Raw genomic sequence first — 57,671 nt, 5'->3', positions numbered from 1 at the left:
CGCCTTGAGGCCAAGGCGCTGCGAAGCGGTGGCCGCCCACAGCAGTTGCTGCGTGGCCCAGGCCGTGCGCGCAGCCGAGTCGCCACGCACATGCTCGGGCGCAAAGCCGTCGAACAGCGCGTCGTAAGCGGGATGCACGGCGATCAACTGGCCCTGCAGATGCGTCGACAGTTCCGTCACCTGCAAACCGTGGCGCGCCAGCAGGGCGACCACGTCGTCGCAGTACTGCTGGCTGGCCGCCGCCTGCTCCAGGTCGAACAGACGCGGCGCCGTCGGCAGCTGCAAGCCCTTGTAACCGAGGCCGGCCGCCCATTGCGCCAGGTGCTCGAGCGAGTCGAACGGCGCTTCATCGCCGAGAAACTGGGCCAGGAAAATGGCCGGACCCTGGATGGTTTTCATGTCAATGTCCTGTTGGATAAAGCCGGGGTCAGACCCTCAATGCCGCTAACGCACAGGTCATTGCTAGCGGGCGAGGGGGTCTGACCCCAGAATTTAAAAAGGCGAGTTCGGAAAGTAGAATTGCTTGGCGTTCTCGCGCGTGATCAGCACCGATGGGATGATCGTGTTGGCCGGCAATTTATCACCTTTCAGGCGCGCTTCCGTCGTCAGCTTGATGGCGTCGTACATGAACTTGGGCGAGTAGGACACGTCGGCCACGATCAGCGGGTCGGAACCGTCCATGATCTTTTTCACGGCGCCCTTCGCGCCCGCGCCGCCGAACACTTGCTTGATGTCCGTGCGCTTCGCTTGCGCGATGGCTTTCTGCACGCCGATGGCCATGTCGTCGTCGGCGGCCCAGACGGCGTCGATCTGCTTGAAACGCGTCAAATAATCCTGCATGACCTTGAAGGCATCGTCGCGGTTCCAGTTGCCATACTTGGCGTCCAGGACCTTGATCTCGGGATGGCCCTTCATCACGGCGGAAAACGCGTCATAGCGCTCGTTGTCCAGGGTGGTCGGCATGCCGCGCAGCACGACGATATTACCCTTGCCATTCAGGCTTTTCGCCAGGTACTCGGCCGGCAGCTTGCCGAAGGCCGTGTTGTCGCCGGCGATATACGCATCCTGCGACTGCGTGTTCGTCAAGCCACGGTCGACCACGGTGACGTAGACGCCCTTGTTTTTCACTTGCGCGACAGGCTGCGTCAGCGAGGCCGATTCGATGGGGAAGATCACCAGGGTGTTGATCTTGTTCACCGTCAACATGTCCTGCAACTGGTTCGCCTGCTCGGGCGCCGTGGCGGCCGTCTTGACGATGATTTTCAGCCCCGGATGGGCTTTTTCCAGTTCCGCCTTGGCCTGGTTCGCCCACCAGACGATGCCCGACGTAAAGCTGTGCGTGGCCGTGGGGATGGCCACGCCGACCACCAGTTTTTCCGCCGCCTGCGCGCTCGGCAAGGCCCACGCCTGCATCACCAGCACTGCCATCCCTGCTACCCGTATAAAGCTCTTCATGCTGCTCTCCTCCAAGGTTGTGGGCGCCCGTTGGCTGCCCTTTCAGAACGCCGCTGTGTTTTTATTTGCGGCCTCGCTGCAGGAAGGCGACGGCGATGATCACCACGCCTTGCACTGCGGCATTCAGGTAGACACTGATGATGCTGGTCAAATTCAGGATGTTGCTGATCACGGACAAGAGGATGGCGCCGATCACGGTGCCAACGATGCGCCCTTCTCCCCCCTTCAGCGCCGTGCCGCCGACGACGACGGCGGCGATCGCTTCGAGTTCCCACAGCAAGCCCGTCGTCGGCGTGGCCGAACCCAGGCGCGGCACGTACAGCACCGTGGCGATGCCCACGCAGACGCCCAGCAGCATGTAGGTGGCGATCTTGACTCTATCGACATTGATGGCCGCATAGCGCGCCACTTGCTCGTTGGAACCAATCGCCTGCACGTGGCGGCCAAAGGTCGTGCGGTTGAGGATGATGGCGCCGGCCGCGGCAACGAATAAAAAGATCCAGATCGGTATCGGCGCGCCCAGCACGCTCGTGTAGTAGACGGGGCTGTACAGCTCGGACAGGGTCGCGTCCAGGGTCAGCGCGCCGCCATCGGCCAGGTACGTCAACACAGCGCGGAAGATGCCAAGCGTGCCCAGGGTGACGATGAACGGCTCGATATTGCCCTTGCTGATCAACAAGCCATGCATCAGGCCGAATCCGGCGCCCAGGACCAGGGCCATGGCGATGCCCAGCACCAGCATGGTGATCGGCGCCAGGTCGCCGCCCGCGCCTTGCGCCAGCGCATTCATGAAATAGATCATGCAGCCGGCGATCAGGGCCGCCATGGAGCCGACCGATAAATCGATGCCGCCGGAAATAATCACGAAGGTCATGCCGACGGCGATGATGCCGATGAAGGCCGTGCGCGTGAGCACGTTCATCAGGTTGTCGAGGGTGGCGAAGTCGCCATTGAGCAAGGTGCCCGCGATGCACAGAGATAACAGGCCCAACACGGGGCCAAAGCCCTTGATGCGCGCGCCAAATTGGGCCAGGGGGGATACGCTCGTATCAGTGCGTGCCGGTTGCATGGGCAATCAACTCCTCTTCAGTCAGGTGGTCAGCAGACAGGGTGGCTTGCAAGGTGCCGGCGCGCATCACGGCGACCCGGTGGCACAGGCCAATCAATTCGATCAATTCGGATGAAATCACGATCACGGCGCGCCCTTCGGCGGCCAGGCGGTGTATCAGGAAATAAATGTCACGCTTGGCGCCCACGTCCACGCCGCGGCTCGGCTCGTCGAGCACGACGACCCGCGGGTCCGAATGCAGGTATTTCGCCAGCGCCAACTTTTGCTGGTTGCCGCCGGACAGCATGCGCGCGCGGCTGTCCAGGTCGCCCGTGCGGATATTGAAATCCCCGACGGCCTTGGCCAATGCAGCTTTTTCCCCGGCCACATCGAGCCACGGCCGTGCATAGCGCTCCATCGTCATCATCGTGAGGTTTTCGCGCAAGCCCAGGTTCACATGCAGACCTTTTCCCTTGCGGTCTTCGCTCAGGTAGGTCATGCCGTTCTGCATGGCTTGCTTGGGGGTGCGGATGTCCACGGGCCGGCCATTGAGTTCGATCGTGCCCGCGCTGCGCGGACGCAAGCCCAACAAGGCCTCGAACGATTCCGTGCGCCCCGCGCCCACCAGGCCCGCAAAGCCCAGTACTTCACCGGCGCGCACCTCGAACGACAGATCCTTCGACCAGCCGGGCACGCAAAAGCCCTCCACTTTCAGGAGCACGGGCGCGTCCGGCGCCAGCGCCACCTTGACCGGGAACATGTCCGACAATTCGCGCCCCACCATCAGGTTCGCCATCTGCTGGCGCGTGAGGCTGGCCGTCGGTTCGCGCGTGACGAAACGCCCGTCGCGCATGACGATGACCTCGTCCGTGTTGCGCTCGACTTCATCAAGCTTGTGGGAAATGTAGAGGATGGTCACGCCATCCGCTTTCAGCTGAGCCATCACGGTAAACAAACGCTGCGTTTCCGACGACGTCAGGGTGGCCGTCGGTTCATCCATGATCAGGAAGCGGGCGCGGCGCGACAGGGCCTTGGCGATTTCCACCAGCTGCTTCTCGGCGACGATGAGGTCGCGGATTTTCGTGTCGGGCGACACGTCCAGGCCCACCTGTTTCAGGTAGCGCGACGCTTCTTCCTTCATGGCGCTCTCGTCGAGCAGCCAGCCGCGCGTCTTTTCGTGGCCGAGGAACATGTTTTGCGCCACCGTCAGGTGTTCGGCCAGGTTGAATTCCTGGTGGATCAGTACGATGCCGGCGCTCTCCGCCGCGCGCGAACTGGCAAAGCGCTGGGGCTGGCCATCGATCAGCAGCTGGCCTTCGCTGACGGCTTCATAGCCGGCGAGGATTTTCATCAGGGTCGACTTGCCGGCACCATTTTCACCGAGCAAGCCATACACGCGCCCCGGCGACAGGTTGAAACTGACGCCATGCAAGACGCGCACGGGGCCGAAATCTTTGCAGACCCCCTCGAAACCGACGGCAACGCTCACTATGCACTCCCTCGCAGAATTAATTGGTGTTGCAGCAGCACGCCAGGCACACTGGCCGCCGGGTCCGCCAAACGTTGCAGCAGCAAGCGGGCCGCCGTCTCGCCCAGTTCGCGCATCGGCTGGGCAATCGTGGTCAAGCCCGGGGCGATCTGCGCGGCGATGGCGATATCGTCGAAGCCGATGACGGCCACGTCTTCGGGCACGCGTTTGTTCAGCTGGCGCAGCGCGCTCAGCACGCCAATGGCCAGGGTGTCGGACACGGCAAAGATGGCCGTCGGTGCATCGGGCTGCGCCATCATCCGCAAAGTGGCAGCCGTGCCCGCTTCGTAATCGAGGCTTTGCACCGTGTGCACCCACTGCGGCTGCACGGGCAAGCCGGCCGCCGCCAGGGCGTCCAGATAGCCTTGCTGGCGTTGCCGCGCGTACAGATAGCGCTCATCCGAATTGATCAGGCCGATGCGCGTATGGCCGCGTGACAGCAGATGCGCGACGGCGTCGGACGCAGCGCGGTGGTTGTCGATGCCGACATAGGGCACGGCCACGGCGGGGTCGAACTCGCAGCACGCCACCCACGGCAGGGTGACGGATTCATGCGACAGGGCATGCTGTACCGTGTCCGGATCGAGGCAGATGGCGCCATCGGCACGGTGCATGCGCAGCAGGTCGAAATACGAGCGCTCGCGGCCCGCGTCGGCGCCCGTGTCGCACAGCAGCACGAAGTAGCCGTGTTCGCGCGCCACCGTATCGATGCCGCGCACGATCTGCGCATAGAACGGATTACCCACGTCAGGCACCATGGTGAGCAGCATGCGGCTCTCGGCCGTGCGCAGGCTGCGTGCCAGGTGATTCATGCGGTAACCGAGCGCGGCCACGGAAGCGAGCACCTTGTCGCGCGTGGGCGCCCGCACTCCCGCTTGCTCGTTCATCACGCGCGAGACGGTGGCCACCGACACGCCCGCATGCGCGGCGACGGCGCTGATGGAGACGGTTTCTGTCGGCAAAGGTGATGGAACGGCTGCAGGCATGGCGCTTTTCAACAAAATGTAATCGATTACATTTATAAGCCAGTCGCGCGCGCGATGCAAACATTATCGATGCTGCGGTGCGCAAAAAATGAGCAAAAAGCGGCCCTGTGCGGGCCGTTGGAAAAGCTATTTCTGGGGCTGCAAGGCATTCTGCTGCACGGCAAAACCGGCGCGCACGGCGGAGAGGGCCGCCACCCACAAGATCAGCCCGGCACCGAGACAGCCGGCGGGATCGAGGGGGCCATGGCGCAGCGTCAGCGGATAACCGACGGCCCACACGCACAGGGCCATGCCGATGGCCAGGTGGCGGCGCGCCTTGAACAGCCAGGCCAGCGGAAAGAAATGCAGACCCACGATCAAAATGACGGCAGGGATGAACCACGCCTGCAAGCCCATGTTTTTCAGGACGTTGCCGACGATGAAGATGGCGATCCACTGCCCGGCGTTGACGACATTGAACAGCCGGCCCACGCGCTTGACCTGCGGCGATTGTTCCGCCGCCGCATGCGCGGCCCGGTGGCGCCGGAACTGGCGCCACGCCAGCATGAGCAGCAAGACGGTGATTGCGGCCACCGGCAGCAGCCTTAAGGGATGCGCGCCATACGTCTGCACGCACCAGGCGGCCACCCACAGGCCGCCGAACAGGGAAAAGAACATGGCGCCGATGGCGCTGCCGGCAAGGTTGGCGGGGGTTGATGGTGGCATGGTCATGGCAGCACTGGGTGAGTGAAAAAACTTACTGCATCATCGCGCAAAACGTCTCGGGATTGCCGTCAAGGATGATGCCGCTGGGCCAGCGGTGGCTGCGCTGCTGCGCGCGCAACAGCGAGGCGGCCAGGGCCGAGTCGCCATCGACCGCGTAGACGAAGACGGGCATGCTCAGGCTGGCCGCATCGCTGAGCAGATTCGGATTGGCGTCCAGGCTGCGCGCATCCACGTGCACGCCCGTGGGCATGCCGATCTGCTGCTGCACGCGCTGCAGCCACGGCTTGTCGAGCTTGGGCGGGCGGGCATTTTTCGCGATATAGCGGCTGACCCGGTTGGTACCGGCCGCCTGCGCATTGCGCGCGTCGAACACGAGCAAGCCCAGATAACCCTGCGGATCGGCGCGGCGCGCGCACGCGAGGTTGTTCGGCACGCCCGACGTCAAGAACCAGTTGCCGTGCTTGATGTTCGCGCGCAACTGCCCCACCAGGGTGGCGATCGGTGCGCACGAGGACACGACATCCTTGATTTCCGCGTTCAGGGTTTTGGCCGGGAAAGCCGTGGCCAGGTCGGCGACATCGCTGACGAACGGCGGCGTTTCCGCCGTGGCCACGCCACGGTTCTTCATGCTGGCGGCGCGCCAGTCGTCGGCCGTCAATTGTTTCACGGTACGGGACGAACCCGTGTCGACGACTCTGCCCGTCAACAGGTCGTGGTGCACCACCCAGTTGCCGTCGCCGAGCAGCTGCAAATCCGTCTCGACGCCGTCCCAGGTGCCGAAATACGTGTTGCGCAGCGCGCTCAGCGAGTTTTCCGGCGCATTGCCGGCGCCACGGTGGGCATGCACCTTCATGCCCAGGCAGTCGGCCTGGACAGCCGTGCTGGCCATGGAAAGCAGCAAGGCCAGCGCGGCCGCCTTATTTTTGTCCCGGATGATAGCCATAGTGAATTCCCTGCAAAACGTGGATGCGGATCGCTTCGTTGACGGGGTAGCTGTAGCCCTGCCCCACCGCCACGACGTGCGTGATATTGGCCAGCAAGCCCTTGCCGGCGATTTGCCAGCGCGTGCTGTCGTCGGCGGCTTGGCGGTTCCAGTCCAGCATCTGGCGGAACAGCTCGCTCTTCGTGACATTATTGTCCGAGAGGGTAAAGATACCCCAGGTTCCCAGGAAGGCGCCAGCCAGCACGCCCGTGGCGATCCAGGCGGAACGGCGGCTCAGCTGGCCATCGGCGCCCGCCTGCTCGCCGCGGCGCGCCGCCAGCACCAGCAAGCCCACCGTGGCGATCAGGTACAGCAATTTCGAGAAATGGCCGATGGCGCCCAGCAAGGAGAAGAACAGGGCGACGGGCGGCACGATGGCCGCGCGCGCCGCTTCCTTACCCTCTTCAAAGTACTTGCCGCCCACTTCGAAATCGTTGCGGCTGGCGCGGTATTCCACGAGCTTTTCCGCCGTCTGGCGCGCGGCGAACTGGTCGAACAGGCGGCTGAATTCGGCAGGACTCGCATACGCGTCCTGCACCACGGCGCCTTTGGGCAAACGCAAGCCCTTGCTCGCTTCGCTGCCATCGCCGCCGTCCGGCCCGTCGCGCAGCACGGCCTGGATGCCGGGGCGCGCGACGAAGGCGGCGAAGGACAAGCCCGGCGGAATGCGGTCGCCCTTGATATGCAAGCCCTTGCTGGCCGCTTCCGACGCATAGCGGCGCTTGACGGCGGCGCGGAAGCTCAATTGGTCGGCAGGGTGCCAGTTGGCCGACACGGGCACCTTTTTGCGCACATTGTTGACGACGGCCGCCTTGCGCCGCGCCGGCACGGAATGCGGCTGCCAGCCGTGGCGCGACAGGCTTTGCCGGTAATCGTTCCACGCCGTTTCCTGCTGCTGGCGCAAGCCCGCATCGTCGTCGGGAATCATGCCCGAATACAGTTTCCACTTGTCGCGCACTTCGCCAATCGCCTTCTGATACTTGTCATAGTAACCGGCCGCGCCGCCGGCGATCTTGCGGACATTAAAATTGATCAACTGTTCCTTGGCCGGCTCCATGCGCTCATCGAGGTGGCCCACCGAGACGGCCAGGAAGGGGAACAGCGCGAGGAAGGCCTTGCCCTCGGGCTTGGCAAACAGGGTGGCGTCATCGACCAGGCCCTGTAATTGCAGGCTGCCGCCCACCAGCGAGCGCTGCATCAGGGTCGTGTTGAAGGCCAGGCGGCGAAATTGCGCATCGCGCGTTTCGACCAGCACCGTGACCGTGGTCTTCAAAATACCGAACACGACCGCCGCCGTGGCAACACAGCAAAAGATGATCTTTTTCCAGCTGGGGCCGCTGCCATTGTTCTTCAGGCGGCGGCGCCACATCAGTTGCAACACCACCAGCGCGGCGGCGATGCCCGACAGGCTGCGGCCATAGAATTCCACGCCTTCCACGTCCTGCGGCTTGACGTCGCCGCCCACCACGTCGAGCAAACGGGCATTGAAGCCCAGCTCGAAGCACAAATACATGATCGTCAGGACGATCAGGATCAAGGTCTGCCGGATCTGCAGACTGCGCAAACTCGCGGCCATCTTATTTCCTCAAATCGATGACGACGGGCTTGATCTCTTCGGCCTGGAAGATCATCGGCGCCGCCGGGGCAGCCGCCGCGGCACGCGGTGCAGGCTGGCTGAGGACGGCGGACGTTGCCGCCCTGGCTGCTGGCTCCTGGCGGCGCGGCTTGGCGCTGGCGCGGCTGCCCGTTTTCGGCGTGGCAACGGGAGCCGGAGCGGCCGCCGGCGGCGCCGGGATCACGCGCCCGCTGTCGCTGCCGGGCGTGGTGGCGATGGCCGGGCCCGTGCCGCGCAAGGCGTCGTCGGCAAACGGCTGGGCGCGCGTATCGACGCCGGGCGGCACGGCCACGCTGGCGTTGAGCAGGCGGTTGTCCGTGTAGATCATGCGCGACAGGCGGTTGTAGTTGGGGAAGTCGATATTGAGCGATTTGCCATCGGCCGCCAGCTCCACGCGGGGACGGTCCTTGCAATTGCCGACCGTCCACTGCAGCACGTCCGTGCCCTGGAAAGCCAGCACTTCATAGCGGTAGGCGCAGCCGCGTTCCTGCGTTTCCACGATCACCACCGTGCGCTCGCCCACGTTTTCCACGCGCGCCACGCGGGCCGTGATGGCGTTGGCCAGCGGCACGACGCGAAACGCCTGCGACAGCTTGATCGAATACTTGCCTTGCGGATCCTTGCGCAAGGTCCCTTCCGTGCCGTCGCGCAGGCGGAAGGTGGAAATCGGCGTGCCGAACAGCTCGGCCGTATCGAGGCCCATCAACACGCCGCCACGGCCGTTCGGCGTCATGGCGCAGCCCGTCAACAGGACGCCGGCAGCCACGCCAGCGATCAATGTGCGCCAGTGCGCGGATGCAAAGTTCTTATACGTTGTCATGCTTGATAACTTTCTCTTATTTCTGGGTCAGGGATTGATGACGGCCAGCGGATTGCCCGGGCCTGGCGGCGGCAAGACTTTCTGACGGTTGCGCGACAGCACGGTGAAGGCACCCAGGGTGTCCGGTCCGGCGACGATTTCCAGCTGCTCGCGCTGCAGCCAGGTGCGGATTTCCGCCTCCGTTGCCTCGGCGCGGAACAGCACGCGCGTGCGCACGCCCGTCTCGACGCCGCTGCCGCCGCTGCGGAACTCCGCATTGCCGACGACGGCGCCCTCTTTCGGCAGGAACAGCCACGCCGATTGCACCACCATCACGCTGGCGGCCACGGCCGTGACGACTTTCAGCCAGCGGTTGGTATTGGCCGCCCGCACCGGCGTCTTCATCTGTGGCGCGGCGGCATCGGCCAAAGCGATCTGCAACTGCTGCAAGCCCTGGCGCAGCAGTTGGCGGTAGGCCACGCGGCCATCCTTGCCCAGCTCGCTCGACAGCGGTGTGCCGGTCAAGGCGTAATCATCGCCGGGCAAGGCCACGCGGGCGATCACGCCGGGCGCCGCGGTGGCGCCATTCGCGCGGCCATGCAGCTCCAGCCAGCGCGCCGCCTGCAGGCGCTCCTGGCTGAACACGCCCAGGCAGGCGCCCAGGTCCGTCACGGCCAGGGCCACCGGCATGTCGCACAGCACCAGGCCTGCGCGCGGGTCGGCGGGCGCGTCGCGCTCCTCGACCACGAGGCCGCAGGCGTCCGCGTATGCCGTGTCCGGCGTGACGAGCCAGCCGCGCCAGCGCTGCCGCGTGCTGTCCCAGGCGTCGAGCAGCACGGCGCCAAAGCCGGGAAGGCGCGCCAGCAGGTGAATCTGCCCGCCGGCGATGGGCCGCGCGGCCAGCGGCGCCGCGTCGCTGCGGCGCTCGAAACGTTGCAGCAGGTGTTCCGGCACGGCAATGCCGCGCCAGTCGGGGGTAGTGCCCGCCACGTCCCCCTCCAGCAATTCAGCGGAAGATGGAGGCGACGGCAGGCGCGCGGCAACGATGGCCAGCGAGGGCGTCAATGCGTTCATGCCGTTGGCCTTTCATCAGGGTTCGGGTGGATGGACACGGGATCCATGTGCAGGGATAACGCGGCCACGCACAAAATATCCAAAACTATTTGCGCCGCCTGCATATCGCGCGCGGCCAGGGCATCGCCCACGCGCAGCTTGAGCAGGTTCAAGACCCAGCTGCCCAGCAAGGTGGCGCGGTGGGCCGGCTCGACGATCTGGCGCCCCGCGCTATTGGCCTCGCCCTTCTGCCTGTGCACCAGGCCTAATTTTCCGCCGTGGTAATGCGCGGAAGCGATCTGTTCGGCCAGTTCCTTGACGGGCATGCCGCCGCAGCCGCAATGGCGCAGCAGCAAAATCAAGTCGTGCGGCAATGTAGTGATGAACACGTCGGCCGCGTCGCGCACTTGCTGCGGCGTGAGCTGGTAGTCGCGCAGCGGTTCTGCATACGCATCGGGCGCGCGCAGCTCGCAGCCTTCTTGCGCATCGGCATCTTCGTCATCGCGCTGCTTGCGCAACTGGTCGATGATGAAGCGCTTGAAGTACAAAAACAGGGCGCCGATGTGGTGGGGGACCGCGTCGCTGTCGCCGTGCAGGACTTTTTCAATGAAGAACTGGTGGCGCAAGTCGGCCAGCGAGTCGCCCAGCGACGCCGCCTCGCGCGGACGGCACGGCGTCAGCGCGGCGATGACGCGCTGGTAAAACTCGCCGAGTTCGCCTTGTGTCAGCTGCTGGCGGCGGGTCCAGAAAGCATGAATCCGTTCAAATTGTTCCGATTGCAAAGCCGGTCCGATCGTGTGTTGGGCGGCACGCGCCACTGGCCGGCGGCGACGTACCGTGCGCTGGCCAGACAAGAGAAACTTGTCAGTAAGGTAAAATGCATTTAAGCAATTTTCTCATATCACAGTCAAAATCGCTAACTTTTGTTACTTTCACGACAATTCCCGAGACGCCGATGCATCGCCTGATTCCCCTGTTTTTCAGCATCCTCTTTTTACTCTGCGGTAACGTCGTGCAGGCGGCCGTGGGCAATGCCGCCAGCGGCCCCGGCAAGCGCATCGCCCTCGTAATCGGCAATGCGGCCTATCCGCAGCCTCTATTGAATCCCGTGAACGATGCGCGCGCCATGGCCGAGCGCCTGCGCCGCCTGGGCTTTGACGTGCTGTTGCGCACGGACATCAATGCGCAACAGCTGCAAAAGGCGTCGGCCGAGTTTTCCACGCAGGCGCGCGGCGCCGATATCGCCCTCGTGTTTTACGCGGGCCACGGCGCGCAGGCAGGAGAAGCGAACTATGTGCTGCCGCTGGGCGCCAACATGCATGCGCTCAGTGCGGCCGCCATCGCCGCGCAGGGCGTGTCCGTTTCCAGCCTGGCCGGTGATTTGCAACGCACGGGCGCGCGCGGCGCCGTGCTGATCCTCGACGCTTGCCGCCAGGAATATACGCGCGGCGGCGCCGTGGCGATTCCCGGCGGTGGCAACGTGGCCAGCCACGGCTTTGCCGATACGGCCGCGCCACGCGGCGTGGTGATCGCCTATTCGGCAGGTCCCGGCGCCCTGGCGCGCGACTTCTGGTCGCCCGATTCGCGCAACAGCCCCTACACGAGCGCCCTGCTCGACGCGCTCGATGCGCCGGGCTTGCCGATGAGCGATGTGTTTTCGCAAGTGGCGGCCAGGGTTGCAGCCATGACGCACGACGTGCAAAAGCCGCGCGTATCGTTCGGCGAAACGTCGGCGCGCCTGGTGCTGAACATGGGCAGCGGCAAGGGCGTCAGCCAGGCAACGCCAGGCGTGCTGGCCGGCGAGCAAGGCCAGGGCGGCGTGCGCGCGCCTGCGCCAACGGTGGAAAAGCCGGCCGCTCCGGGCGCCAAGGTGTGGCCAGGCAATGTACTGCAAGACATCAACTATGAAATCCGCATGCAGATCGCGGCCCGTCCATTTCCCCGCCAGCAACTGGAAAAACGCGCACGGGGCGGAGATTTAGTGGCGCTGACGGCCCTCGGCTATGGCATCGGCGGCGGCGACGCCGGCATCAAGCAGCCGAAGGCCGGCATGCAGTGGCTGGAAAAGGCGGCCGCGAAAGATTTTCCGATTGCCCAGACCTATCTGGCGGAATTGCTGATGGTCAAGGGCGATCCCGCTTCGCTGAAACGGGCGGGCGTGCTGCTGGACGCCGCCTCGCAGGCGGGCTACAGCCCCGCCCATGCGTATAAATTCGACCTGGCGCGGCGCACGGGCGCGCCGCCGCAGGATGCGGCCCGGCATTTGCAGGATGCTTTCATGGGCTTGATGAAGGATTACCAGGGCGCCGCCAAGGACATGATGCAGCCGCCAAAAAATAATTCAAAATAATTTTAGATTTCCCTGAACTGCCCCCGTTATCCGTGGGTACATGCAATAGAGCATGACAGTGACCAGGGAAATCTCATGCAACCATCCACCACCACCGGCCAGCGTGGCCGTATCCTCGCCTACCAACCGAGCGGACAGGGTTCCGTCAGCGTGGCCGGCATTCAACATGCGTTCGACGTGGCCACGCACTGGCGCTCGGACGTGGCACCCGCCATCAACGCCGTCGTCGACGTGCGCTTCGATGAGGCCGGCAGCCTCGCCACCGTCAGTGCCGTAGCGACACAGCAACTGGCGCAAGAAGAGATGGCCGGCGCGGCGAAACTGGCGCGCGAAAAAAGCCAGCAGCTGTGGGGCCAGGCCGTGTCCGCCCTGGGCATCAAGGTGCTGGCCAGCCTCGGCGTCCTGATCGCCGGCGCCTTTATCTTCAACACCATCGGCATCCGTTTGTTCGCCTCCGTCTCGCGCACCTACTGGCAATTGCTGGGCTTGTCCGCCGACAGCCTGGAAAGCTTTGCCCGCGATGGCGGCGGCGGTTTTACGTCGGCACAATTTTTCTTCCTGCTGGCCATTGCTGGATGCTGCGCCACCATGGTTAGCCGCCATCCGAAAGCGGCGCTGGGCAAGTGTGCGCCCTTGCTGTTCATCGTCATCCACAGCAGCTTGCTGTTCATCAAGATCAAGGGCACCGTCAGCGATGCGGGCAGCGCCATGGGCGGCATCATGGGCACCCGCGCGGCCCGCATGGCCGAGCAGATGGCCAGCGAAATGCTGGGGCAAGTGTGGCAAGGCCTCTCGTTCGGCATCGGTTTTTACCTGGTGCTGGCGTCTTCCATCGTCCTGGCCGCTTACGGCGTCGGCGAATACAAACGTAAAACCATCGGCTAATTCACCTCTTACACATTCATTGAAGGAAATATCATGCAACGTACCCTCCCTGCCCTGCTCGCCATCGCCGTCCTGCTGTCCGCCTGCGGTAAAACAGAGACCGCCACACCGGCCGCCTCCGCTCCCGTCGCCGCGAATGTCGCCGACATGGCCGCCAAGGCGCAAGTGAAGGCAGCCGCCGCCAGCCTGCCGCAAGCGGACGCTGCCACGCCCACGTCCAGCTATGTCGACATCACGAGCGGCCACCAGCTGATGTATAGCTACCTCGCCTTGTCCGGCGTGCCGCCCGACTACGCGGCCGTGGCCCAGCGCATCTCGCGCGAATATGCGGGCAGCAACGACGCCTTCCGCAAGCAGGAAGTGCTCGAAGCCCTGAAACCGCAGATCGACGCCAAGGTCAATGAAGCGAAAACCAAGCGCTACCTGCGCTACCAGATCAATGGCCAGGGCGCACTGTCGCCGTACGCGATGGACAAGGCCGCCTTCCCCGCCAAGTTCGCCGACGCGGGCACGTATTACTACATGTACGACAACGGCGACTACAAGCTGGCTTTCACGAATGGCGACGGTTATTCGCTGCTGAAAGTGGACCAGGAGGCGGCGCGCAAGATCGAAGCGGCGCGCAGCGGCTACAAGGATTTCGCCATCGTCGTGTATGCCTACGCCCAGGAAGCGGACATGGCCAGCAACCAGGTCAAGGCGCAGATCGTCAAGGTGGCGATCAAGCTGAACGGGGAAGAAATTCCCGTCAGCCAGGCACGGTAGAACGGGCTCGGTTACACTGTTCGCCACATTGCATCGGGATCGGGATCGGGACATATGGGCGAACAGACACTGGCGGAACAACATCTGGCAAACGGGCAAGGGCTGCAGCAAGCGGGCAAGCTGATCGAAGCGATCAACGCCTACCAGGCCGCGTATAAACTGAACCCGGCCCTGGCCGAAGCGCAGCATTTCCAGGGCCTGGCGATGCTGGAGCTGGGCCATGGCGCCATCGGCCTGGGTTTGCTGAAACTGTCGCTCAAGCAGCAACCGGACAACGCCCTGTTCCATTACAACCTCGGTAACGTGCTGCGCGGTACGGACAGCGACGCGGCGCTGGCCAGCTACGCCACGGCGGCGCGGCTGGCGCCGCACGAACATGATTTCGCCATCAGCCATGCGGAATTGCTGATGGGAAAACAGCGGCTGATGGATACCATCGCCGAACTGGAACGGGCCCACGCCCTGCGTCCGCAGCGTTGGCAAACCCTGCAGGGACTGGCCGAGCTGTACTACCGCACGGGACAGCAGGAACTGGCCTTGACCCGCTACGCGCAAGGCCTGGCGCTGCATGCGCCACTGGCGCAAACGTGCCGCATCGGCTTTGCCAGCCCCTGCACGGACAACACGGAACGGCTGACGGCGCCCGACGTGCCGGCAAGCTTGCACGATTTCCTGCGCGAAACGGATTTGCACATCCTCGACGATTTCCTGCCCGATCCCGCCGCCTGGCGCGCGCAAGCGCTGGCGTTGCCGTTCGAGCAGCAGCGCTATGCGGGGCAAAACTATCCAGGCAGCCAGACGGCGGGCCAACCCAGCCAGGCCATCATGGAACGCATCGCCACGGCGCTGGGCCGCCCCATCCGTTTCATTTCACCCGACAACGGTTCCTACCGCCTCAGCTATGCGGACGCCATGGCGCGCACCGATATCCACGTGGATAACGAGACGGGCAACAATTTCAATTTCTATGCGGGCGTGCTGTATCTGAACCCGCCCGAGCAGTGCCAGGGTGGCACCACCTTCTGGCGCCACCAGCCCAGCGGCTGGTACCGGCGATTACCCGAAGCGGACGTGAAAGCGGGAGGCTACGCCAGCTTCAAGGATTTCCAGAAACGCTGGCTGCCGAACAGTAAAGTGCAGAAATTCAATGACTTGCAGGAACAGCGCGACAGTTGGCAAGCGCTGCTGGAAGTACCGATGCGCCACAACCGCCTGATCGTCTACAAGGGACACTATTTCCACTCGATCAGCAATGTGTTTGGCGACACGCCGGAGAATGGGCGGCTGGTGCAGTTGTTTTTCTTTGAAGTACCGGATTGAGCATGCTGCGCGGATATTGTCGGATTACGCCCTGCGGGCTAATCCGACCTACCATGTGGCGTAGGTCGGATTAGCGGAACGCGTAATCCGACACAACCACCACCGCGTCGAGTCAATACATATCCGCCGCCGTGGCCCGCACGGCCTTGAGCAGCATATCCGCCCCCGGCGACAGCAAGTGGTCCTGCTGCCGGATGATGCCGAACGCATCCATCTTGCACGGCAGCTCGATGGGCAAGATGCTCAGCACGTTCAACGATTCGTAGTAATGGGCCACTTCCGTCGGCATCACGTGCAGCGAGTCCGTCTGCTGCAGTAAGGACGTGATCAGGAGCAAGGCGGTGGTGTCGACCACGTCCACGGGCGGTTCCTGGCCCGCGCGGCGAAACATCATGTCGAAGCGGTGGCGCAGGATACTGCCTTGCGGCGGTAGAATCCACGGCTGGCCCGCCAAATCCTTCAATTGCAGATTCTTGCGCGACAGCAGCGGATGGCCATTGCGCGCCACGGCGCTGGCCGGCTCTTCCGTCAATTCCTCGTAGATGAGTCCCGCGCTGCTTTCCTTTTCCAGGATGCGCCCGATCATGAAATCGAGGGTGCCGTGCTGCAGCATGTCCATCAGCGTATTGCTGTGCTCCAGATGCACGCCGATGCGCATCAACGGCGCCTGCTGCTTGATGCGGGCAATCGCGCGCGGCAGCAAGGCCATGGCCGGCGTCATGATGACGCCCACTTCCACCTGGCCCGTCAGGCCCGACTTCAGGGCAACGATGTCGTCATGCGCCAGCGACAGGCTCGTCAGGGCCATGCGCGCGTGGCGTATCATCGTCTCGCCGTAGATGGTCGGCTCCATGCCGCGTGGCAACCTGTCAAACAGGCGCACGTCCAGCATCTCTTCCAGGTCCTTGATTTGCTTGGACGCGGCCGGCTGCGTCATGTGCAATTCTTCCGCCGCGCGGTGGATGTTGCGCTGCTCATCAAGGGCGATCAACAGCAGCAATTGCCGCGTCTTCAGGCGGGCTCGCAAGAACCAGTTGGGGTTGAGGGTATCCATGAATAAATCATATCATGATCGATATCAGTTTTAATTCAATATCGATGTTATAGATATCGGTATGTCTCCTTTTTATACTTGGCCAACAAGCGTTCACAATGCCTCGCAGGCGGCGCTCGGGTTGGCGGCCGGGCCAGCCGTTTGCCGGATGAATTCGATCGTGCCGTCCGGCTTGTATTTCAGCTCTTCCACGGCCACGGAACGCCGGTATTCTCCGCCGCCGGGCAACTTGTCGTTGTGATAGAAGATGTAGGACTTGCCATTGAACTCGATGATGGCCTGGTGAATGGTTTTCACGACGGCATTCTTGTCCATGATGGTACCGCGGAAATGCCAGGGCCCCGTCGGTGTCGGCCCCGTCGAATACGCCGTCTCCTCGGGGAAATTGCGCGAGTACGACAAATAATACGTACCGGCATGCTTGTGCATATAGGCCGCTTCCGTGAACGCATCCATGCCGAAGGTCAGAATCGGGCCGTCCAGCTCCGTCATGTTGGCTTTCAGCTTGGCGTATTTCAAGACCGTGTTACCCCAGTAAATGTAGGCCTGCCCATCCGTGTCGATAAAGACGGCCGGGTCGATATCGTCCCAGGGAATGGCCGTCTGCTTCGTCATGTCGTTGGTGATCAGAGCGCTGCCGCGCGCATCGACGAACGGCCCGGTCGGGCTGTCGGAGACGGCCACGCCGATGGCTTTGCCGGGAATGGTTTTATGGTCGACGGTCGAATAGAAATAGTATTTATTGCCGCGCTTGACGATGTCACCTGCCCACGCATCCTTGCCGGCCCACGCGAAGGTGGAAAAGCGCACGGGCGAGCCGTGATCCGTCCAGTTCGCCATGTCGCACGAGGAATATACGCGCCACTCGTGCATGAGGTAATCCGTATCCGTGGCGCTCGCTTCATCGTGGCCCACGTACAGGTACACCCTGCCATTGTCGACCAGCGCGGCCGGGTCGCCCGTGTAGATATCCTTGACGATGGGGTTGGCCGCCTGCGCGCCGAATGGGGCGCAGGCGAGCGCCGCCGCCATGCCGATGGTTGCGGCAAGTTTATTCTTGTGAAACATGGTATTAGCTCCGATTGGTATTCTTCTGGCCCATGGCCATCAGTCTTTGCACGACGCAAAAGACGAACAGCAAGCCGCCGATGACGATCTTGGTCCACCACGAGCTGAGCGTGCCGTCGAAGGCGATCAGGGTCTGGATGGTACCGAGCACAAGCACGCCCGACAGCGCGCCCGCCACATAGCCGTAGCCGCCGCTGAGCAGGGTGCCGCCGATGACGACGGCGGCAATCGCGTCCAGTTCCGTGCCTTGCGCATGCAAGCCATAGCCGGACAGCATGTAGAACGAAAACAGCACGCCGCCGAGCGCGGCGCAAAAGCCGCTGAAGGCATAGATAAAGACCTTGGTGCGGCCCACGGGCAGCCCCATCATCAGGGCCGACTGTTCATTGCCGCCGATCGCATACACGGCGCGGCCGAACGGCGTGGCGTGCGCCAGCCAGATGGCCAAGAGCAACGTGATCACGGCGATCACGACGCCCGGCGAAACGAAGCCACCGAGAAACTGTAACTGCGTCTGCGACATGGCCACGAACAGCGGGTCGTCGATGGTGATGGAATTGATGCTGATCAAGTAGCACAGCCCGCGCGCCAGAAACATGCCGGCCAGGGTGACGATGAAGGGCTGCAATTTGAAGTAATGAATCAGCGCGCCCATGCTGGCGCCAAACACGGTGCCCAGTGCCAGCACCGTGACGATCACCAAGAGCGGCGGCCAGTGCGCCACGTTCAGCAGCCAGGCGGCGATCATGGTCGACAGGGCCAGCACGGAACCGACAGACAGATCGATGCCGCCGGAAACGATGACGAAGGTCATGCCGACGGCGATCACCAGCAAAAAGGCGTTATCGATCAACAGGTTAAAGATCACTTGCGTCGACAGCAGGCCCGGATAGGCGGCGCCGCCCAGGCCCAGCATCACCACCAGCAGCAGGACCGTGACGAGCGAGGTGAAATACGGGGTATGCAGCAAGCCCTTCATGCTTTTCTCCGATGCAGCAATTGCTTGAATTCCGACGATTGCGACAGGCAGACGAGGAAGACGACGACCGACTTGACGACCATGTTCACTTCCGGCGGCACGCCCAGCGAATAGATCGTGTAGGTCAGGGTCTGGATGATGAGGGCGCCGATCATGCTGCCAACGAGACTGAACTTGCCGCCAGCCAAGGAGGTACCGCCCAGGGTGACTGCCAGGATGGCGTCGAGTTCCAGCATCAGGCCCGCGTTATTGGCGTCGGCGCTCTTGATGTTCGAGCTGATCATCAGGCCCGACAGGCCCGCGCAGGCGGCGCAAAACACGTAGACGAAAAAGATCAGCGTCGCCGTCTTGATGCCGGCCAGGCGCGCGGCGACGGGGTTGATGCCGACGGCCTGGATAAACAGGCCCAGGGCCGTCTTGCGCATCAGCACGGCCGTGATGATGAACACGGCAGCGACGAGGAACAGCGAAAACGGCAAGCCGAACAGGTAACCGCTGCCGATGAAAAAGAACGGTTGATAATAGACGGTGACGATCTGCCCATCCGTCAGCAATTGCGCCAGGCCACGCCCCGCCACCATCAGTATCAATGTCGCGACGATGGGTTGCAAGCCGAGGCCCGCCACCAGCACGCCATTCCAGGCGCCGCACAACAAGGCGGCGCCCAGGGCGGCCGCCAGGGCCCAGCCCATCGGGATATTGCTCACGTAGGTCGGCACGCCGTTGTCCATCACCATGGTGCCGCCGATCAGCATGGCGGCCACCGTGCCGGACAGGGCCACGACGGCGCCCACGGAAATGTCGATGCCGCGCGTGGCGATGACCAGGGTCATGCCCAGGGCCGCCAGCATCAGCGGGGCGGCACGGTTGACGATGTCGATCACGCTGCCGTACAGGTGGCCGTCGCGCACTTCCAGGTGAAAAAAGCCGGGGATGGCAAAGAAGGCCACCAGCAACAGCAGCAACAGCGCGGCCAGGGGCCGGCTCAAGGGGTGGTGCAGAACGGTATGCAAGGCGGACGTACCCGTAGTGGAAGCCGGACGCGCCAGGGGCGCGTTCGATGGCGTGGATAAACTCATGTGGCGTCTCCGGCGATCACTTGCAGCACGGAGCTGTCGTCGAGCTCGCCGCGCGCATAGTCGCCGCAAGCTTTGCGGTCGCGCATGACGAGAATACGGTCGCTGCAGCGCAGCACTTCCGGCAGCTCCGACGAGATGAACAGGATGGCCATGCCCTTGCGGCACAGCTTGCTCACATAACTCATGATTTCCTGCTTGGCGCGCACGTCGATGCCGCGCGTCGGTTCATCGAGAATCAGCATGGCCGGCGACGTCACCAGCCAGCGCGCCAGCAAAGCTTTCTGCTGATTGCCGCCCGACAGGCTGCCAATCGGCGTTTCAATGCTGGCCGTCTTGATGCCCAGCGCCTTCACATACTCATCGGCCAGCGCCTGCTGGCGTTTGAACGGGATGGCGCGCAGCAAGCCCGTGCGGGCCTGCAAGGCCAGGATGATGTTTTCGCGCACGGACAGCGACAAAATCGCCCCCTCGTGCTTGCGGTCTTCCGAGCAAAAGCCGATGTCCTGGGCAATCGCGTCGCGCGGCACGTTGAACTGGCGTATCTTTCCCTGCATGACGATGCTGCCGGAATCGGCCTTGTCGGCGCCGAACAGCAAACGCGCCAGTTCCGTGCGCCCCGAACCGAGCAAGCCGGCCAGGCCCAGCAATTCACCCTGGCGGATGTGGAAATCCATGGGCAGCAAGGCGCCCTTGCGGCCCAGTCCCTGCGCTTCGAGCACAGTCGGACCGAAGCTGGCGGCGCCCGCTTCTTGCGCCAGGTCCAGCGTTTGCTCCTGCGTGTCGGCCGCCACGCCGATCATTTTATTGACCAGCGCCAGGCGCGACAGTTCGCTGCACGCGTATTCGCCCTCGCGCTCGCCATTGCGCATGACGGTGATGCGGTCGGAAATGGCGTAGGTCTGGTCGAGGAAGTGGGTCACAAACAGAATCGCCATGCCCTGCTCGCGCAGGCGGCGCAGCACGGAAAACAGCAGATTGACTTCCGCCTCGTCCAGGCTGGACGTGGGTTCATCGAGGATCAGCACGCGGGCCGAAATGTTCAGTGCGCGCGAAATAGCCACCATTTGCTGGATCGCCAGCGGAAAGCTGGACAATTGCGCCGTGACATCGATATCGATCTGCAATTGCTGCAGTAAGGCACGCGCCTGCTGCTGCATGGAACGCCAGTTGATGGCGCCAAAGCGGCGCGGGTAGCGGCCAATAAAGATGTTTTCCGCCACCGACAGGTTCGGGCACAGATTGACTTCCTGGTACACGGTGCTGATGCCGAGCAACTGCGCATCCGAGGTGGACGCGGGCGCGATGGGCTTGCCGTCAAACAGGATCTGGCCGCTGTCGGGCGTGTAGACGCCCGTCAGCACCTTGATCAGCGTCGATTTCCCGGCGCCGTTCTGCCCCATCAAGGTGTGCACTTCACCCGGATACAGGCGCAGGGCAACGTCGCTGAGGGCTTTGACGCCAGGAAAGGACTTGCTGATGCCGCGCAACTCCAGCAAGGGAGCTGGCGCGGCGTTGTGTTGCGCTTGCGTATTCATCATGCGGCAAGCTTAGTACTTACGGTTCGGGAATTCCTTGGCGGCCACCTCGGCAGGGAACACGCCTTCCACCGTCGTGATGCGCGCTGGCACGGGCTTGCCGGCCACCACGTCGCGGGCGATCGACATCAATTGCGGGCCCAGCAGCGGGCTGCATTCGACGGTGACGTTCAGCTTGCCGGCGATCATGGCTTCGAACGCGCCTTTGACGCCATCGATCGAGATGATGATGATGTCCTTGCCCGGTTTCATGCCCGCTTCTTCTATGGCCTGGATGGCGCCGATGGCCATGTCGTCATTGTGCGCGTACAGCACGTTGATCTTCTTGCCTTCGGCCTTCAGGAACGCTTCCATCACTTCCTTGCCCTTGGCGCGCGTAAAGTCGCCCGTTTGCGAACGGATGATCTTCAATTTCGGATTCTTGCCGATGACTTCCTGGAAGCCTTCCTTGCGGTCGATGGCCGGCGCGGAACCGACCGTGCCTTGCAGCTCGACGATGTTCAGTTGCGCGTCCGGGGTTTTCTTGGCGTGCTCGAGCAGCCATTGGCCGGCGCGGCGGCCCTCTTCCACGAAATCGGAACCGATGAAGGTCACGTACAGCGATTTGTCGGCGACATTGACGGCGCGGTCCGTCAGGATGACGGGAATCTTGGCAGCCTTGGCTTCGCGCAGAACCGTATCCCAGCCGGACTCAACGACGGGCGAGAAGGCGATCACGTCGACTTTTTGCGCGATGAACGAGCGCAGGGCCTTGACCTGGTTTTCCTGTTTTTGCTGCGCATCGGCAAATTTCAGGGTGACGCCATCTTTCTTGGCCGCATCCTTGATGGAGACGGTATTGGCGGTGCGCCATTCGCTTTCGGCACCCACCTGCGAAAAGCCCATGACGAGGGGCTTGGCGGCAAAGGCGGAAGAAGTAGCGGACAGTGCCAACAACATGGCGCTGGCGAGGAGTGTGCGGCGTGTCAATTTCATTCTTGTCTCCAGTTTTTTTTGGAATACCATCACAGCCGGATGCCGGATGGGCGGTTTTTTATGAACCCATGGTAGGAGAAAGCAACATAGCCATCCAATCAATTCTTTTTCGCTTGTGATATCGATTTGCGTATCACCTGCCGCCCATCCCCTGCCCTGCTTACCGTTTGGCTGCCGGCAATTCGCGGCTTTGATAGCGGTTCAAGTCACGCGCGTCGACTTGCGGCCAGCCATCCTTGTCCCATGTCATGGGCAGGATCTTGAGCTTCTGCAAATAATTGTCCGCCGTTTCATAGGCGTGCAGCACCAGATAATCCTTGCCGTCAAACGTATAGGCGCTGTTGTGGCCGAGGCCTTGCCAGTCCTTGTCGCCTTTCAGCAGCACCGTGCCGCCGCCCTGCGCCATGTCGCGGCCATCCTTGTCCAGATACGGACCCGTCACGCTTTTTGAGCGTCCCACGGCCAGGTGATACGTGCTTTTTTCTTTCTGGCAGCACAAGCCCCAGGAAACGAAGAGGAAGTAATCGTTGCCGTGTTGGAAGATGAACGGTGCCTCGATTTCCTCGGGCGCAGGCTTGAATTCGCCTGCGCGTGGCGGCAGGGGTACGCGGCGCGCCAGCGAGTGCCACTCTTGCGGTTCCGCAATGTGGGTCCAGTCCGGCGTCAGTTTCACCAGCTTGATGCCATTCCAGAACGAGCCGAACGACATCCACGGCGTGCCCTTGGCATCGGTGATGATGTTCGAATCGATAGCGTTCCACTCGTCGCGCTCGGGCACTGATTGCAGTAGCATGCCCTGGTCGACCCAGCGGTAGTCGGGCGAGCGGGGATTCAAGGTCGTGTTGACAGTCACGCCGATGCCGGACGTGTTCTTGCCGAAGCCGGATACCGAGTAGTACAGATAGTATTTTCCGTCGTGAAATTGCACGTCGGGCGCCCAGATATGGTCGTCAAAGCTGGGAGCAGCTGTTTTTGCCCAGGTCGGCTGGCCGGCGAAGACGCGCCCTTCCGGCTGCCAGTCAACCATGTTTTTCGAACTGTAGAAGGTAATGCCGGGACCCGTGCTGTACAAATAATACGTGTCGCCTTCCTTGGCCATCACGGGGTCGTGCACGCTGACCTGGGCCGCGTGCGCGGCAGCCATGATCGCCAGGGTGCTCAGGATGGCGGCCATGCCGCGTGTCAATGTGTGCATCGTCTTCTCCAAAATGGTCAGCCGGCCCGTCATGCGGGCCGGCCTGATGAGTGACAGGTGAGCGACAGCTTAGTCGACGGCCACCACCACGACGGCCTTGGCGGGCACCGACACGGTCAGCTTGCCGCCTTGCGCCTGGGCATTGAACGCCACCGGCTGCACGGCTTGCGGTTGCGCAAAGCTGTTGACGGCATCCATCTTGCCTGCGGTCAGCACGCGGCCCGTCACGCTGGCCACTTGCTTGCCGGCCAATGCCACGCTCACGTCGACCGCCTTGTGCGGGTTCGTGTTGACCAGCGACAAATACACCTTGCCATCCTTGCCGCGCGCGGCCGAGGCGCTCACTTCCGGAATGCTGACCTTGCCCAGGCTGTACTTGCCATTACCCTGGATAGCGACCGGCAGGGACGTGGCATCCTGGAACGGCACGTACATTTCAAACGCGTGATATGTAGGCGTGAGGAAATATTTGTCCTTGTCCGTGATGATCATCGCCTGCAGCACGTTGACCATTTGCGCGATATTCGTCATGCGCACACGGTCCGCGTGGGCATGGAAAATATTGAAGTTCAGGGCAGCAACGAGCGCATCGCGCAAGCTGTTTTGCTGGAACAGGAAACCCGTGTTGGTGCCCGGCTCCACGTCGTACCAGGTGCCCCATTCATCGACGTACAAGCCCGTCTTTTTCGAGGGATCGTTCTTGTCGATGGCGGCGATATTGTTCTTGATCAAGCTATCAATGCGCAGGGTGCGGCTCAGGGTGGAAATCCACTCATTTTCGCCAAAGCCCGTGGCGGCGCCCTTCTTTTCCCAGACGCCCGTCGGCACCGTGTAGTAGTGGAAACTGATGGCGTCCATCATGTTCGGCTTGATTTCGCGGCTCAGGGTGCTGGACCAGCTGATGTCGTCGTCATTGCCGCCGCTGGCGATGAATTTCGGGCGGGCGCTTTCCGGCGTCTTCATGAAGGTGTGATAGTGCTTGTACAGGTCGGCATAGTACTGCGGGCGCATATTGCCGCCGCACCCCCAGGCTTCATTGCCGATGCCAAAGTAATCGACCTTGTACGGCTGGGCACGGCCATTCTTGCGGCGCAGCTCGGCCAGGGTCGACTTGCTGTCCGACGTCATGTATTCGAGCCATTCGGACATTTCCTGCGGCGTGCCGGAACCGAGGTTGCCGTTGATATAGGTCTGCGCTCCCAAAAGCTCTGCCAGGTCGAAGAATTCGTGCGTGCCGACGGCGTTCGATTCTTCCACGCCGCCCCAGTTGGTGTTGACCTTGGTCGGGCGCTTGTCACGCGCGCCGATGCCGTCCTTCCAGTGGTATTCATCAGCAAAACAGCCGCCCGGCCAGCGGACCAGCGGCACGTGCAACTGTTTCAGCGCGCCCAGCACGTCGTTGCGCCAGCCCTTGGTATTCGGAATGGAAGACTCCGGTCCCACCCACATGCCTTCATAGATACCGGTGCCCAGGTGTTCTGCGAACTGGCCGTACACGTTCTTGTTGATCACGGCACCGGGCTTGGCCACGTCGATGGTGACCTTGACGGGCGCGGCAAAGGCGCTGCCGGCGGCCATGGCCAGGCTGAAGGCCACGATGCTGGTATGGATGAGTTTCATGCTGTCTCCTGTTTTTTAGTGAAAAGCAAGGGCCGGGATCAACCCGGCAATATGGATATGGCGATGCCTCTCCTGCCGCGGGGTTGAGGCGGCAAGAGGGTATTTCAAAGGAAGAAGGTGGCTGCGGGCAAACCCGCGGCCGACAAAACGCCCAGGGCTAGGCGCAGGGTCGAAGACAGTACGCTAGTACATCAGTACGATGACATCCGACCCTGCAACAACGCCCTGGACGTTTTGTCACACCCAGCCGGCGTCGACGATGAATTCCTGGGAGGAGCACATCGCGCCGTCATCGGAAGCAAGGAACAGCACCATGGCGGCGATGTCCTGTGGCATCAACTTGCTTGGCAAGCATTGGCTTTTCTTGATTTCCACTTCAGCCGCGTCGTCGACCCACAGGTCGATCTGGCGCTGCGTCATGACCCAGCCCGGTGTGACGGTGTTGACGCGGATATTGTGGGCGCCAAAGTCGCGCGCCAGGCCCCGCGTGAGGCCCACGACGGCCGCCTTGGTGGTGGCATACACAGGGTAGCCGCCCGACTTCATGTGCCAGGAAATCGAGCTGACGTTGATGATGGAACCGCCGCCCTTGCGTTTCATGCCCTCGAAGACGGCCTGGCACGTGAAGAACATGGGACGTTGATTGATCGCAATGCGCTCGTTCCAGTATTCCAGGGTGACGTCCTGCGCCTGGTGGCGCTGGTCGTTGGCGGCATTGTTGACGAGGATATCGAAGTCGCCCAGCTTGTCGGCCAGTTCGGCCATGACGGCTTGCAATGATGGGATATCCGTGATGTCGCAATGGCGGAAAATGGGCGCCGTCAGGCCAGCTTCGGCCAGGCGGCGGCACAGGGCCTCGCTCGCTTCCACGGCGATATCGACAAACGCCACCAGCGCGCCCTGGGCGGCAAATTCTGCCACCAAAGATTCGCCGATGCCGCTGCCGCCACCCGTGATGAACACGCGCTTGCCCTGCAAGCTGCCATATTTCGCCAATTGCTTCATCTTGTCTCCGCCTGTGTATTTTTATTTTTTGTGATTAAAGTTTGCCCAGCACGCCATCGTGACGACGCCAGATCCCCAGCGGATTATCGTCGCGCAGCGACTCCGGCAGCAAGTCTTGCGGCAGGTTCTGGTAGGACACGGGACGCAGGAAGCGGTTGATGGCTGCCGTACCGACCGAGGTGCTGCGGCCATCCGACGTGGCCGGGAACGGGCCGCCGTGCACCATGGCCGTCGACACTTCCACGCCCGTCGGGAAACCGTTGGCCAGGATGCGGCCCACGCGGCGTTCCAGCACGGGCAGCAAACGGCGCGCATCTGCCACGTCGCCGGCATCGATTTGCAGGGTGGCCGTCAGCTGGCCTTCCAGACTTTCCGTGATCGCCAGCAATTGCTCGATGTCGCGGCAGGCGACCAGCAGGGAAGCGGGACCGAAGACTTCGTCGCGCAGATCGTGCTTGGCCAAAAACGCTTCGCCCGAAGTAACGAACAGGGCGGCGGCACCCTTGCCTTCGTCGCCCGTGTTTTGCACCAGCGGCGTCACGTCGGCATGCTGCGCCAGCGCGGCGACGCCCTTGGCATAGCTGCTGGCAATACCAGCCGTTAACATGGTGGCGGCAGGCGCCGGCGCCAGCGCTTCGGCGGCAGCGGCGGCAAACGCCGTAAAGTCGGGACCTTCCAGACCCAGCACGAGGCCGGGATTGGTGCAGAACTGGCCCACGCCCATGGTCAGCGAGGCGGCAAAACCGCTTGCAATCGCCGCGCCACGGGCAGCCAGCGCTTGCGGCAACACAAAGACGGGATTGATGCTGCTCATTTCAGCATATACGGGTATCGGTTGCGCACGTTCGGCCGCCACCTTCATCAGGGCGATGCCGCCCGAACGCGAACCCGTAAAGCCGACGGCCTGGATGGCGGGATGGGCCACCAGAGTCTGGCCGATGCCATTGCCCGTGCCTGTCAGCAAGGCGAACACGCCTGCCGGCAGCTTGCAGATGGCAATCGCGTTCACGATGGCGCGCGCCACCAGTTCCGACGTGCCCGGATGAGCCGAATGGGCTTTCAGGACGACGGGGCAGCCGGCAGCCAGGGCCGAGGCTGTATCGCCGCCAGCGACCGAGAAGGCCAGCGGGAAGTTACTGGCCGCAAACACGGCGACGGGGCCCAGGCCGATCATGCGCAAACGCAAGTCAGGACGCGGCGGCACGCGGTCGGGCAGCGGGCTGTCGATGCGTGCATCGGTCCACGATCCTTCGCGCAGCAAGCCGGCGAACAATTTCAATTGACCCACTGTGCGGCCACGTTCGCCTTCCAGGCGCGCGCGCGGCAAGCCGCTTTCCGTCATGGCGCGCACGATCAGGTCGTCGCCCAGCTCGAGGATTTGCGCGGCGATGGTGTCGAGAAAATCGGCGCGTTCCGCGTCGCTGGTGGCGCGGAACGGGTCGAACGCGGCTTGCGCCAAACGGCACGCCGCGTCGATTTGCGCGGCATCAACCATGTGGAAAGCGGGCGCGATGCGCGCGCGCGCGGCCGGGTCCCACGCTTCGAAAGAGCCGCCGTTACCCTTGACGGCGACGCCGCCAATCAATGCATCACCGGTGATATTGAAACTCATAATGTGCTCACTTTCGCAAATTCGGTTGGGAAGACATCGAGGCGGTTGCGCAAGGCAGGGCCAAAGGCCGGCGCTTCGATTTCAAAGGTTTCGCCAGGCGCCACGCTCACGCCATCGGCAAAGCTTAACGTTGCCGTGCCAAAGAAGTGTACGTGCACGTCGCCAGGGCGCTTGAACAGCGGGTACTTGAAGTGATGGTGTTCCAGGTTGGCGATCGTGTGCGACATATTCTCTTCGCCGCTGACGAACGCTTTTTCCCAGCGTACATTGCCAGCCGCATCAAGCACACGCGAAGTACCGGCGATATGCGCGGGCAATTCGCCCACCAGCAGGGCCGGGCCCACGCTGCAGGCTCGCAACTTCGAGTGGGCCAGGTACAGATAGTTCTGGCGCTCCGTCACGTGGTCCGAGAATTCATTGCCGATGGCGTAGCCGACCCGGTAGGGCTGGCCGTCGTCGCCGATCACGTACAGGCCGGCGATTTCCGGCTCTTCGCCGCCATCGAGGGCAAAGTCCGGCATGCGCAGCGGCTGGCCGCCGGCGCGCACGATGGAGCCGTCGCCTTTATAGAACCATTCGGGCTGGGCGCCGGCCGTGCCGTCAGCCGGCTTGCCGCCTTCCACGCCCAGGCGGAACATTTTCATCGAGTCGCTCAAGGATTCCGCGTCGCCGCCGATCTTCTTGTGCATGGCGTCGCGCGCGCCGGCGCTGCCCAGGTGGGTCAGACCCGTGCCCGTCACGTAGCAGTGCGCTTCATCGGCGTGGTCGAGCGGCGCCAGCACACGTCCGGCAGCGGCCACGTCCGCATAGGAATGCGTGGTGTTGCCGACCGTGGCGTTGACCAGATCCGCCAGGCTCACCTTTTTGCGGATGGCGTCTTGCGCCAGCGCATACGTCGTGTTGTAGCCTTCGATGACGCGGATGGCGTCGTCTTGCAGCAGGCCGACGAGGCGCCCGCCGTGTTCATTCGTAAATTGCAGCAACAGCATGGGATTCTCCGCTTAGTGTGAGTGACGTGGCACGGCGGAACCGCGATTGCCGACCAGGAAGTCGAAATCGCAGCCTTCATCGGCCTGCAACACGTGTTCGATGTACAGCTGCTGGTAGCCGCTCTTCGGTCCGGGAGCGCTGCCCAGTTCGCGGGCCGCCAGGCGCTCGGCGATTTCCGCATCGCTGATGTCGATGTTCAGGCTGCCGTTGTGGCAGTCGAGGGCGATCATGTCGCCGTCGCGCACGATGCCCAGCGGGCCGCCGGCCATCGCTTCCGGCGCCACGTGCAGGACGACCGTGCCGTAGGCTGTGCCGCTCATGCGCGCATCCGAGATACGCACCATGTCGGTGATGCCTTGCGCCAGCAGTTTCGGCGGCAAGCCCATGTTGCCCACTTCCGCCATGCCAGGATAGCCTTTCGGGCCGCAGTTCTTCATGACCAGCACGGAGTTCGCGTCCACATCCAGATCCGGATCAACGATGCGGGCCTTGTAATGTTCAAAGTCCTCGAACACGACGGCCTTGCCGCGGTGCTGCATCAGGTGTGGCGAAGCGGCCGACGGTTTCAACACGGCGCCGCGTGGCGCCAGATTGCCGCGCAACACGCAAATGCCGCCATCGGCCAGCAATGGGTTGTCCAAGGTGCGCACCACTTCATCGTTGTAGATCGGCGCTTCAACGCAGTTGTCCCACAGCGACTTGCCGTTGACGGTCAGCGCATTCTTGTGCGGCAGCAGATCGCCCTCGCCCAGGCGGCGGATGACGGCCGGCAAGCCGCCCGCATAATAAAACTCTTCCATCAGGAAACGACCCGACGGCAGCAAGTCGACGATGGTCGGCGTGCCGCGGCCTACCTTGGTCCAGTCTTCCAGCTCCAAAGGCACGCCGATGCGGCCGGCAATCGCTTTCAGGTGGATCACGGCATTGGTCGAGCCACCGATGGCGGCGTTGACCTTGATGGCGTTTTCAAACGCTTCGCGCGTCAGCACTTTCGACAGGCGCAGGTCTTCGTGCACCATTTCGACGATGCGGATGCCCGACATGTGGGCCAGCACGTAGCGGCGCGAATCGACGGCGGGGATTGCGGCGTTGTGCGGCAGGGACGTGCCCAGCGCTTCCGCCATGCTGGCCATCGTCGAAGCCGTGCCCATGGTGTTGCAGGTACCGGCCGAGCGCGACATGCCCGATTCGGCCGACATGAACTGGTGCAAGGTGATCGATCCCGCCTTCATCTGCTCGTGCAACTGCCATACGGCCGTGCCGGAACCGATGTCCTTGCCATTGAGTTTGCCGTTCAGCATGGGGCCGCCGCTGACGACGATGGTCGGAATGTCGACGCTGGCCGCACCCATCAGCAGCGCCGGCGTCGTCTTGTCGCAGCCGACCAGCAGCACGACGGCGTCCATCGGATTGCCGCGGATCGATTCTTCCACGTCCATCGAGGCCAGGTTGCGCGTCAGCATGGCTGTCGGGCGCAAATTCGATTCGCCATTCGAGAAGACAGGGAATTCCACTGGGAAACCGCCCGCTTCCAGGATGCCGCGCTTGACGTGCTCGGCCAGCTGGCGGAAATGTGCGTTGCAGGGGGTCAGTTCGGACCAGGTATTGCAGATGCCGATGATGGGCTTGCCGTGAAACTCGTGGTCAGGTATGCCCTGGTTTTTCATCCAGCTGCGGTACATGAAGCCGTTCTTGTCCTGCGAGCCGAACCACTCGGCAGAGCGCAGGGCTACCTTCTTTTTTGTCTCAGACATGCCATTCTCCTGGTTGTGCCATGCCGGATCTAATGTCGTCGGCCCGGGCAGCGATGTTGGAATACTAAAGAATCCTGCCATGCCTTTCCAATCAATTTTTAATGCGTTCCGATATCGAAAACGATATCCATCAGCACCAATGAAAACGCCCTGCGGGCGCGTGGCGGCAGGGCGTGGAAGGTTTTTGGGGTCTGCGACGATTATTCTGCGGAAAACCGATAGACCGTTTCCGTCTGATACACCTCGCCCGGGCGCAAAATGGTATTCGGGAAATGCGACTGGTTCGGCGAATCCGGAAAATGCTGCGTTTCCAGGCATAGCGCGCCGCGATAGCGGATGGCGCCCTGCTTGCCCTGCTGGCTGCCGTCGAGGAAATTACCGGAATAAAACTGGATACCCGGCTCCTGCGTGTACACCTGCATCACCCTGCCCGATTGCGACTCGCGCACGGTGGCGGCCAGGTTCAGTCTGTGCCCCGGCTTTTGATTCAGCACAAAGTTATGGTCGTAACCGCGGCCGATGCGCAGCTGCTCATGCGGCACATCGATGCTGCTGCCGATAACGGTGCTCTGGCGCAAGTCGAACGGCGTGCCGGTCACGTCCGCCAATTCGCCCGTGGGGATCGACCCCGCGTCCACGGGCAGGTAGCGGTCCGCGTTGATGGACAACTCGTGACCGAGGATATCACCGTGCCCCGCCAGATTGAAATAGCTGTGGTTGGTCAAGTTGATCGGCGTGGCCTGGTCCGTCACGGCGTGGTAGCGCAGGTGCAGCGCATTGTCGTTGTCCAGTTCGTACACGACGGTGACGTCCAGCTTGCCCGGATAGCCGTCTTCGCCATGCGGGCTGCTGCGCGTGAACGTGATACCGACGGCGTCGTCGCTGGCGAACGGCACGGCTTGCCACATGACCTGGTGAAAGCCCTGGTTTCCGCCATGCAGGTGATTGGGTGGGTTGTTGACGGCCAGTTGGTAATCCTTGCCGTCCAGACTGAAACGTCCCTCGGCGATGCGGTTGCCGAAGCGCCCGATGACGGCGCCCAGGAAAGCGCTGTTGTGCAGATACGGTTCGATGCGATCGAAACCCAGCACCACGTCGGCAAAGTTGCCGTCGCGATCCGGCACGTGGATTTCGCTGATGATGGCGCCAAAGTCGAGCACCTTGACTTGCATGCCCTGGCGGTTCGTCAGGGTAAATACGCTGACGTGCTGGCCATCGGGCAGGATGCCGAACGGCAATTGCGTCACTGAAACAGAATCAACTGGGGTCATGGCGTCGGGTCCAGGTTTTACAGGGTCGATGAGCGGCCAAACACGGGCATGCCTTGCGCGTCCCAGCGCAACGGTTTGACAAACGTGTGGCGGTCCGGGTTCCACAAAGGGTCGCCAACGATTTCCGTGTAGGTGCGGGCATGGTACACCAGCAATACGCCGTCGCCATCGCCGGCCGTCGTGAAGCTGTTGTGGCCGGGACCGTAGATGCCGTGCTCGTAGCAGGTGGCAAACACGGGCTCGGGCGACTTGGTCCACGCCGCTGGATCGAGCAGGTCGGCGGAGTCGTCGGCCCACAGCAAGCCCATCGCATAGTTTTCATCGGTGGCGCTGGCCGAATAGCTGATGAAGATCTTGCCGTTGCGCTTCAGCACGGACGGCCCTTCGTTGACCCAGAAGCCGCGAATTTCCCAGTCGAATTCCGGCTTGCTCAGCATCACGGGCGGACCGGCCAGCTGCCACGGCGTGGCCATCGGCGCGATGTACAGGTTCGAATTGCCCTCGATGGCCACATCTTTCTGCGCCCACAGGTAGTACAGCACGCCGTCGTGCTCGAACGTGGTGGCGTCCAGGCAGAAGGTGTCGATGCCCGTGTCGATCTGGCCCATGAATTCCCACTCGCCTTCGAGCGGGTTCGCATTCGTATTGCGGATCGCATACATGCGGTGCTGGAACAACTTATGTTTGATTTCGCGGCTCGGCGCGGCGGCGAAATACACATACCAGGCGCCCTGGTTGAAGTGCAATTCCGGCGCCCACACCAGTTCGCTGTACGGCCCCGTTTCCGGCTTGTGCCACACGTCGACCGTTTGCGCGTCGGCCAGGCCAGCGATGCTGTCGGCGCGGCGCAGTTCGATGCGGTCGTACTGGGGCACGGACGCCGTAAAGTAATAATAGCCGTCGCTGTGACGGTAGATATGCGGGTCGGCGCGCTGTTCGATCAGCGGTGTCAAGACGTCTGCCATGTTGCTTGCTCCATTCAATTATTCTTACGCGGAGACAAAACCGCGCTTGTGCATTTCCGACTTCACGCCGCTGTAGTACGTATCGCTGATGCGGTACTTGAACATCAGCAAGCCCATCAGCAAGTGGAAGAAGCCGGGGATGATCGACAGCATCAGGGCGATGCCGTTCAGGGCGAATTGCGTTTGCTCATGGTTGGGCTGGTAGTCGAAATACGCGAGCAGCACGCCCACCAGGCCGCCCGCCACCGCCATGCCCGCCTTCTGGCAGACGGAGATGCCGCCAAAGGCGAAGCCCGAGACGCGCTTGCCCGTCTTGACTTGACCGTAATCAATGGTTTCCGCGATGGCCGACCAGAACACGGGCGCATGCAAGTCCACGACAAAGGACAGCAGGAAATACAGGGCGAAGGCCAGCACGGTATCGCTCGGCTTCACAAAGAAATAGATCGCCAGGCTGATCAGGGCGACGCCGATCTGCGTGTAGCGGAACAGTTTTACCTTGCAGTAAAACTTGGTGATCCAGGTCGAAGCGATCATGGCCAGGATAGCGGCCACTACGCCGGTCGTGAGGAAGGCGGCCACGGTTTCCGTGCTGCCGCCCAGATAGTATTTCGCGTAATAAATGGCGACGGAACCGCGCACCACATAGCCGATGGTGCCCGTGACGCACACGCCGCACAGCACCAGCCACTGGTCGTTTTGCAGCAGCACTTTCAATTGCGCGAGCAACGATTGCTTTTCCACCACGTGCACGACGCGCTCGGTGGTGGAGAAATAGCAGAACAGGAACAGGGCCACGCCCATGACGGCCATCACGGCCATGGCCGCCTGGTAGCCGACGGCCGGGTTGCCGCCGCCCCAGCGCTGCGACAGGATCGGCACGACGATGGTCACCATGAAGGCGCCGATCTTGGCGAAGAACAGGCGGTAGCCGTTGGCCGACAGGCGGTCCTGCGGATCGCTCGTCAGTCCGCTGATCAGGGAGATATACGGAATGCCCACGCCGGCCGTCATGATGGTCATCAGAATATATGTCGAGTATGCCCAGATCAGCTTGGCGTCATAGTGCCACTCGGGTGTGCTGAACACAAAGAAGACGCTGACGCCATACGGCACGGCCAGCCACAGCAGGTATGGACGGTAGCGGCCCGAGGCAAAGCTGTAGCGGTCGGTGATCTGTCCCATGACCAGGTCGGCAATGGCGCCGATGACTTTCACGGCCACGAACAGCAGGGCCAGGTCGGTGGTTTTCAAGCCATAGATATCGGTATAGAAAAAGGTAATGATCAACATCATCGACGAAATGACGACATTGAGCGCCATGTCGCCGGCGCCGAAGCCGACCTTTTCAACGGTAGATAATTTTTGCGTCTCCATGCTTTCCGTCCATTCTTTTTATGATGAATCGTGCGTGACTGCCCAACTGACAGGGGCGTTGCCGGCCGAAACCATGGCAACGCCCTTGATTTTTTACTGTGCGACCAAGTTACATTTTCCAGCGTAAAGAAAGACCCACTGTGCGGTCATAGCGGCGCGTGTCGCGCGGATACACGCCCGCAGTGTTCCAGTAATCCTTGAACTTGGTGTCGAGCAAGTTATTCCCATCGAGGGTCACGGTGAACTGGTCGTTGATCTTGTACGACAGCGAACCGTCGAGCTGGGCCGTCGGCGCCACTTTCAAGTCCAGGCCGGGGCCGCCCTGGTTGTAGCTGTCGATGAATTTCGAGCGCCAGTTGTAGGCCAAACGGCCCGACCATGCGTCTTTTTCGTACAGCACGACCAGGTTGTAGGCATAGCGCGACACGCCCGTGATGGCATGGCTGCCCGTCTCGTCGTCCGTGGTGCCGCTCATGTAGGTGCCGTTCGCTTGCAAGCCCAGGCCGCTCAACAGGCCAGGCAAGCCGTCATAAAACTGCTGGTAGCCAATTTCCAGGCCTTGCAGCTTGCCGGCGGCCGTGTTGTACGGGCGGTCCACGTCATAGGTCTTGCCGGCGATGGTTTCGCTGGAAATGCGTTGCTGGATATAACCGTCGAACTTGTGGTGGAACACGGTAGCCGTGACGGAACCGGCGGGCGCGAAATACCATTCCAGTGCCGCGTCAACATTGTCGCCCGTGACTGGTTTCAGATTCGGATTGCCGCCCGCGCCCGTCGCCTTCACCGTTTCCGTCGAGTTGACGAGGGCCACGCCCGGGTTCAGCTGGGAAAAGCCGGGACGGCTGATGGTGCGGCCTGCAGCGAAGCGGCCGACCAGGTCCGAGCGCAGCTTGATTTTCAGGGCCACGCTCGGCAGCACATCGGTACTGGCCGTGTCGCTGATGACAGGCGTGTAGACGCCATCTTGCGAACTATTGCCTTGCAAGCTTTGTTCGGTGCGCACGACGCGCACGCCCAGGGTGCCATCGACGGGGTAGGCGCCCAGCTTGAAGGCAACCTTGGCCTTGGTATAGATCGAGTACGTCTTTTCCGTATCCTTGAAGAACGAGCCCGGGTCCATTGCCCGCGCCGCGCTGCTGCCCGTGACGGCTTCGCGGATGGTGCCCGTGTTATTGAGCAGGAAGCTGGCGCACGGCGTGTACCACTGCTTCAAGCCATAGTCGGGGCCGCCGCTGGACATCGGTTCCGACAGACAATTGAGGCCCGGAATCGACGTCACACTCTGGCGGCCGAACGGAAACGCGGCGCCGGACACGTCCGGTGCTTCCGCATTGCCCTCGAAACTCTTGATCGATTCGGCTTCGCGCTTCACGCCGCGCAGGCCGACGCTGATTTCCTTGAAGATGCCGCCCGCGCTCGGCGTGTACGCCAGGTCGGCGCGCACGTCGTTCGAGCTGCCCTGGTCCTTGCCGTAGCGGTCGAAGAAACCCTTCAGATAGTAGTTCGACGGGTCTTGCAAATCGCTGCCCGTGTAGTCCACGTGCAAGGTGCCGTTCTGGTTGGTATTGATGCGGGCATTCGGCACGACGGTAATCGCATCGAGAATCGGGTTGCGCCAGGCATAGGTGCTTTTGGTGCTGGCCACTTCCGACGTGAAACGCCATTCCGGGTTGATATCCCACAAGCCGCCGACGGCAAATTGATGCGTCTTCGTCTCGTTCTTGTTCGCCTGCGTCGACATGATGGTGTTGACGTTGGTGGACGTGAGCGTTTGCAGCTGGTTGGTGCCAGGAATTTTTGTAGCCGACACGGGCGTGCCCCACCATGGCAAGCCGACAAAGTAATCGGACTCGGCATCGAGCAGGAAGCGCGTGGCCATGCCTTCGGCGTACAGCTCGACGTCGGCGTTCGGGCGCCATTGCAGCACGGCATTGGCGGTCGTGCGACGGCGGTCACCCTTGATCGGCAGCAAGCCCACCTGGTCCGGCCCCGTCAAACCCGGCGACAGGAAACTTTTATCCACGGGCGCCGTATTGAACGCGCGTTCCTCATGGTAACGATGCTGCTGCTGCGACAAGCCCAGCAGCGCGCCCACTTCGCCGATGCCCGTCTTCCAGCGGTTCGACAGCATGCCGCTGATGTTCGGGTCGGTGGCCTTGGATTTGTCGCTGTAGACGGCGCGCGTATTCACGCTGGCCGTGAAATCCTTGAAATCGAACGGACGGTTGGTGCGCACGTCGATGATGCCGGCCACGCCGCCTTCGACCTGGTCCGCACCCTGCGATTTATAGACGTCGACGCGCTGCAGCATGGTGGCGGGAATGTCGGCCAGGTTGACGTAGCGGCCCGTGGTGGTGAACAGTTCGCGGCCGTTGAGCAGGGTCGTGACATCGCGCAAGCCGCGGATCATGACGGCGCTCGCCTCGCCAGAATCGCGGCGGATCTGGATGCCGGAAATGCGCGCCAGAGTTTCAGCCACGTTGTTATCGGGGAATTTGCCGATGTCGTCGGCCACGATGGAATCGATGACCTGGTCCGAGCGCATCTTGATCTGTTGCGAATTTTGCGCCGAGCGGCGCACGCCGCTAACGGTCACGACCGACACTTCCGCCGCCGGCTCGGCACTGGCATTGGCCGCCACCGCCTCCTGCGCCCAGACCGAAGCCGTGCTCAGCAAGCCAATACCGGCCAATGCCGCAACGGCTGCCTTCAAGGTGAATGGACGAGGGGAAGTGGCCGCGAGCGGACCGGTGGCGTTGCGCATCATGAATCTCCAGATATTGTATTGATATTTTTTGTATCGCTTGCATGTCGTTCGCATGCTCGGCGTTTATCTTAGGGGCTGGGCGATAATCTCTCCAATCAATTTTTCCACTGTTTCGATATCAATATTGATATCAGCGGCTGAGGGACTTTGGAGGTTGCAAACGGACAACGGCAGGGGCGTCAGGGGTATTTATGAGAAGAGAATGCACAAAAAATTGGCAGCACCGACATGAGCTGGCGCACGGTGCCCATGGCGAGCAGAAACGGACATGTGCCGCTGTAAGCATCTTTCTCGATCAAAGGTGTTGAGGTATTGCATTGGCGCGCCGCGCATGCCAAAGAACAGCGCAGGCAAGTAACTCACAGCATGCAGCCGCATGGCAATGCTGGCTGGATTAAAACGGGAGTTTTGATTTGTCTGGTGCGGCTGGCGGGGATCGAACCCACGACCCTTGGCTTCGGAGGCCAATACTCTATCCACTGAGCTACAGCCGCGTAGGGGGAATTTCTGAAGTGATGCGAAGGATACCGTTTTTCTTTACCTACGTCTACGGAAACTGTCGTATCGCTGGCAATTGCATGTCACTGCTCAATTTTTGTGCCTATAATTGTGGGTTTCATAAAGGTTTACATCCAAGCATGTAAAAATGCTACCTTACACGGCCATCAGTTTCAAATCTGGACTAAGGACATCATGAGCGACGCACATAACGAACAACAATCAGCGATCAAAACGCCTAAACAATTGCTTGCCGCCGTAGCTGGCTTCTTCCTCGTCACCGTCATCGGCATCATCCTGCTGGTACAGTTCGTCACGGCGCAAAAACTGACGGGCGCCGGTACGGACAGCCAGTCGCCGGAAGCCATTGCCGAGCGTTTGAGTCCGGTTGCCAATGCTGGCTTTACCTTCAAGGATGCCAGCGGTCCGAAAGTGCTGCAAAGCGGCGAAGCCGTCTACACGGCGACCTGCGTGGCTTGCCATGGCGCCGGCGTGGCCGGTGCACCGAAGTTTGGCGACGCGGGCAGCTGGTCGGCCCGCCTGGCCCAGGGCTACGATACGGTCCTGAAGCATGCCATCGAAGGCTTGCGCGCGATGCCGGCCAAGGGCGGCAATCCGGACCTCGACGATGTGGAAGTGGCGCGCGCCGTCGTCTACATCGCCAACGCGTCGGGCGGCAAGTTCAAGGAACCGGAAGTGCCGGCACCGGCCGCGGCCGCTGATGGCGCTGCTCCTGCAGCCGAGCCTGCCAAATAATTCAGCCAGCGCGCTGAACCAGGAACCGCCCGGATGGGCGGTTTTTTTTCGCCTGCGCATAAGCAAGCGATTTGTCGGATTACGCGTTTCGCTAATCCGACCTACGCGACGTTCGCGACGGACATGAAAAAGCCGCCCGGCTTTGCACGGGGCGGCTCGGTGCTAGTGCGTCAGCACTGCTGTTACCACATGATGACGCGGTCTTTCGGTGGCAGATACATCTTGTCGCCCGGTTTCACGTCGAAGGCTTGATAGAAGCCGGGCTGGTTGCGCATGGTGCCGTTGGCACGGAACTGGCCTGGCGAGTGCGGGTCCGTTTTCAGCAAGACCAGTTGCTGCGCTTCACGCATTTTCATGCGCCATACCTGGGCAAAGCCCGCGTAGAAGCGCTGCTCGCCCGTGAAACCGTCGATGACAGGGGCTTTCTTGCCATTGAGCGACAATTTATACGCTTTATACGCGATCGCCACGCCGGAATTGTCGGCGATGTTCTCGCCCAGGGTCAGTTCGCCGTTGACGAAGTGGCCTTTCACCGGGCTGAAGCCGTTGTACTGCGCCACCAGCTGCTTGGTTTTCTTGGCAAAGTTTTTATGGTCGGCCTTGGTCCACCAGTCGCGCAAATTGCCGTCGCCGTCGTACTGGGCGCCCTGGTCGTCGAAGCCGTGGCTGATTTCATGGCCGATCACGCCGCCGATGGCGCCATAATTGACGGCATCGTCCGCGTTGGCATCGAAGAACGGTGCTTGCAGGATGGCGGCCGGGAAGACGATTTCGTTCAGCTCAGGATTGTAATAAGCGTTCACGGTCTGCGGCGTCATGCCCCACTCGTCGCGGTCGATCGGCTGGCCCAGCTTGTTCAGCTCGCGGTTGTAGTTGAGCAGGTGCGAACGCTGGATGTTGCCGATCAAGTCGTCGGGCGCCACCGTCAGGCCCGAGTAATCGCGCCATTTGTTCGGATAGCCGATCTTGGTGGTGAACTTGGCCAGCTTGATTTGCGCCTGTTTCTTGGTGACGGGGCTCATCCAGTCGAGCTTGTCGATGCTTTGCTTGTAGGCCGTCATCAGGTTTTTCACCAGCGCTTCCATGCGCACCTTGCGCTCGGCCGGGAAATACTGCTCCACGTACAGCTGGCCCACGGCTTCACCCAGCGCGCCTTCGACGGCGCCCACGCCGCGTTTCCAGCGCGGACGCATTTCCGTCACGCCCGTCAGGGTAGTGCCATAAAACGCGAAGTTTTCGTCGACATACGCTTTCGGCAGGTAGCCAGCGTTCGCGTGCAGCAAATGCCACTGGAAGTATGCTTTCCACGTTTCCAGCGGCGTCTTGTTGGCGATCTCGGCAAAGCCTTTCAGGTAGCTGGGCTGGCTGACGATCACATAATTGACCTTGCCGGCGATGCCCGTGTCCTTCAGGTAGCGGGCCCAGTCATAGCCTGGCGCCACGCTGGCCAGTTTCGCCAGTTCCACCTTGTTGTAGGTTTTGACGGGGTCGCGGTTCTGCACATTGCTCCATTGCGCCTTGGCCAGTTCCGTTTCCAGCGCCAGGATAGCCTTGGCATTGGCGGCCGCGTTCGCGTCGCCAGCCAAACTCAGCATTTTTTCCACGTGGGCCAGGTATTTGGCGCGCGTATCGGCCTTGCCTTCTTCCAGGTAGTAATCGCGGTCAGGCAAGCCCAGGCCGCTTTGCACGATGTCGGCCACATATTTGGTGGAATCCTTGGCGTCCTGGTGGATACCGAAGTCGTAAGGCGAGGTCACGCCCAGTTTGCTGAAATGGGCGATCACGGCCGGCAATTCCGCTTTGTCCTGCAGCGCGGCGATCTTCGCCAGCTCCGCGTTCAAGGGGGTCAGGCCCAGGCTTTCCAGCTTGGCTTCATCCATGAAGCTGTTATAGAAATCACCGATTTTCTGGGCATTCGAACCGGCCGCGCGTGCCTTGTCGGCGGCAGCGCCTTCGACGATGCCGCGCAGCTGCGTTTGCGTATCGTCGGCCAGCTTGGCAAAGCTGCCCCAGCTCGACTTGTCGGCAGGAATGACAGTTTCCGCCAGCCATTTGCCGTTCAGGTGCTGGAACAGGTCGTCCTGCGCGCGCACGGCAGGGTCGACGTATTCGACGGCGATGCCCGACGTCAGCGCCGCAGCGGAGACGGCCGTGGCGGGAGCGGCGGCGGCTTTCTTGGCACTATCAGCGGCGCCAGCCATGCCGGACACGCCGGCCAGCAAACTCAGGGTCAATGCACTTAACAAATAACGATTCACGGTTGTCCTCTATATTGTATTGTGTGGAATATAAGGGTCAGAAGGCCCAAGGCTTCTGGCCCGGTTTTTGACTGTAGCATACCGGCCGAAATGACAGAAAGAACTTTGGCCAGAATGCAAAAAAGACCACGCAAGTGGTCTTTTTTGTTGTGACAAGATAACGTTTACATGGATACGACGTTTACCAGATGATCACGCGGTTTTCCGGCGCAACATACATCTTGTCGCCCGGTTTCACGCCAAACGCTTCATAAAAACCTGGCTGGTTGACCATGGTGCCATTGGCGCGGTACTGGCCCGGCGAATGGGGATCGGTCTTGATCTGCACGATCTGCTGCGCTTCGCGCATCTTGCTGCGCCACACTTGGCCAAAGCCCATGTAGAAGCGCTGGTCGCCCGTCAAACCGTCCAGCACGGGCGCCGGCTTGCCGCCCAGCGAGATTTTATAGGCTTTATAGGCGATCGCCACGCCCGAGTTGTCGGCGATGTTTTCGCCCAGTGTCAGCGCACCGTTGACGTGGTAGCCAGGCAATGGGCTGTAGCCGTCGTACTGCTTGGTCAGCGCGTCGGCCTTGGCCGCAAAATTCTTGCGGTCGGCCGGGGTCCACCAGTCGCGCAGGTTGCCGTCGCCATCGGACTGGCTGCCCTTGTCGTCGAAGCCATGGCTGATTTCATGGCCGATGACGGCGCCGATGGCGCCATAGTTGACGGCGTCGTCCGCGTTGGCGTCAAAGAACGGTGGCTGCAGGATCGAGGCGGGGAAGACGATTTCATTCATCGTCGAGCTGTAATAGGCGTTCACCGTTTGCGGCGTCATGCCCCACTCTTCGCGGTCGATCGGCTTGCCCAGCTTGGCCACCTGGCGCGCGGAGCCGAAGTTGGCGGCGCGCATCATGTTGCCCACCAGGTCGCCCTGGACGATTTGCAGCTTCGAATAATCGCGCCATTTGTTCGGATACGCGATCTTCGGCGTGAACTTGGCCAGCTTGGCTTGCGCTTCCTTCTTGGTCTCCGGGCTCATCCAGTCCAGGGTATCGATGCTGTCCTTGTAGGCGGCCAGCACGTTTTTCACCAGTTCCTGCATGTGCGCCTTGCGCTCTGCCGGGAAATATTGCGCGACATACAGTTTGCCGACGGCTTCGCCCAGCACGCCTTCGACGGCGCCCACGCCACGCTTCCAGCGCGGCTGGTTTTCCGTCACGCCGCTGAGTACCGTGCCGTAAAAGGCAAAGCTTTCATCGACGAAGTTTTTCGACAGGTAGCTGGCATAGCTGCGCAGCAACTGCCATTCGAAATACGCTTTCACGGTGTCCAGGTCGGCGGACGCAAGCACCTTGTTGTAGCCGGCCAGGTAGCTTGGCTGGTTGACGATGACGTAATCGACCTTGTTGGCGATACCGAGCGCGGCCAGGCCCGACTTCAGGTCGTAGCCCGGGGTCAGGTCGTTCAGCTTATTGATGTCGGTCTTGTTGTAGCGTTTGACGGGGTCGCGGTTCTCGACCTTGGTCCATTGCACTTCGGCCAGGGCCGTTTCCAGCGCAACAACCGCCTTGGCGCGCGCCGCGGCGTTCTTGTCGCCGGCCATGGCCAGCATTTTTTCCACGTGCGCCTGGTATTTTTCCTTGACGCCAGCCTGCTTGGCTTCCAGGTAGTAATCGCGGTCTGGCATACCCAGGCCGCTTTGGCTGACATATGCCGCATATTTCGTCGAGGCACGCGCATCCTGGCCCACGTAGACGGCATAGGGAGTCGACACGCCCGTCTGGCTCAGGTGGGCGATCAGGGCCGGCACGCCTTTCTTGTCGCGCAGCGAGCGGATGCGGTTCAGTTCGCCGGCCAGCGGCTTCGTGCCCAGCGCATCGAGCTTGGCTTCATCCATGTAGCTGGCGTACAGGTCGCTGATTTTCTGCGCTTCGGAACCGGCCTTCTTGTTTTTGTCCTGTTGCGTCGATTCGATGATGCCGCGCAATTGCGGCGTCGTGTCATCGCGCAGCTTGGCGAACGAACCCCAGCTCGACTTGTCGGCAGGGATCTCAGCCGTCGCCAGCCACTTGCCGTTCAAATGGGTAAAGAAATCGTCCTGCACGCGCACGGCGGGGTCGATGTACTGCACATCGATGCCGGAAACGACGCCAGCGGCGGCAGGCGCGGCGCTTGGGGCCACGGTCGGGGCGGCAGCGGCGGATACGGGTTCGGCGGCATGGGCAAACGCAGCCAACAGGGTCAGGGTCAGACTGCTCAAGAGATAGCGATTCACGAATTGTCCTTATGGGGCATGTCAAAAAGACCGGGCAGATAGCTGCGGGCGGATAGCCCGCCGCGCCAGGCGCTGCAGGAATGTAGCACGCACCGCTCAGTTCGGCCAGGCTCAAGGGGCTTTCATTGTCCAGTCCGGCGAGCATGGCGTGGGCTGGAACAGCGCATGCAGCGTTTATCCATACAGATAAAGCAGGTCGTCGATCAGCGCCAGTTCCTGTTGCGTGAACTGCGTGTGGTTGAACTGCCCGATAGCTTCGAGCACACCTCTAATCGGCACTTGCCGTGACGGATCCTGAACGATGTCGATCAGCAGGCCAACATCAGGATCCCGCCCCCTCAGATACTTTTCAATCAGCGCTTCGAGCGAGACTCGTGCCTGCAAATCAGTTAACATTTTTTATCTGCCGGGAAGAAAGAAGCTCCAGTCTAAATGAGCCGGAGCCCGCGGATAAAAAAAAGCCTGCGTCCGCGGACGCAGGCAAAACCACTTCGGGTCGAGAATGCGAGTCCACTATAGGGCCGCCGCACACGCTTTTTTTCGACTCTTACAAATGCTTACTCCCCTCAAGACTCCCTATACATCGCATACAAAACCGCAACATATGGCAAGCTGGCAGCCCCGTTTTCGCGCGTAGACTGGGTCCAGGCACGCTTTTTCCACGGCCGGCCCACGCCGGCAGAGATTCAGGTCTATACTTTCAACAAAGCGCCGCTCCACGGGGACTGGCGCTTGTGCAAGACACGCTAGCTGCAAAGGTGCAATGATGGGCAAACTCAAAAATACCGGCTTGATCGGCCTGGGCGTGGTGGCCGGCGTCGCCGTGTCGCTGCAATTTTCCGCCATGGCGCAAAAGACCGTCGAGCCGCCCCTGCCGCTGGAAGAGCTGCGACAGCTGGCCGACGTGTTTGGCCTGATCAAGTCCGATTACGTCGAGCCGGTGGAAGACAAGAAACTGCTGGAAGACGCCATTTCCGGCATGGTTGCCTCGCTCGACCCCCATTCCGCCTACCTGGACAAGAAAGCCTACGCCGAGCTGCGCGAAGGCTCCGAAGGCAAGTTCGTCGGCCTGGGCATTGAAATTGGCCTCAGCGAAGACGGCTACATCAAGATCGTCTCGCCCATCGAGGATTCGCCCGCCTACCGCGCCGGCATCAAGGCCGGCGACCTGATCACCCGCCTCGATGGCCAGCCCGTGAAAGGCGTCAGCCTCGACGACAACGTCAAGCGCATGCGCGGCGAGCCGGGCACCAAGGTGTCGCTGACCATTGCCCGCAAGGATGAAGCGCAGCCGCTGGCCTTTACCATCACGCGCGAGGAAATCCATCAAAAAAGCGTGAAGGCGAAGATGGTCGAACCGGGCTACGCCTGGCTGCGCGTGTCGCAATTCCAGGAACCGACCGTCGACGACATGGCCGCGCAGATCACGGCGCTATATCAACAAGATCCGAACATCAAGGGCATGGTGCTCGACCTGCGCAACGATCCGGGCGGCGTGCTGCAGGGCGCCATCGGCGTTTCGGCCGCCTTCCTGCCGAAGGATGCGGCCATCGTCTCGACCAACGGCCAGTTGCCGGACTCGAAACAGGTGTTCTACGGCCGCGCCGAATACTATACCTTCCGCTCGGAAGGCGATGCGCTGGCGAAATTGCCGGCTGCCATCAAGAAAGTGCCGCTGGTGGTGCTCGTCAACACGGGGTCGGCCTCGGCCTCGGAAATCGTCGCCGGCGCCCTGCAGGATTACAAGCGCGCCACCATCATCGGCACGCAAACCTTTGGCAAGGGTTCCGTACAAACCATCCGCCAGCTGACAGCCGACACGGCCGTCAAGCTGACGACGGCCCGCTACTACACGCCGAACGGCCGTTCGATCCAGGCCAAGGGCATCGTGCCCGACCTGCTGGTCGATGAAAATGCGGATGGCGACGGCTTGAACGGCTTGCGCATCCGCGAAGCGGACCTGACCAAGCACCTGAGCAACGACCGCGACAAGGAAAGTACCAAGGCGGCCCCCGTCAACGACGAGATGGAAGAGCAATTGCGCATCATCGCCCTGGAAAAGACCCGCAAGCCGCTGGAATTTGGCAGCAAGGACGATTTCCAATTGCACCAGGCGCTCAATCACCTGAAGGGCTTGCCGGTGCAGCTGGCCAAGGCCGAACCGGTGGTGGTGCAGGCCGACGTCAAGAAAGAACAGAAGAAGTAAGCAGTTTGGGGTCAGACCCGGCGGGTCTGACCCCATCACACGCAATACCCCCAGCACCGCTCCATGCGACAAAAATCAATCTTCCGCCACACATCGCCCTGCCCCGCAACACGAAACTCTCTACAGTCGAGCCCGTTTGTGTAAAATTTGCTTCACTTATCGGCGCCACGTCGATTGCCAAATTTGAAAGTTTAACCATGAAACAAGTCGTCATCAGCGGTACCGGACTGTACACGCCGCCATTTTCGATCTCCAACGAAGAGCTGGTCACCTGCTTCAATGCCTACGCGGAAAATTTCAATGCCGACAACGCCGACGCGATCACCGCGGGCACAGTGACGGCGCTGGACCTGTCGAGCGTGGCCTTCATCGAAAAGGCGTCCGGCATCAAGTCGCGCTTCGTGATGGAAAAGGAAGGCATCCTCGATCCGGCGCGCATGGTCTCGCGCATCCCGGAACGGGGCGATGACGAACTGTCCCTGCAGGCGGAAATGGCGGTCGCCGCCGCGCGCGACGCGCTGGCCCGCGCCGGCCGCACGCCGGCCGATATCGACATGGTGCTGGTGGCCTGCAGCAACATGCAGCGCGCCTACCCGGCCATGGCCGTGGAAGTGCAGGATGCGCTGGGCATCGATGGCTATGGTTTTGACATGAACGTGGCATGTTCGTCGGCCACCTTCGGCATCCAGCAAGCCGTGGCCGCCGTGCAAAGCGGCCAGGCGCGCGCCGTGCTGGTCCTGAATCCCGAAATCACCAGCGGCCACCTGAACTGGCGCGACCGCGACAGCCATTTCATTTTCGGCGACGCCTGCACCGCCATCATCGTCGAAGCGAAAGAGACGGCCGTGTCGCAGCACCAGTTCGAGATCATCGGCACGGAACTCAAAACGCGCTTCTCTAACGCCATCCGCAACAATTTCGGCTTCCTCAACCGTTTTGACGAGTCCGGCGTGGGCAAGGCCGATAAATTGTTCCGCCAGCAAGGCCGCAAGGTCTTCAAGGAAGTGTGCCCGATGGCCGCCGAAATGATCAAGGCGACCTTGGCCAAGGCCGGCGTGGAAGTGGCGCAAGTCTCCCGCTACTGGCTGCACCAGGCCAACCTGAACATGAACTTGCTGATCGCGCGCCTGATCCTGGGCCGCGACGCGGAAGCCAATGAGGCGCCCGTGATCCTCGACACCTACGCCAACACCTCGTCGGCCGGTTCCATCATCGCCTTCCATAAATATCAGGATGACATGGCGGCAGGCAGCACCGGCGTCATCTGCTCGTTCGGCGCCGGCTATTCCATCGGCTGCGTGGTCGTGCGCAAGCTCTGAGCGCATGGGTGTAACATCGTGTGATTCCTTGAATTAGGCGATGTTCGGGGTGGATAGGCATGCGTTCACGGCCACCTGGACGAAGATATAGCACAGGTTTTTTGCAATAAAGCCGCAGGAAATTTTCCGGCAGGGGCTTTGATGCGTTTATACTTAGCCGCTGAGCAACATCTTTTCCCATCCGCACGTCCCCATAAGGAACCCCACACGCATGCCCCATGACATCAGCCTGATCACCACCATCGCCGCCGCCCTCGGGTTCGGCCTCATCTTCGGCTTCATCGCCGCGCGCCTGAAACTGCCGGCACTGGTCGGCTATCTGGCCGCCGGCATCATCATCGGACCGGCCACGCCCGGTTTCGTGGCGGATGCGGAAATCGCGGGACAATTGGCGGAAATCGGGGTGATGCTGATGATGTTCGGTGTCGGCCTGCACTTTTCCATCGAAGATTTGTGGGACGTGCGCAAGATCGCGCTGCCTGGCGCCATCCTGCAGATCGGTGTCGCCACGGCGATGGGCATGGGCCTGGCCCACTGGTGGGGCTGGACGCTCGGTGGCGGACTGATCTTTGGCCTGGCCCTATCCGTGGCCAGTACCGTGGTGCTGCTGCGGGCGCTGGAAGAACGGGGCATCCTCGATTCCCTGAATGGCCGCATCGCCGTCGGCTGGCTGGTGGTGGAAGACCTCGTCACCGTACTGGTGCTCGTGCTGCTGCCGGCGTTTGCCGGCGTGCTGGGCGGCAAGGTCGCTCCGGATGCCGAGGCCGTCAGCCTGTGGCAAACCCTGGCCGTGACCCTGGGCCAAGTGGCCGGCTTCATCATCTTCATGCTGGTCGTCGGCCGCAAGCTGTTTCCGTGGATTTTGTGGCAAGTGGCGCGTACCGGTTCGCGCGAACTGTTTACCCTGTGCGTGATCGCCGCCGCCGTCGGTATCGCCTATGCGTCGACCAAGCTGTTTGGCGTGTCGTTTGCGCTGGGCGCCTTCTTCGCCGGCATGGTGCTGCGCGAATCCGAACTGAGTCACCGCGCCGCCGAAGAATCCCTGCCCCTGCGCGACGCGTTCGCCGTGCTGTTCTTCGTTTCCGTCGGCATGCTGTTCGAGCCGAACATCCTCATCGACAAGCCCTTGCAAGTGCTGGCCGTGTGCGCCATCATTATCTTCGGCAAGTCGATTGCCGCCTTCCTGCTCGTGATGGCGCTGCGCTATCCGCCGAAGACGGCCATCATCGTCTCGGCCAGCCTGGCGCAGATCGGCGAGTTTTCGTTCATCCTGGCCGCGCTGGGCCTGTCCCTGGGCCTGATGCCGCAGGAAGGCCAAAGCCTGATCCTGGCCGGCGCCATCCTGTCGATCGCCCTCAACCCGCTTGTCTTCAGCATGGCCAAGCCGCTGCTGCGCGTGATCGGCAACAGCGACTTCGCGCGCAAGTTCGAACGCACGACCGATCCGCTGGCCGAGCTGCCGATGACGGTGCCGCAGGAAAAACTGTCGGGCCAGATCGTGCTCGTCGGCTATGGCCGCGTGGGCCGGCGCATCGCCGCCGCCCTGATGGAGCGGGGCATCCACTTTGTCGTGGCCGAGGAAAACCGCGAAATCGTCGACCAGCTGCGCAAGCAGGGCATTCCCGCCGTGGCCGGCAATGCGGGCGAACCGGCCGTGCTGATCCAGGCGCACATCACGCACGCCACCATGCTCGTCATCGCCACGCCCGACACCTTCCACGTGCGCGCCATGATCGAGACGGCGCGCGCGCTGAACCCCGCCATCCTGACGGTGGTGCGCACGCATAGCGAGGAAGAGGCGGAATTGCTGCGCGCGGAAAACGCGGGCAAAGTCTTCATTGGCGAGCACGAGCTGGCCAATGGCATGGCCGAGCACGTGCTGCAAAGTTTTGAGACGGCGAAGAAGGGGCATGGCGGGCATTAAGCAAGCGCCCTTTCCGTCCAGCAAGCCTGCCCGCTACCCAGCCGGCAGGCTTTCTTTTTACAGGCTGGCGGCCAGCTCCGCCCCTTCCCGTATCGCCCGCTTGGCATCGAGTTCCGCCGCCAGCGCGGCGCCGCCGATTTTATGGAAGCGCGGACCGCCCGACGCCAGCGGTTTGCCATCCTTGTCGGTTGGCGGCATGAGTTCCGTGAGACTATCCTGCCCCGCGCAGATGACCACGTTGTCCACCGCCAGCAGGCGCTGCTCGCCGCCCACGGTGATGTGCAAACCCTGCTCGTCGATCTTGTCGTAGCTTACGCCAGCCAGCATGGCCACGCCGTTTCTCGCCAGCGCCGCGCGGTGCACCCAGCCCGACGTCTTGCCCAATCCGGCACCCACTTTCGACGTCTTGCGTTGCAACAGGAAGATTTGCCGTACGGGATGGGGGGCTGCGGGCGGCACCAGGCCGCCACCGGTCGCCGCGTTCAAGTCCACGCCCCACTCGCCCGCCCACGTCGCCACGGCTTGCGGCAATGGATGCGCCGGGTCGTGCAGCAGATACTCTCCCACGTCGAAACCGATGCCGCCCGCGCCGATGATGGCCACGCGCGCGCCTACCGGTTTCTTGGCTTGCAGCACGTCCAGGTACGACAGCACCTTCGGATGGTCGATGCCGGGAATGGCCGGCAGGCGCACCTTGATGCCCGTGGCGACGATGACGTCGTCGTAGCCGCCGGCCAGCAATTGCTCGCGCGTCACGCGCTGGCCCAGGCGCAGCTTGACGTCCAGCAGCGCCAGACGGCGCGCAAAATAGCGGATGGTTTCCGTGAATTCTTCCTTGCCGGGAATCTGCATGGCCACCTTGAACTGGCCGCCCACGCTATCGCTGCTGTCGAACAGGGTCACCGCGTGCCCGCATTCGGCCGCCACGCAGGCGGCGGACAAGCCGGCCGGGCCCGCGCCGACGACGGCCACCTTGCGCGGCACGGCCTTTTTCGCGTACACGAGTTCCGTTTCATGGCAGGCGCGCGGGTTGACGAGGCAGCTGGCGCGCTTGTTGGCGAACGTGTGGTCGAGGCACGCCTGGTTGCAGCCGATGCAGGTATTGATTTCGTCGGCGCGTCCCGACGCGGCCTTGGCGACAAAGAAGGGGTCGGCCAGGAAGGGGCGCGCCATCGACACGAGGTCGCAGTCGCCCCGCTCGAGGATGGCGTTGGCTTCGTGCGGCATGTTGATGCGGTTCGAGGCCACCACGGGAATCGTCACTTCGCGGCGCAGCCGGCCCGCCACGGAAGCAAACGCGGCGCGCGGCACCGAGGTGACGATGGTGGGCACCCTCGCCTCATGCCAGCCGAAGCCGGTATTCAAAATCGTCACGCCCGCGTGCTCCAGCGCCTTGGCCACCGCCACCACGTCCTCCCAGGTATTGCCGCCCTCGACCAGGTCGAGCAGCGAGTGGCGGTACATGATGATGAAGCTGGGGCCGACGGCGGCGCGGATGCGGCGCACGATCTCGACGGGCAGGCGCATGCGGTTCTCGATGCTGCCGCCCCAGCGGTCCTGGCGCAGATTCGTGCGCGCACACAGGAACTGGTTCAATAAATATCCTTCGCTGCCCATCACTTCGATGCCGTCGTAGCCCGCCTTTTGCGCCAGGCGCGCGCAGCGGACGTAATCGCAGATCGTGCGTTCGATGCCGCGCTCGCTCAGGGGCCGGGGACGGAATGGCGAGATCGGCGATTTTTTTGCCGACGCCGAGACGACGAACGGCTGATAGCCATAGCGGCCCGCATGCAGGATCTGCATGACAATCTTGCCGCCCTCCTCGTGCACGGCGCGCGTCACCTTGCGGTGGTTCGGCACGTCGCCGAGGAAATTCAAGGTGCCGCCAAACGGCAGCAGCCAGCCCTGGCGGTTCGGCGAGATGCCGCCCGTGACGATCAGCCCCACGCCGCCGCGCGCCCGCTCGCGGTAAAAGGCGGCCAGCTTGCCATAATGATAAAAGCGGTCTTCCAGGCCCGTGTGCATGGACCCCATGATGACTCGGTTGCGCAAGGTGGTAAAACCCAGGTCGAGCGGGGCCAGCAGGTGAGGATAGGCAGTCATGGTGATCGGTCCGGTAGAAGTGGTATGCAGGCCGTACGGTAGCAAGCATTGCCGATCGCCGCAGCGACTTTCTCTAGACCGGGAGTTCTAAATCGCCCGGCGCGCGGGCCGGCGACGGGTACAGCTTGTGCCGGGCGGTACTTTCCCGTAGGCTAGCTGGCATGAAGCGACTCTTCCTCTGCCTGCTGATGCTGTGCGCCGTCCCCGCTACCGCGCTGGCACAGGCGATACGCCTGGACAAGCTGAAGGTCGAGGTCAAGCGCATCGAGGTCGACGGGCAGCGCATGTATGAAGTCGATGCCAGCGCCAGCGTGCAGGCGCCGCCGGCGTCCGTGTGGAAGACCCTGACCACTTACGAGCGCATGAGTGAATTCGTGCCCGACCTCAGCTCCTGCCGCGTGCTGTCGCGCAACGGCAATGAAGTCATCATCGAGCAGCAGGGCATGGCGCGCTTCCTGTTCATGAACCACCCCATCCATCTGGTGGTGCGGGCCACGGAAACGCCGTTGACGTCCATCGACATCGCCCTGATCTCCGGCGACATGCGGCACTACGAATCGCGCTGGAATTTGTATCCCGTGCCCGAGACGGGCGGCACGCGCATCGTCTTTTCCAGCCGGCTGATGCCGGGCTTCTATGTGCCCGGCATGCTGGGCACGACCATGATACGCGGCGATATCGAGCGCATGATGGCCGCCGTGCTGGCCCGCATCGACAGCCAGTACGCTGACAAATCCAGCTGAATTACGCCAAGTAGGTATCGCGGTCGCGGATTTCCGCGAAATTTTCCAGGCTGCCCAGCTTCACCGTGACGGGATTCAGGCTCGCCTGCGGCTGCATCGAGCGCCAGGCGAACAGCCATTCCTGCTCGGGCGCTTCGGCGCGCGTCTTGGTAAAGGCGGCGCCCAGGGCGGCGCGCTGGCCGTATTCGACCAGGCCATCGATGCCGGCCCAGCTGGGCAAGGTGCGCTGCACGGCGCGGTGCAGGCGTTCGCCGAATTCTTCCGTATTGTGGATGATCAAACAAGCGTCGGCCGGAGCGAACAGGTCGAACAGTTGCTTGTCCCACACTTGCGAAAAGCTCAGGGTCAAACAATTGCCCGCAGGCGCCAGGCGGAACTGGCCCAGGCTCAGCGCCAGCTCGAGTTCGCTGCGCTGGCCGTAGCGGTGCAGGGTGGGGGGACGTTTGTAATCGTGCATGCTGGACTCGTTCTTCAATAGTAGGGTAAAACCGGCGCGGCGCTTACCGTGGCGGGCGGATATGGCGCCGGATGCGCTGGGCCGTCGCGGCCAGGTAAATCTCGCGCAGTAAATAAATAAAACAGCCGATCAGGCAAATCACGGCCAGCACAAAGAAGGCCGCGATATATCTGTCCAGGGTCAGGTTCAGAATATCGCCCAAAAACAGCATGGCGATGATGACGCAGACGAAGAAACCGCACGCCGTGCTCAGCGAAATCGAGTAATTGATCAGATGGGTACGCCGATACAGGGTATCTAGCTCATCCATATAGAAATCGTTGTAGCCGATGTCGAGCCGGTCTTCCAGCACGCGCGTGCGGTCGATGATGCGGCCCAGGCGGTTGGTCAGCACCACCAGCATGGTGCCGATACCGGTCAACAGGAAAACCGGCGCAATCGCCAGCTGGATGATATGGCCGATGTCGCCGATCTGTATGTTCATGGATAAAAAGTCGTGGGTTCACACCGGCGCCCGACCGTGGCGCCAGCACAGGCCATAGTGTAGCAGGTGGCGCACGCCGGCTGGCCGCTTTGCCAACCGGCATGTTGCAAGATCATGCGAAGCCGCGTCCCGGTACGAAGCGCTCGGTGGCGCGTACCAGCGCCGAAGCGATGCCGTGCTCGAGCGCGCCATGGCCCGCGTCCGGTATCATTTCCAGCTGCGCGCCCGGCCATGCCTGCTGCAGGCGGTAGGCCGACAGCGGCGGACAGATGGCGTCGTAGCGTCCTTGCACGATGACAGCCGGCAAATGCGCGATGCGCCCCATGTTGCGGATCAGCTGGTCTTCCTCGAAGAAACCGAGATTGGCCATGTAATGCGATTCGAGCCGGCCCACACCCAGGTCGAGCGCATCGTTAGGCGCATCTTCCGGCTGCGGCATCAAATAGACGCGGCGGCCTTCGAAGCGGCTCCAGGCCCGCGCGGCCGGCCAGTACACGTTTGGATCGCTGCTGAGGATGCGTTGCACGTAGGCCGCCAGCAGGTCGCCCCGCTCTTCCGGCGGTATCGGCGCGGCGAATTCCGCGTACAGTTCCGGATAGAACCAGCGCACGCCCTCGATGAACCAGTCGATTTCCGCCTGCGTGCACAGGAAAATGCCACGCAGCACGAAACCGAGGCAGGCTGCGGGATGCGCCTGGCCATACGCCAGCGCCAGGGTCGAGCCCCACGAGCCGCCAAACACCAGCCATTGGGCGATGCCGAACTGGGTGCGCAGGCGTTCGATGTCCTCGATCAGCAACTGCGTCGTGTTGTTGCGCCATTCGCCCAGCGGCGTGGACTTGCCCGCGCCGCGCTGGTCGAACAGGATCACGCGGTAGCGCTGCGGATCGAAGAAGCGGCGGTGCTGCGGCGACAGGCCCGCGCCGGGGCCGCCATGCAGGAACAGCACGGGAATGCCGTCGGGATTGCCGCACTCTTCCCAATAAATGGTGTGGATGTCATCGACCGCCAGCATGCCGTGCCGGTTCGGCGACAGGGCGGGAAACAAAGGAGACAGGGAATCGGGCATGGCGGTCCTTGGAGTGGCGGTCAGGGCGCCAGGCGCGAGTCCTGGCAACTGTTCCAATTATAGTGCGCGCCCGGCGCGTCAGGCCAGCAGCAAAGGCAGGCGGTTCGACGACTTGATTTCGCGCATCGACAGGCTGGACTGGATTTCCGCCACGCCAGGCAGGCGGCGCAGCACGGTCGAGACGAATTCGCCATACGCTTCCAGGTCACGCGCCACCACTTGCAGGAAATAATCGGCTTCGCCCGCCACGTTGTGGCACGACAGAATTTCGGGAATCGTCGCGATCGCTTGCTCGAACTGCGACGGTTGCTCGCCGCCATGGTTGGCAAACACGACCCGGACAAACGCGACCAGGCCGATGCCCAGCTTCTTGCGGTTGAGCAAAGCCTGGTAGCCGGTAATAAAACCTTCCTCTTCCAGGCGGCGCAGACGGCGCCAGACGGGGGTTTCGCTCAGTTTCAAGCGCTCGGCCAGGCGCGCATTCGACAGCCTTCCTTCATCCTGCAACAGCCTGAGTATCTGCAAATCGGTGGCGTCGAGGCTAACTTCTGAAATTTTCATCTAATTTTTGTTTTTATACGAGTGGAATCTACCCGAATACTAGGGCATGCAGGGCAGGAAAAGCAAGCACATTTCATCGCCGCAAGAACATAATGGGGCCCGGCGAGCAGGCTGCACCGTGCGCATGCTCCCGCTTTCTTTTCGACTGGCCCATGTCCGATTCTACCTTCCTGATGTACTTGCTGGCACTGGCCGGCGCCTTTTTATTACCGGGTCCCGACATGGCGCTGGTGCTGGCGACGGGCGCCGCGCGCGGCGTGGCCACGGCGCTGGTGACGGCAGTGGGCATCGCCGGCGCGCGCGCCGTCCACGTGGCGCTGTCGGGCGCGGGCCTGGCGGCATTGATGGTGACGCATCCGCAAGCCTTGCAGTGGGTCAAATGGGCGGGTGCCGCCTACCTGCTGTATCTGGCGCTGCGCTTGCTGCAGTCGGCCCTGTCGAGCAAAACGGCGCCGGAAGAAGCGGCCCCCGCCACGGCGCACAGCGCCCGCGCCAGCCTGGTGCGCGGCTTCCTGACGAATCTGCTCAATCCGAAGGCACTGCTGTTTTGCAGTATGTTCCTGCCGCAATTCGTCGCCGGCAACGAACAGGTCGGCATGCAATACCTGCGTTTGGGCGCCGTCCTGGTGCTGATGGGCCTGTTGTTCGACGCCATCTACGCCGTGCTGGCCGCACGCCTGGCGCGCCGCCTGCGCGGCAAGCCTTCGCCTTATGGCAAGTTCGTGCTGCCGTCCGTCTTCGTGCTGCTGGCCGGACGGCTGGTGCTGGGCTGAGCTGCTTTAGCGTCGGCAAAGAAGGCAGGATAATCGTTCAGCAGGCTGCGCTCAAGGTCGTTAACCTTGCGAAATTGCCGCAGCGACGGCGCCATGGCCCGGCCCGCATCCCAGCTGCGCCAGGCATTCGGCGCATCGAACTGCGCCAGCAGGGCGTCGCCCAGATCCTGATACACGGCCGCCATCTGCGGCTTTGCCTGCAGCACTTGCAGATACAAGGCCGTCGCTTCCGGCCATTGCCCCAGCTTGGCGCGCAAATTCCCCTCGAACAAGGCCAGGACGGGCTGCTCCAGCCCCGTTCGCTTCCTCAATTCCTGCACGGTGGCCAGCGCGTCCGCGATGCCCTCCTTGTCCTTGGCCTGCAATCCCCGCGTCAAATCGTGGATGGGCTGGCACTCCTGCATGGCCCGTTGTTGCTGAAGCGACAGTTTTTCGACCAGCGCGCCCGTGGAAAAATGGTCTTCCAGCATGGTCAAGAAAGCTTCGAAGGGCTTTTCCGCGGCAAAGAGCTTTTCTGCTTCGGCGCGCAGCGCGGGATGCGCCTGGGGGCTCAACGGCGGCAACAGCGCCGCCTGCGCCAGCACCCGTTCGAGCGGCGGCGCGTCGGCCGCCAGCGGACGGGGCCGGTAGGCGGCCAGCGAATACGTGGCGGGCGCCCCCGCCGTCAAGGCGCTGACGCGGAAATGGCGCGCGACCTTGCCGCCCACTTCCTCATAGTGCAAGGTGAAGTCGGCGGGAATACGCTTGCCGTCGGCCAGCAGCTTCAGCACCAGCGGATGGCCGCCCCAGCTGTAGCGCACATACTGGGCAAACGCCGTCGCGTCGTCGCCGCTGACAGGGCTGCCGGCAATGCCCAGGCGCAGCAGGGGCTGTTCGTCAAGCGACCACAGCACGGCGCCGTCGAGCAGCTGGGGCTGCAGCGCGCCGCGCCGCTTGTTGTCCAGCACCGACAAAGCCTGCTCCTCATACACGGGCAGCGTTGCATTCTGCTCAAGGCCGCCCGCCTTCAATATGCCGACGATTCCCTGCCGGTGGCGCAACTCGAAGACGCGAAAGCCCGCCACGTCGAACAGCGAATACGTGTCGTAGGTGGACGCAGCCATATCGATCACGTGGCGCCGGCGCGTGGCAAAGTCCAACACGGACAAGGCCTTGCCATCGCGCACGCTCAGGTAGTGTTCGCCCAGCACGACATCGCTTTCCTGTGTAATGCGTGCGGGCAGGCTGGTTTTCACTCCGGGCTTGTTGACGCGTTCGGTCGTCACCGTGACGTGGAACGCGACGCTGGCCTGGGCCGCGCTGGCGCCCAGGAAAAGGATGGCGGCCACGCTGGCGCGGCGCAAGGCGGAAACAAGGGTCATGGAAATGATGCAGTGGAGAAATGCTGATTCTAAGGCAAATCCGGCCATCCCCTTGTTTTGCTGGCAAGCATAAAAAAAGACAGCCGAAGCTGTCTTTCTGTTTTACCTCAACAACGATTACGACATGTGCTGGCCGCCGTTGATCGAGATGTTGGCGCCCGTGACGAACGCGGCTTCATCGGAGGCCAGGTAAGCGACCAGGCCGGCCACTTCTTCCGGCTTGCCCAGGCGCGCCATCGGAATTTGCGGGATGATTTTGCTGTCGAGCACTTCCTGTGGAATCGCCATGACCATCTTGGTGCCGATGTAGCCTGGCGAGATGGTGTTGACGGTGACGTTCTTGCGCGCCACTTCCAGCGCCAGCGACTTGGTGAAACCATGCATGCCGGCTTTCGCGGCCGAATAGTTGGTCTGGCCGAAGGCGCCCTTCTGGCCGTTGACGGACGAGATATTGATGATACGGCCCCAGCCGCGTTCCACCATGCCGTCGCAGACGGGCTTGGTCATGTTGAAGACGGAATCGAGGTTGGTGCTCATCACGGCATCCCAGTTCGGCTTGTCCATCTTCTTGAACGTCATGTCGCGCGTGATGCCGGCGTTATTCACCAGCACATCGACAGGACCGATTTCCGCTTCCACGGCCGCCACGCAGGCAGCCGCCGAATCGTAGTCGGCCACGTCGCACGGATACGCCTTGAAGTCATAGCCCATGTCCTTCGTCGTCGCCAGCCATTCCGCGACCTTCGGATTGCCTGGGGAATATGTGGTCACCACGCGATAGCCGAGGGCCGCCAGCTTGAAACACACCGCTTCGCCCAGACCGCCCATGCCACCAGTTACCAATGCAACTCTTGCCATTTTCATCCCCTCAGTGTCGTTCTATTGCTAAAAAGTTAATTATTTAGTGAAAGTAGTCCACAACCGTTGAACCACAGCGCCGTACCGCACCGTATCCAAGCGTAGCGAGCGGCGATGATTTGTGGCTAAGAAGCGCAACCGTGCTCTAGCACGGTGAGCATCGCAGGCCGCAAAGCGCGCCGCGCAGTAGCTTGGGTGCGGTGCCAGCTACTTAATCCCGCTCGATCGCTAAAGCAACACCCATGCCGCCGCCGATGCACAGGGCTGCCAGGCCTTTCTTGGCGTCGCGGCGTATCATTTCGTGGATCAGGGTGACCAGGATGCGCGCGCCGGACGCGCCGATCGGGTGGCCGATGGCGATCGCGCCGCCGTTCACGTTGATCTTGCTGGTATCCCAGCCCATTTCCTTGTTGACGGCAATCGCTTGCGCGGCAAACGCTTCGTTGATTTCCATCAGGTCCAGCTCTTCATGCGTCCAGCCGGCTTTTTTCAGGCACAGACGCGATGCGGAGACGGGGCCCATGCCCATGACGGCAGGGTCCAGGCCCGACGACGCGTAAGCCTTGATGCGCGCCAGGGGCTTCAAGCCCAGTTCTTTCGCTTGCGAAGCGGACATCATGATGACGGCGGCGGCGCCGTCGTTCAGGCCCGAGGCGTTTCCAGCCGTGACAGTACCGTCCTTGGCAAACGCGGGGCGCAGGCCGGACAGCGATTCCAGGGTCGAACCGGGCTTGATGTATTCATCGCTGTCGAAGACGACGGTGCCTTTTTTGTTGGCGATTTCCAGCGGCAGGATTTCATCCTTGAACTTGCCCGCTTTTTGCGCCGCTTCCGCTTTCAGTTGCGACTGCAGCGCGAATTCATCCTGCTCGGCGCGCGTCACTTCGTATTTCTTGGCGACGTTTTCCGCCGTGATGCCCATGTGGTACTGGTTGTACACGTCCCACAGGCCGTCCACGATCATGGTGTCGATCATCTTGAAGTCGCCCATGCGGAAACCGTCGCGCGAGCCGTTCATCGCGTGCGGCGACGCGCTCATGTTTTCCTGGCCGCCGGCGATGATGATGTTGGCGTCGCCGCACTTGATCGCTTGCGCCGCCAGGTGCGTGGCCTTCAGGCCGCTGCCGCAAACCTTGTTGATGGTAAATGCCGGGATGGCGCTGGGCAGGCCAGCCTTGATGACGGCCTGGCGCGCGGCGTTCTGGCCGACGGCGGCCGTCAGCACCTGGCCCAGGATCGCTTCGCCGATCAGGTTCGGGTCGATGCCGGTTTGAGCCATTAAGCCCTTGATTACATGCGCGCCCAGT

48 protein-coding genes and 1 tRNA gene (2 of these 49 running past the window's edge) are annotated in these 57,671 nt (G+C 62.2%); 10 read left to right on the top strand and 39 right to left on the bottom strand.

Features of this window, described 5'->3' with window-relative positions; translation table 11 throughout:
* The 11 genes from JAB6_RS21775 to JAB6_RS21725 all read right to left on the bottom strand — a co-directional run.
* Positions 1-399 carry the beginning of a sugar phosphate isomerase/epimerase gene (locus JAB6_RS21775; protein ID WP_070304483.1) on the bottom strand. 654 nt of this gene lie to the left of the window's left edge, so only the first 399 of its 1,053 coding nucleotides appear in the window; its start codon is at positions 397-399; its stop codon lies off the left edge, out of view.
* Between the two features lie 93 nt (positions 400-492).
* Positions 493-1,428, bottom strand: a complete 936-nt coding sequence (locus JAB6_RS21770; protein WP_235194259.1) for a substrate-binding domain-containing protein — start codon at positions 1,426-1,428, stop codon at positions 493-495.
* Positions 1,429-1,516: 88 nt separating this feature from the next.
* Positions 1,517-2,524, bottom strand: a complete 1,008-nt coding sequence (locus JAB6_RS21765; RefSeq protein WP_034752947.1) for an ABC transporter permease — start codon at positions 2,522-2,524, stop codon at positions 1,517-1,519.
* Positions 2,505-3,992 carry a sugar ABC transporter ATP-binding protein gene (locus tag JAB6_RS21760; RefSeq protein WP_070304482.1) on the bottom strand — a complete coding sequence of 496 codons (1,488 nt, stop codon included), beginning with the start codon at positions 3,990-3,992 and terminating at the stop codon, positions 2,505-2,507. Before JAB6_RS21760 ends, JAB6_RS21765 begins: the two co-directional genes overlap by 20 nt.
* Positions 3,992-5,017: a LacI family DNA-binding transcriptional regulator gene (locus JAB6_RS21755; protein ID WP_083292894.1), complete on the bottom strand. Its 1,026-nt coding sequence runs from the start codon at positions 5,015-5,017 to the stop codon at positions 3,992-3,994. The genes JAB6_RS21760 and JAB6_RS21755 overlap by 1 nt, the downstream gene beginning before the upstream one ends.
* Positions 5,018-5,143: 126 nt before the next feature.
* Positions 5,144-5,722, bottom strand: a complete 579-nt coding sequence (locus JAB6_RS21750) for a hypothetical protein (protein ID WP_139143475.1) — start codon at positions 5,720-5,722, stop codon at positions 5,144-5,146.
* Positions 5,723-5,753: 31 nt separating this feature from the next.
* Positions 5,754-6,665 carry a glycerophosphodiester phosphodiesterase gene (locus JAB6_RS21745; protein ID WP_070304480.1) on the bottom strand — a complete coding sequence of 304 codons (912 nt, stop codon included), beginning with the start codon at positions 6,663-6,665 and terminating at the stop codon, positions 5,754-5,756.
* On the bottom strand, positions 6,640-8,280 hold the full coding sequence (locus tag JAB6_RS21740; RefSeq protein ID WP_254671740.1) for a hypothetical protein: 1,641 nt from the start codon (positions 8,278-8,280) through the stop codon (positions 6,640-6,642). The genes JAB6_RS21745 and JAB6_RS21740 overlap by 26 nt, the downstream gene beginning before the upstream one ends.
* 1 nt (position 8,281) lies before the next feature.
* Entirely contained in the window at positions 8,282-9,139 is an 858-nt protein-coding gene (locus tag JAB6_RS21735; RefSeq protein WP_083292892.1) for a hypothetical protein, read from the bottom strand.
* A gap of 27 nt (positions 9,140-9,166) precedes the next feature.
* Positions 9,167-10,192 carry a hypothetical protein gene (locus tag JAB6_RS21730; protein ID WP_070304479.1) on the bottom strand — a complete coding sequence of 342 codons (1,026 nt, stop codon included), beginning with the start codon at positions 10,190-10,192 and terminating at the stop codon, positions 9,167-9,169.
* Positions 10,189-10,953, bottom strand: coding sequence for a hypothetical protein (locus JAB6_RS21725; RefSeq protein WP_139143474.1), 765 nt, complete (start codon positions 10,951-10,953; stop codon positions 10,189-10,191). The genes JAB6_RS21730 and JAB6_RS21725 overlap by 4 nt, the downstream gene beginning before the upstream one ends.
* A gap of 173 nt (positions 10,954-11,126) precedes the next feature.
* On the opposite strand from JAB6_RS21725, the gene JAB6_RS21720 reads away from it, so the two are divergent.
* From JAB6_RS21720 to JAB6_RS21705, 4 genes are all read left to right on the top strand, one after another.
* Positions 11,127-12,521, top strand: coding sequence for a caspase family protein (locus JAB6_RS21720; protein ID WP_070304477.1), 1,395 nt, complete (start codon positions 11,127-11,129; stop codon positions 12,519-12,521).
* Positions 12,522-12,596: 75 nt separating this feature from the next.
* The gene (locus tag JAB6_RS21715) at positions 12,597-13,406 is read left to right on the top strand and encodes a hypothetical protein (RefSeq protein WP_070304476.1); all 810 of its coding nucleotides are present in this window, start codon (positions 12,597-12,599) and stop codon (positions 13,404-13,406) included.
* A 33-nt stretch (positions 13,407-13,439) separates the two neighbouring features.
* Positions 13,440-14,171, top strand: coding sequence for a hypothetical protein (locus JAB6_RS21710; protein ID WP_070304475.1), 732 nt, complete (start codon positions 13,440-13,442; stop codon positions 14,169-14,171).
* Positions 14,172-14,225: 54 nt separating this feature from the next.
* A complete protein-coding gene (locus JAB6_RS21705; protein WP_070304474.1) occupies positions 14,226-15,491 on the top strand; it encodes a DUF6445 family protein in 1,266 nt (421 codons plus the stop codon).
* Positions 15,492-15,603: 112 nt separating this feature from the next.
* On the opposite strand, the gene JAB6_RS21700 is transcribed toward JAB6_RS21705, so the two are convergent.
* The 17 genes from JAB6_RS21700 to JAB6_RS21620 form a co-directional block, all read right to left on the bottom strand.
* Positions 15,604-16,545, bottom strand: a complete 942-nt coding sequence (locus JAB6_RS21700) for a LysR family transcriptional regulator (protein WP_034752932.1) — start codon at positions 16,543-16,545, stop codon at positions 15,604-15,606.
* 93 nt (positions 16,546-16,638) lie between these two features.
* A complete protein-coding gene (locus tag JAB6_RS21695; RefSeq protein ID WP_070304567.1) occupies positions 16,639-17,577 on the bottom strand; it encodes a glycoside hydrolase family 43 protein in 939 nt (312 codons plus the stop codon).
* 40 nt (positions 17,578-17,617) lie between these two features.
* Positions 17,618-18,592 carry a galactofuranose ABC transporter, permease protein YjfF gene (yjfF, locus tag JAB6_RS21690; protein WP_035823670.1) on the bottom strand — a complete coding sequence of 325 codons (975 nt, stop codon included), beginning with the start codon at positions 18,590-18,592 and terminating at the stop codon, positions 17,618-17,620.
* Positions 18,589-19,671: an ABC transporter permease gene (locus tag JAB6_RS21685; protein WP_070304473.1), complete on the bottom strand. Its 1,083-nt coding sequence runs from the start codon at positions 19,669-19,671 to the stop codon at positions 18,589-18,591. The genes yjfF and JAB6_RS21685 overlap by 4 nt, the downstream gene beginning before the upstream one ends.
* Positions 19,668-21,209, bottom strand: coding sequence for a sugar ABC transporter ATP-binding protein (locus JAB6_RS21680; RefSeq protein ID WP_070304472.1), 1,542 nt, complete (start codon positions 21,207-21,209; stop codon positions 19,668-19,670). The genes JAB6_RS21685 and JAB6_RS21680 overlap by 4 nt, the downstream gene beginning before the upstream one ends.
* Before the next feature lie 9 nt (positions 21,210-21,218).
* Positions 21,219-22,181, bottom strand: a complete 963-nt coding sequence (locus tag JAB6_RS21675) for an ABC transporter substrate-binding protein (protein WP_035823666.1) — start codon at positions 22,179-22,181, stop codon at positions 21,219-21,221.
* A gap of 160 nt (positions 22,182-22,341) precedes the next feature.
* Positions 22,342-23,376, bottom strand: a complete 1,035-nt coding sequence (locus tag JAB6_RS21670) for an arabinan endo-1,5-alpha-L-arabinosidase (protein WP_070304565.1) — start codon at positions 23,374-23,376, stop codon at positions 22,342-22,344.
* A gap of 69 nt (positions 23,377-23,445) precedes the next feature.
* Positions 23,446-24,996, bottom strand: a complete 1,551-nt coding sequence (locus JAB6_RS21665; RefSeq protein ID WP_070304471.1) for an alpha-N-arabinofuranosidase — start codon at positions 24,994-24,996, stop codon at positions 23,446-23,448.
* Positions 24,997-25,233: 237 nt separating this feature from the next.
* Positions 25,234-26,001, bottom strand: coding sequence for an SDR family NAD(P)-dependent oxidoreductase (locus JAB6_RS21660; protein ID WP_034752926.1), 768 nt, complete (start codon positions 25,999-26,001; stop codon positions 25,234-25,236).
* 34 nt (positions 26,002-26,035) lie between these two features.
* Entirely contained in the window at positions 26,036-27,613 is a 1,578-nt protein-coding gene (locus JAB6_RS21655; protein ID WP_070304470.1) for an aldehyde dehydrogenase (NADP(+)), read from the bottom strand.
* Positions 27,610-28,602 carry an AraD1 family protein gene (gene araD1 / locus JAB6_RS21650; RefSeq protein WP_034752922.1) on the bottom strand — a complete coding sequence of 331 codons (993 nt, stop codon included), beginning with the start codon at positions 28,600-28,602 and terminating at the stop codon, positions 27,610-27,612. Before araD1 ends, JAB6_RS21655 begins: the two co-directional genes overlap by 4 nt.
* 12 nt (positions 28,603-28,614) lie before the next feature.
* A complete protein-coding gene (locus JAB6_RS21645) occupies positions 28,615-30,357 on the bottom strand; it encodes an IlvD/Edd family dehydratase (protein ID WP_034752921.1) in 1,743 nt (580 codons plus the stop codon).
* A 200-nt stretch (positions 30,358-30,557) separates the two neighbouring features.
* Complete coding sequence (locus JAB6_RS21640; protein WP_070304469.1) at positions 30,558-31,628, bottom strand: aldose epimerase family protein; 1,071 nt, start codon at positions 31,626-31,628, stop codon at positions 30,558-30,560.
* A 17-nt stretch (positions 31,629-31,645) separates the two neighbouring features.
* Positions 31,646-32,593, bottom strand: coding sequence for a family 43 glycosylhydrolase (locus JAB6_RS21635; protein WP_070304468.1), 948 nt, complete (start codon positions 32,591-32,593; stop codon positions 31,646-31,648).
* Between the two features lie 24 nt (positions 32,594-32,617).
* Positions 32,618-33,970 (bottom strand): MFS transporter, encoded by a 1,353-nt coding sequence (locus JAB6_RS21630; protein WP_070304467.1) that lies wholly within the window; start codon positions 33,968-33,970, stop codon positions 32,618-32,620.
* Positions 33,971-34,079: 109 nt separating this feature from the next.
* Complete coding sequence (locus JAB6_RS21625; RefSeq protein ID WP_070304466.1) at positions 34,080-36,737, bottom strand: TonB-dependent receptor; 2,658 nt, start codon at positions 36,735-36,737, stop codon at positions 34,080-34,082.
* 418 nt (positions 36,738-37,155) lie between these two features.
* Positions 37,156-37,231, bottom strand: a tRNA-Arg gene (locus JAB6_RS21620).
* 199 nt (positions 37,232-37,430) lie between these two features.
* Here JAB6_RS21620 and JAB6_RS21615 point away from each other — a divergent pair.
* On the top strand, positions 37,431-37,991 hold the full coding sequence (locus tag JAB6_RS21615; RefSeq protein WP_070304465.1) for a cytochrome c5 family protein: 561 nt from the start codon (positions 37,431-37,433) through the stop codon (positions 37,989-37,991).
* A gap of 182 nt (positions 37,992-38,173) precedes the next feature.
* Here JAB6_RS21615 and JAB6_RS21610 read toward each other — a convergent pair whose 3' ends face one another.
* The 3 genes from JAB6_RS21610 to JAB6_RS21600 form a co-directional block, all read right to left on the bottom strand.
* Positions 38,174-40,249: a M13 family metallopeptidase gene (locus JAB6_RS21610; RefSeq protein WP_070304464.1), complete on the bottom strand. Its 2,076-nt coding sequence runs from the start codon at positions 40,247-40,249 to the stop codon at positions 38,174-38,176.
* A 181-nt stretch (positions 40,250-40,430) separates the two neighbouring features.
* Positions 40,431-42,506: a M13 family metallopeptidase gene (locus JAB6_RS21605; protein ID WP_070304463.1), complete on the bottom strand. Its 2,076-nt coding sequence runs from the start codon at positions 42,504-42,506 to the stop codon at positions 40,431-40,433.
* 174 nt (positions 42,507-42,680) lie between these two features.
* Positions 42,681-42,902 carry a hypothetical protein gene (locus JAB6_RS21600; RefSeq protein WP_070304462.1) on the bottom strand — a complete coding sequence of 74 codons (222 nt, stop codon included), beginning with the start codon at positions 42,900-42,902 and terminating at the stop codon, positions 42,681-42,683.
* A gap of 367 nt (positions 42,903-43,269) precedes the next feature.
* Here JAB6_RS21600 and JAB6_RS21595 point away from each other — a divergent pair, with 367 nt between their 5' ends.
* The 3 genes from JAB6_RS21595 to ybaL all read left to right on the top strand — a co-directional run bounded on the left by JAB6_RS21595 (position 43,270) and on the right by ybaL (position 47,955).
* Positions 43,270-44,712, top strand: a complete 1,443-nt coding sequence (locus JAB6_RS21595) for a S41 family peptidase (protein WP_070304461.1) — start codon at positions 43,270-43,272, stop codon at positions 44,710-44,712.
* A gap of 197 nt (positions 44,713-44,909) precedes the next feature.
* The gene (locus JAB6_RS21590) at positions 44,910-46,031 is read left to right on the top strand and encodes a beta-ketoacyl-ACP synthase III (protein WP_070304460.1); all 1,122 of its coding nucleotides are present in this window, start codon (positions 44,910-44,912) and stop codon (positions 46,029-46,031) included.
* Positions 46,032-46,242: 211 nt separating this feature from the next.
* Complete coding sequence (gene ybaL, locus JAB6_RS21585; RefSeq protein ID WP_070304459.1) at positions 46,243-47,955, top strand: YbaL family putative K(+) efflux transporter; 1,713 nt, start codon at positions 46,243-46,245, stop codon at positions 47,953-47,955.
* Positions 47,956-48,012: 57 nt separating this feature from the next.
* On the opposite strand, the gene JAB6_RS21580 is transcribed toward ybaL, so the two are convergent.
* The gene (locus JAB6_RS21580; RefSeq protein ID WP_070304458.1) at positions 48,013-50,058 is read right to left on the bottom strand and encodes an NADPH-dependent 2,4-dienoyl-CoA reductase; all 2,046 of its coding nucleotides are present in this window, start codon (positions 50,056-50,058) and stop codon (positions 48,013-48,015) included.
* Between the two features lie 161 nt (positions 50,059-50,219).
* Here JAB6_RS21580 and JAB6_RS21575 point away from each other — a divergent pair, with 161 nt between their 5' ends.
* A complete protein-coding gene (locus JAB6_RS21575; protein ID WP_254671738.1) occupies positions 50,220-50,801 on the top strand; it encodes an SRPBCC family protein in 582 nt (193 codons plus the stop codon).
* Position 50,802: 1 nt separating this feature from the next.
* On the opposite strand, the gene JAB6_RS21570 is transcribed toward JAB6_RS21575, so the two are convergent.
* From JAB6_RS21570 to JAB6_RS21555, 4 genes are all read right to left on the bottom strand, one after another.
* Positions 50,803-51,258 (bottom strand): hypothetical protein, encoded by a 456-nt coding sequence (locus tag JAB6_RS21570; RefSeq protein WP_034752899.1) that lies wholly within the window; start codon positions 51,256-51,258, stop codon positions 50,803-50,805.
* Positions 51,259-51,301: 43 nt separating this feature from the next.
* Positions 51,302-51,742 carry a DUF2721 domain-containing protein gene (locus JAB6_RS21565; RefSeq protein WP_034752898.1) on the bottom strand — a complete coding sequence of 147 codons (441 nt, stop codon included), beginning with the start codon at positions 51,740-51,742 and terminating at the stop codon, positions 51,302-51,304.
* 112 nt (positions 51,743-51,854) lie between these two features.
* Positions 51,855-52,811 carry a prolyl aminopeptidase gene (pip, locus tag JAB6_RS21560; RefSeq protein ID WP_070304457.1) on the bottom strand — a complete coding sequence of 319 codons (957 nt, stop codon included), beginning with the start codon at positions 52,809-52,811 and terminating at the stop codon, positions 51,855-51,857.
* Positions 52,812-52,889: 78 nt separating this feature from the next.
* On the bottom strand, positions 52,890-53,372 hold the full coding sequence (locus JAB6_RS21555) for an Lrp/AsnC family transcriptional regulator (protein WP_034752896.1): 483 nt from the start codon (positions 53,370-53,372) through the stop codon (positions 52,890-52,892).
* Positions 53,373-53,524: 152 nt separating this feature from the next.
* On the opposite strand from JAB6_RS21555, the gene JAB6_RS21550 reads away from it, so the two are divergent.
* Positions 53,525-54,145 carry a LysE family translocator gene (locus JAB6_RS21550; RefSeq protein WP_254671736.1) on the top strand — a complete coding sequence of 207 codons (621 nt, stop codon included), beginning with the start codon at positions 53,525-53,527 and terminating at the stop codon, positions 54,143-54,145.
* Here JAB6_RS21550 and JAB6_RS21545 read toward each other — a convergent pair.
* From JAB6_RS21545 to JAB6_RS21535, 3 genes are all read right to left on the bottom strand, one after another.
* Positions 54,082-55,506 carry a hypothetical protein gene (locus tag JAB6_RS21545; protein ID WP_070304456.1) on the bottom strand — a complete coding sequence of 475 codons (1,425 nt, stop codon included), beginning with the start codon at positions 55,504-55,506 and terminating at the stop codon, positions 54,082-54,084. The genes JAB6_RS21550 and JAB6_RS21545 overlap by 64 nt on opposite strands.
* 117 nt (positions 55,507-55,623) lie before the next feature.
* Positions 55,624-56,364: an acetoacetyl-CoA reductase gene (gene phbB, locus JAB6_RS21540; protein WP_034752894.1), complete on the bottom strand. Its 741-nt coding sequence runs from the start codon at positions 56,362-56,364 to the stop codon at positions 55,624-55,626.
* Between the two features lie 211 nt (positions 56,365-56,575).
* Positions 56,576-57,671, bottom strand: partial view of an acetyl-CoA C-acetyltransferase gene (locus tag JAB6_RS21535; RefSeq protein ID WP_034752893.1) — the 3' portion only. It continues 83 nt past the right edge of the window; 1,096 of the gene's 1,179 nt are visible here — the last part of the coding sequence; its start codon lies off the right edge, out of view — the gene reads right to left on this strand; it ends in the stop codon at positions 56,576-56,578.

The organism is Janthinobacterium sp. HH104 (assembly GCF_001758715.1).
In the GTDB taxonomy this organism is placed as follows: domain Bacteria; phylum Pseudomonadota; class Gammaproteobacteria; order Burkholderiales; family Burkholderiaceae_D; genus Janthinobacterium; species Janthinobacterium aestuarii.
Note: the sequence above shows the minus strand (reverse complement) of the source record. Positions and strands in the feature narration are given on the sequence as shown.

Excerpts from the sequence above, each read along its gene's own strand:
- JAB6_RS21770 (WP_235194259.1), bottom strand. The coding sequence starts at position 1,428 with ATGGCAGTGCTGGTGATGCAGGCGTGGGCCTTGCCGAGCGCGCAGGCG.
- JAB6_RS21765 (WP_034752947.1), bottom strand. The coding sequence starts at position 2,524 with ATGCAACCGGCACGCACTGATACGAGCGTATCCCCCCTGGCCCAATTT.
- JAB6_RS21755 (WP_083292894.1), bottom strand. The coding sequence starts at position 5,017 with ATGCCTGCAGCCGTTCCATCACCTTTGCCGACAGAAACCGTCTCCATC.
- JAB6_RS21750 (WP_139143475.1), bottom strand. The coding sequence starts at position 5,722 with ATGCCACCATCAACCCCCGCCAACCTTGCCGGCAGCGCCATCGGCGCC.
- JAB6_RS21745 (WP_070304480.1), bottom strand. The coding sequence starts at position 6,665 with ATGGCTATCATCCGGGACAAAAATAAGGCGGCCGCGCTGGCCTTGCTG.
- JAB6_RS21740 (WP_254671740.1), bottom strand. The coding sequence starts at position 8,280 with ATGGCCGCGAGTTTGCGCAGTCTGCAGATCCGGCAGACCTTGATCCTG.
- JAB6_RS21735 (WP_083292892.1), bottom strand. The coding sequence starts at position 9,139 with ATGACAACGTATAAGAACTTTGCATCCGCGCACTGGCGCACATTGATC.
- JAB6_RS21730 (WP_070304479.1), bottom strand. The coding sequence starts at position 10,192 with ATGAACGCATTGACGCCCTCGCTGGCCATCGTTGCCGCGCGCCTGCCG.
- JAB6_RS21720 (WP_070304477.1), top strand. The coding sequence starts at position 11,127 with ATGCATCGCCTGATTCCCCTGTTTTTCAGCATCCTCTTTTTACTCTGC.
- JAB6_RS21715 (WP_070304476.1), top strand. The coding sequence starts at position 12,597 with ATGCAACCATCCACCACCACCGGCCAGCGTGGCCGTATCCTCGCCTAC.
- JAB6_RS21710 (WP_070304475.1), top strand. The coding sequence starts at position 13,440 with ATGCAACGTACCCTCCCTGCCCTGCTCGCCATCGCCGTCCTGCTGTCC.
- JAB6_RS21705 (WP_070304474.1), top strand. The coding sequence starts at position 14,226 with ATGGGCGAACAGACACTGGCGGAACAACATCTGGCAAACGGGCAAGGG.
- JAB6_RS21700 (WP_034752932.1), bottom strand. The coding sequence starts at position 16,545 with ATGGATACCCTCAACCCCAACTGGTTCTTGCGAGCCCGCCTGAAGACG.
- JAB6_RS21695 (WP_070304567.1), bottom strand. The coding sequence starts at position 17,577 with ATGGCGGCGGCGCTCGCCTGCGCCCCATTCGGCGCGCAGGCGGCCAAC.
- yjfF (WP_035823670.1), bottom strand. The coding sequence starts at position 18,592 with ATGAAGGGCTTGCTGCATACCCCGTATTTCACCTCGCTCGTCACGGTC.
- JAB6_RS21685 (WP_070304473.1), bottom strand. The coding sequence starts at position 19,671 with ATGAGTTTATCCACGCCATCGAACGCGCCCCTGGCGCGTCCGGCTTCC.
- JAB6_RS21680 (WP_070304472.1), bottom strand. The coding sequence starts at position 21,209 with ATGATGAATACGCAAGCGCAACACAACGCCGCGCCAGCTCCCTTGCTG.
- JAB6_RS21675 (WP_035823666.1), bottom strand. The coding sequence starts at position 22,181 with ATGAAATTGACACGCCGCACACTCCTCGCCAGCGCCATGTTGTTGGCA.
- JAB6_RS21670 (WP_070304565.1), bottom strand. The coding sequence starts at position 23,376 with ATGCACACATTGACACGCGGCATGGCCGCCATCCTGAGCACCCTGGCG.
- JAB6_RS21665 (WP_070304471.1), bottom strand. The coding sequence starts at position 24,996 with ATGAAACTCATCCATACCAGCATCGTGGCCTTCAGCCTGGCCATGGCC.
- JAB6_RS21660 (WP_034752926.1), bottom strand. The coding sequence starts at position 26,001 with ATGAAGCAATTGGCGAAATATGGCAGCTTGCAGGGCAAGCGCGTGTTC.
- JAB6_RS21655 (WP_070304470.1), bottom strand. The coding sequence starts at position 27,613 with ATGAGTTTCAATATCACCGGTGATGCATTGATTGGCGGCGTCGCCGTC.
- araD1 (WP_034752922.1), bottom strand. The coding sequence starts at position 28,602 with ATGCTGTTGCTGCAATTTACGAATGAACACGGCGGGCGCCTCGTCGGC.
- JAB6_RS21645 (WP_034752921.1), bottom strand. The coding sequence starts at position 30,357 with ATGTCTGAGACAAAAAAGAAGGTAGCCCTGCGCTCTGCCGAGTGGTTC.
- JAB6_RS21640 (WP_070304469.1), bottom strand. The coding sequence starts at position 31,628 with ATGACCCCAGTTGATTCTGTTTCAGTGACGCAATTGCCGTTCGGCATC.
- JAB6_RS21635 (WP_070304468.1), bottom strand. The coding sequence starts at position 32,593 with ATGGCAGACGTCTTGACACCGCTGATCGAACAGCGCGCCGACCCGCAT.
- JAB6_RS21630 (WP_070304467.1), bottom strand. The coding sequence starts at position 33,970 with ATGGAGACGCAAAAATTATCTACCGTTGAAAAGGTCGGCTTCGGCGCC.
- JAB6_RS21625 (WP_070304466.1), bottom strand. The coding sequence starts at position 36,737 with ATGATGCGCAACGCCACCGGTCCGCTCGCGGCCACTTCCCCTCGTCCA.
- JAB6_RS21615 (WP_070304465.1), top strand. The coding sequence starts at position 37,431 with ATGAGCGACGCACATAACGAACAACAATCAGCGATCAAAACGCCTAAA.
- JAB6_RS21600 (WP_070304462.1), bottom strand. The coding sequence starts at position 42,902 with ATGTTAACTGATTTGCAGGCACGAGTCTCGCTCGAAGCGCTGATTGAA.
- JAB6_RS21595 (WP_070304461.1), top strand. The coding sequence starts at position 43,270 with ATGATGGGCAAACTCAAAAATACCGGCTTGATCGGCCTGGGCGTGGTG.
- JAB6_RS21590 (WP_070304460.1), top strand. The coding sequence starts at position 44,910 with ATGAAACAAGTCGTCATCAGCGGTACCGGACTGTACACGCCGCCATTT.
- ybaL (WP_070304459.1), top strand. The coding sequence starts at position 46,243 with ATGCCCCATGACATCAGCCTGATCACCACCATCGCCGCCGCCCTCGGG.
- JAB6_RS21580 (WP_070304458.1), bottom strand. The coding sequence starts at position 50,058 with ATGACTGCCTATCCTCACCTGCTGGCCCCGCTCGACCTGGGTTTTACC.
- JAB6_RS21575 (WP_254671738.1), top strand. The coding sequence starts at position 50,220 with ATGAAGCGACTCTTCCTCTGCCTGCTGATGCTGTGCGCCGTCCCCGCT.
- JAB6_RS21570 (WP_034752899.1), bottom strand. The coding sequence starts at position 51,258 with ATGCACGATTACAAACGTCCCCCCACCCTGCACCGCTACGGCCAGCGC.
- JAB6_RS21565 (WP_034752898.1), bottom strand. The coding sequence starts at position 51,742 with ATGAACATACAGATCGGCGACATCGGCCATATCATCCAGCTGGCGATT.
- pip (WP_070304457.1), bottom strand. The coding sequence starts at position 52,811 with ATGCCCGATTCCCTGTCTCCTTTGTTTCCCGCCCTGTCGCCGAACCGG.
- JAB6_RS21555 (WP_034752896.1), bottom strand. The coding sequence starts at position 53,372 with ATGAAAATTTCAGAAGTTAGCCTCGACGCCACCGATTTGCAGATACTC.
- JAB6_RS21550 (WP_254671736.1), top strand. The coding sequence starts at position 53,525 with ATGTCCGATTCTACCTTCCTGATGTACTTGCTGGCACTGGCCGGCGCC.
- JAB6_RS21545 (WP_070304456.1), bottom strand. The coding sequence starts at position 55,506 with ATGACCCTTGTTTCCGCCTTGCGCCGCGCCAGCGTGGCCGCCATCCTT.
- phbB (WP_034752894.1), bottom strand. The coding sequence starts at position 56,364 with ATGGCAAGAGTTGCATTGGTAACTGGTGGCATGGGCGGTCTGGGCGAA.